The organism is Gemmatimonadota bacterium (assembly GCA_016712265.1).
Taxonomy (GTDB): Bacteria; Gemmatimonadota; Gemmatimonadetes; order Gemmatimonadales; family Gemmatimonadaceae; genus RBC101.
The window spans coordinates 807,117-864,787 of record JADJRJ010000031.1; the positions used below are offsets into that span (position 1 = coordinate 807,117).

Sequence of the window (57,671 nt, forward strand, 5' to 3'; positions counted from 1 at the left end):
TCCGCCGGATTCCGGAGCGTCCGGAGCTACCCACCACCGAGCCGCTGACGCTGGTGATTGGTGAAGCGCTGGATTCGCTCGGCATCCGCGAGATTCGCGTCTGGGCTCCAGGGGTCCGCGAGGTCGAGATGCTGGCCGACTTCGTGGACTGGATCCCCGTACCGCTTATCCGACAGCCAAATGGGGAATGGCAAGGTTACTATCGCGTCGCCCCGGGACTCCACCGCCTGAACCTCCGGCTGGACCGCCGCGAGCTCGCGGTGCCGCGCAACCTGGCCCGGGTGCGTGACGACTTCAGCGGCGAGGTTGGCCTCGTCGTGGTGAAATGACCCCCAGCCGGATCTCCGCGCCCCCTGTGCTCCGCCCATTCTCCAGCGATACTTCCGTGCTGCCCGTGCTGCCCGCACTGCTCGTACTTCCCTGACCAGCCTCATGCGCCCGCTTTGTATCCTGCTGTGTGGTACCGTGTTGGTGGCGACCGCCTGTGCCCCTCGCGCCTCGACTGGTGGGGCGCCTGACCTGCCGCGGACGCGAGCCGAGCGCTCGAACTTCACCGAGACCAGCACGCACGCGGACGTCATGGCGTTCCTGGACACGCTGGGCCGACGGTATCGCGTGGGGCGAGGGACGGTCGGTCGCACGAGCGAAGGACGCGACATTCCATATGTCATCGCCTCGCGGCCGCGGTATGCCACGCCCGAAGCCGCGCGCGCCTCGGGACGTCCGATCGTCTACGTCCAGGGCAACATTCACGCGGGAGAGGTCGAGGGCAAAGAAGCCCTGCAGGCGCTCCTCCGTGACCTGTTGGCGTCGCCGGCGAAGAATGTGCTCGACTCCCTGGTGTTGATTGCCGTGCCGATCTACAACGGCGACGGGAACGAAAGACTCGATGTGCAGGCGCGGACCCGTGGGGCGCAGAACGGGCCAGAGATGGTCGGACAGCGGCCCAACGCGCAGGGGCTCGACCTCAATCGAGACTACATGAAGGCCATGGCACCGGAGACCCAGGGGGCGCTCGCGACCCTCGCGTTGTGGGATCCGCACGTCCTGGTGGACCTGCACACCACCAACGGTTCGTATCACGGGTACCACCTGACCTGGGCGCCGTCGCTGAATCCCGCGGCCGAACTGCCGGGCGCCACCTTTGGCGGCGCCTTCGCCCGAGATTCCTTGATGCCCGAGGTCCAGCGACGGGTCAAGGCGCGCCATGACGTCAACATCTTCCCCTACGGGAACTTTGCCGGTGACGCCGGCCCGGGCAGCGTGCCCCGTGCCTGGCAGACCTACGACCATCGGCCGCGGTTTGGCACCAACTACTACGCCCTGCGAGGGCGCATCAGCATCCTCTCGGAGGCCTACTCCCACGATCCGTTCGCGACGCGCGTGCGCGCGACCTACGCGTTTGTTCGCGAGCTGCTGTCGGTCGTCGCCGAGCGCGGGAATGAGATCCGGGCCCTCACCGCGCGCTCGGATGCCGCGGTGACGGCATGGGGTGGGGCCACGCCCGCGCGGGTGCCCGTCCGCGCGCAGCTCACGGCCACGCCGTTCCAGGGCGACGTGATCTACGAAGAGTTGGAGCGGACGACAGACACCACGCGGCGGGAGCCCGGGGTGCGGGCCGGGATGCGGCGCACGGGGCGGTTTGTCACGCGACGGATGCCGATCCATGACCGCTTCACGCCCACGCGTGTCGCGACGGCCCCGTGGGGTTACGCGCTCCCCGCGACGGACACCGCGGTGCTCGCCGTGCTACGGCACCATGGCGTGACGATGTATGCCACCCGGCGTGAGTGGACGGGGAACGCCGGCCCCCAGTTCAGCGTCGACTCTACCATCATTGCCGCCTCCCCGTTCCAGGGGCGCCGGGAAGTGCGACTCGAGGGCCGCTGGACCGCCACTCCGCTCACGACGCTGCCCGCCGGGACCGTCGTTGTCCCCGTGGGTCAGCCCCTGGGCGTGCTCATCACCTACCTGCTCGAGCCGGAAAGCGACGATGGCGTGGTGAACTGGGACGTTGGCGACAAGGCAGCGACCCGCCCCCGGGACCTCGTGATCACGCGCCTGGCCCAGGATCCGTCGGTGCCGATGGGCCGCGTACGTCGTTAGGCGTGGCTGGTCGCCACCTTCCCCCCAACCCCGAGGCCGGGGACCCGAACACCATCGGGGGCTACATGGCGGTCCACGCGCGCCCCGCCGCCTTTGAGGGGCGTGACGGGTTGTCGTACTCCGTCTCCATTGAGGTGGACGGCACGGGCGACTCGGCAGCGCCATGGGGCGCCTACTTCCTCTTCCTTCGCTGGCGGCGCATGGGAACCCAGGGCATCGACGGCCACGTGGAGTCGGAGTTTCTCGAAGTTGGTCCCGCAGAAGACACCGTCCGGGCAGCCTTGGCGGCTTGGTCGCTCACGGGGGTGAAGCGCGTGCTGGACACGTGCATCCAGGCCGCCGCCGGGGATGCGCCCAACCGACGATGGTGGGATGTGATGCGCGAGGACACACCGTGAGCGAAGGGCGGGTACTCGCCGGCACCGGCGGGCAATGGCGCGTGCAGCTGGACGACGGCACCATCGGTGTGGCCGCGTTGCGGGGCAAGGCGAAGCGGGAAGGCACCCTGAAGTTGGTGGTGGGCGACCGCGTGACCGTCGAGGGCGACGCGGCCGGCGACACCCTGGCCATCACCGCAATTCATCCACGGGTGTCGGTGCTCTCCCGCCGCAATCCCAGCGGAGCCTACGGCGAGCGCATCGTGGCCTCCAACCTCGACCAGGTGATCGTGGTGTTTGCCATGGTCCGGCCGGAGCCGAACGTCCGGATGCTGGACCGATTCCTGGTGATCGCCGAAGCCAACGACCTCGCGGCCACGGTGGTGGTCAACAAGGTCGACCTGGCTTCCGTGGATGCGGCCCATGCGGTGTTCGACCGCTATGAGTTATTAGGCTATCCGGTCGTCCTCACCTCGATCCGCACGGGGATGGGGGTGGAGGCATTGCACGAGCGCCTCCAGGACCGCACCAGTGCCCTGAGCGGGCCGTCCGGGGTCGGCAAGTCGTCGCTGCTCAACACCATGTACCCTGGGCTCGACCTGCGCGTGGGCGAGATCTCGGCCTCCGTCAACAAGGGGCGTCACACCACCGTCGGGTCGTGGATGCACCCGCTGCCGGATGGCGGCTATGTCGTCGACACCCCCGGCCTGCGCGAGGTCGGGTTGTGGGGATTGCCGTCGGCCTCTCTCGACCAATGCTTTCCCGAAATCCGCGCGCGTGGCGGCAGCTGCAAGTTCTCGACGTGCCGGCACGTCTCGGAGCCCGGTTGCGCCGTTCGGGATGGCGTGACAAGCGGCGAGGTGCATCCCGAGCGGTACGCGAGCTACATCAAGCTGCGCGAGGAAGTGGAAGCGTCCGAGCGGGTCTGGTAAGCGACCGACCGCGATTCGTGTACGTTCAGGGCGACAGGCGCGTGCGCAGCCACCCCTCGCTGGATTTCTCGTACCGCACCCGGTCGTGCAACCGACTGGGCCGTCCCTGCCAGAATTCCACCGCGTGGGGAATCACGCGATATCCGCCCCAGTGATCCGGTCGTGGGGGATCACCCCCCGCAAACCGGGCGGTAGCCTCCGCCACACGGCGGTCCAGCTCATCCCGGTCCGGGAGCACGCTGCTTTGCACAGAGGCCCAGGCGCCGACGCGGCTCCCCAGTGGGCGCGCTTCGTAGTAGGCCGTGGACTCCGCCTCGTCCGTGCGCTCCACGGTACCCGCGATGCGTACCTGGCGCTCGAGTTCCTTCCAGAGAAAGACCAGGGCTGCACGGGGATTGGCTTCAAGGTCCTGGGCCTTGTGGCTCCGGTAGTCCGTAAAGAAGGTGAAGCCGCGGGGGTGCACTTCCTTGAGGAGGACGATGCGCGCACTCGGAGTGCCGTCCGCCGCCGCGGTCGCCAGGGTCATAGCGTTCGGCTCCACCAACTCGGCGCGCTGGGCCTCCGCGAACCACAGGCGGAACTGGACGAGCGGGTCCGGGTCGACATCGGCGACGTCGAGAGTCGCCAGCGCGTAGTCGCGACGAAGGGTCGTGAGGTCCATGCAGGACAATACTGCGCGTAGCGGTCCTCCCGAAACCGGGGTAAATCTCTGACACGTCGGGCGGAACCCCGGCGCGGCCCCATGGCTTGGTCTCCGCATGGCCCCCTTTTCGCCGAGAGCATGTCGAGAGAGGAGTTCGACCGGGAGGTGCTCGCCCGGATGGAAGACGTCTACCGCTTTGCCATGTCGCTGACGCGGGACGCCAGTCGCGCCGAGGATCTGGTCCAGGAGACCTACCTGCGGGCGTTCCGGTCCTGGCACACCTTCCAGCCCGGTTCGGACGCCCGGCGATGGTTGTTCACGATCTGCCGCAACGCTTTCCTCCGGTCGCTCGAGCGCGAACGCGGGACGATGTCGATCGAGGACCTGACCGGCGGGGATCAGGACGCGCTCGGCAGCGTGATGCACCACGCCCGGATGATCGGGGACGGCACGGCCGATCGCCTCGCCCGGATGGACCTGGCCCCTGCGTTGGCTGACGCCATTGGCCAGCTCAACGAGCCGTTCCGGTCTGCGGTCGTGGTGGTGGATGTGGAGGGCAATTCGTACGAGGAGGCCTCGGAGATCCTCGGGGTACCGATCGGAACCGTCCGGTCGCGCCTCTTTCGGGCGCGCCGGCAGCTACAAGAGCGCCTCGCGGATTATGCGCGCGATGCCGGATTCACCACGGTGGCCCGGGAGCCCGTGTCATGAGCAAACCGACCTGCGATTGCACCACGGCGATGGCTCAGCTGTGGGACTACCTGGACGAAGAATTGACCGCAGAGCGCTACCAGATGGTCAAGGACCACCTGGCCAACTGTGCGCACTGCCTGCCGCACGCCGAGTTCGCGCAGGGGTTCCTGGCGGCGCTAGGGCGCTGTCGTCATGCGGGCCAGATGCCGGAGGGGGTGCGCCACGCGGTGATGGACGCCCTGAAGCGCGAGGGCCTCGTGTAAGGGGCCGGCCTAGGGGGAACTCCTCTGATGCAATCGGGGTTGGTCTGGCAGAATACCCCCACCCGGTATCGGAGGACGCCATGAAGGACGTCGTCTTGAAGGTCGAAGGGATGAGCTGCGGCCACTGCGTGCGTGCGGTGGATCAGGCGCTACGCGGCGTCCCCGGCGCCAGCGTGCGCAAGGTGGAGATCGGCGCCGCGGAAGTGCAGGTGGATGATGCGGTGCCCGTCGGCGTGCTGGTGGACGCACTGGCGGACGCGGGCTACAGCGCCGAGGAGCGCACGTAGCCCGTATGTCGACCACGGTGGAGCCCGCCGCCGATCGTGCGCGCGTGGTGCTTCCCGTCGGCGGGATGACCTGTGCGGCGTGCTCGGCGCGGGTGCAACGCACCCTCGAAAAGACGCCGGGGGTGGCCGCCGCCAACGTTAACTTGATGACCCACAGCGCGGCGGTGACCTTCGATCCCGCGCAGGTCACGGCGGCGGCGCTCGTGGATCGCATCAAGGCCAGCGGGTACGAGGCCAGCCTGCCGCGCGAAGAAGAGACCGCCGCACGGGCGCAGGTCGCGCAGGATGCGGCGCTGGATGGCGACTACCGCCGCCTCGTGCGTGAGGCGAGCGCGGCCCTCGGTGCGGGGATGGTGGCGATGGTCCTCTCGATGCCGCTGATGGCCGCTCACGCCACGCACCAGGCGACCGACCCGTTCATGCGATGGTCGATGCGCGTGATTGACCCCTGGGTGCGCGGCCTCGTGCCCTGGTTGTACGAGGTGCCGACGTCCGTCGTGTCGTGGACGTTGCTCGTGGTGACCGCCGCCGTGATGGTCACCGCGGGGCGAGCGTTCTACGTGCGGGCCTGGCAGGGAGCCCGGCATGGGGCGACGGACATGAACACCCTCGTGGCGTTAGGCACGGGAGCGGCGTTCCTGTATTCCGTGGTGGCAACGGGGTGGCCGGAGCTGTTCCTGGGCCGCGGCCTGGCGCCCGACGTGTATTACGAGGCGGTGATCATCATCATCGCGCTGGTCCAGGTGGGGCATGCCTTGGAGGCTCGCGCGAAGCGGGAGACCTCGTCGGCGATTCGCGCCCTCGTGGACCTGCAGCCCGCCGTCGCGCGCGTGGTGCGGGATGGGGTGGAACGCGAGGTCCCGGTCGCGGAGGTGCGGGGTGGGGACGAGGTCGTGGTGCGGCCCGGCGAACGGTTGGCGGTGGACGGTGTCGTGCTGCGTGGGGAGAGCGCGGTGGACGAGGCGATGCTCACCGGGGAACCGGTGCCAGTTGCCAAGCGGGTGGGCGATACGGTGGCTGGCGGCACGGTGAATCGCACGGGCGCGTTGGTCATACGCGCGACCACCCTGGGCGAAGCATCGGTCCTGTCGCGCATCGTCGCCATGATGCGCGAGGCACAGGCCTCACGAGCGCCGATCCAGCGACTCGCCGATCGGGTGAGTGCCGTGTTTGTGCCGAGCGTCCTCGGTCTCTCCGCGGTGACCTTTGTCGCGTGGTGGATCCTCGACCCCTCGGGTGGCGTGGTCCGGGCCACGGCGGCGGCACTCGCGGTGCTGATCATCGCGTGTCCGTGTGCCATGGGGCTCGCCGTGCCAACGGCCGTGATGGTGGCGACGGGGCGCGCGGCGCAGTTCGGCGCGCTGGTGAAGGGTGGTGATGCGCTGGAGCGGGCATCGCGGGTGGACACCGTGGTATTCGACAAGACCGGGACGCTGACGCGTGGGGCGCCTGCCGTGGTCGCGACGGAGGTGGCCCCCGGGCGCAGCGCCGCCGACGTGCGTGGATTGGCTGCATCGGTCGAGGCATTGTCGGAACACCCGTTGGCGGGAGCGGTGGTGCGTGGTGCCGTGGGGGCAGACCCGTTGGTGGAGCAGTTCTCGTCTGTAACCGGCGAGGGGGTGCGGGGGCGCGTGCGGGGCCAGTGGGTCGTGGTCGGCAATGCGGCGATGCTGCATCGCGAGGGGGTCGCGGGGGCGATGCCTGCCGACGTCGAGGCCACCTGGGAGGCCCGGGCGTGGACCCCGGTGCACGTGGCGATCGATGGCCAGTGGGCGGGGGCCCTCGCGCTGGCGGATGCCCCAAAGGAGGAAAGCGCCTCCGCGGTGGCGGCGCTGCGCGCACGCGGTGTCGAGGTGGTCCTGCTCTCGGGTGACGTGCAAGCGACGGCGGATGCCGTGGCGGCCATCCTGGGGATTCCGCGGGCGCTGGGCGGCGTACGCCCCGAGGGCAAGGTGCAGGCCATTCGCGACCTGCAGGCGCGTGGCCGCGTGGTGGCCATGGTGGGCGACGGGATCAACGACGGGCCGGCGTTGGCGCAGGCCGACGTGGGGATTGCGTTAGGCACTGGTGCCGACGTGGCGGTGGAGGCGGCCGATGTGGCGCTGATGCGCGGGGACCCGCGTACGGTCGTCGACACCCTGGCCCTCGCCAGGCAGACGCTCCGGATTACGCGCCAGAACCTGTTTTGGGCGTTCATCTACAATGTGGTGGGCATCCCCGTGGCGGCCGGCGTGTTGTACCCGGCATTTGGGATCCTGCTCAGTCCCGTCCTGGCGAGTGCGGCGATGGCGTTCAGCTCGGTGAGCGTCGTCTCCAACTCCCTCCGGCTCCGTCGGTTCGCCCCGGTCTCCTCATGAAACGACCCGCCGCGACGTGTGGGTGTGAAACGCCCCTGGAGACCGGCCGCCACGCGGTTGGGGTGGACCCCGACGTGAAGGAGCGCAACCTGCGGCGCCTGAAGCGCATCGAGGGCCAGGTGCGCGGGTTGCAACGGATGGTGGACGAGGAGCGGTACTGCGCGGACATTCTCACCCAGGTGTCGTCCGTGCAGGAGGCGCTGCGCGCGGTAGGCCGCGAGTTGATGCGCAACCACCTCAAGCACTGCGCGTCGGCCGCCATTCGCGCCGGCGATGCAGACCCGATGTACGACGAGCTGATCGACCTGATGTACAAACATGTCCGCTGAGGCGGCGCGACGGGCGCGGCCATTGCGCGGGGATCATCGAGTCGCGAGGATTCAAACGTGAGCTTCCGTCGCAGTGGCGCGGTCCTAAGTGTTGCCCTCCTCCTGCAAGTCCTGCTGGGGGGATGGGCGCTGCCGTGTCGTGACGGAGTGAACGGCGGGCAGGCGGTGTCCGTTCCGTCTGCCCATCATCATGAGGCGCCGCCGCAGGACGACGGGGGTCGTGACACGTCCGACTGTCTGTCTGCGCCGGCGTGTACGGTGTTGATGGTGATGGTGCCAGGCGCGGTGGCGTCCGATGCGCCGCGGCCGGTGCGGCGCATGGATACACGGGCCGGCGACCTGCGGTCCGTGGTGTTGGTGCCGGAGTTGCCGCCGCCGAGGGGATAACGCACAGCCTGCCTGGCCGCCTGGGTGCGGCCGCCTGTCCGTTCATCCCCAACCACACACAACATGTCCAGCCCTGCGGGCCTCATGGCCCCGGCGCTCGCGCTTGCCCTCCTGGGCGCGTTCGCCGGTCCCGTGCGTGCCCAGACCGACTACTACAACCTCGATGCCGGCCGCCCCCTGCGCGTCGAAGACGCTCTCGTCATCGAGCGCCACGCGATCGAGTGGCAAGTGGCGCCCTTGCGACTCACCGGGGCCCGTGGCTCCCGCTCGGTGATTGGCGCGGAGCCGGAACTGGCGTGGGGAATCTTCCCTCGGACCCAGGTCGAGCTGGGGGTCCCGCTCCTGTATCCACGCGGCGGGACGCTGGGCGCGGCCGGCGTTGAGTTGACGGCGCTCCACGCGCTGAACGCAGAGACCACGCGATGGCCGGGGCTCGCCGTGCGCGTGGGAGTCCACGCGCCCGCCGGGCCCTATGGACCCACCACCACGCGCACCGAGTTGGCCGCACTCGCCACGCGGACCCTGTCGCATGGCCGGGTACACGCCAATGTGTCGGTGCACGGTGGTGATGCCGCCGGCGATCCCGATGCCTCACGCTGGAGCGCGGGGTTGGCGGCCGACCACGCGTTCGTGCTCCAGTCATTCCTGATCGGCGCCGAGATTGTGGCGGAAGATCCGGCGTTCGCCGGTGCGGAGGTGCGCTGGAGTACCGCGGTCGGCCTGCGTGTGCAGGTGGACCCTCGCACGGCGCTGGATTTCGGATTGGGCCGGGAGCTGGGCGACGCACGAGGCTGGTTTGTCACGATGGGGAGCGCCCGATCGTTTGGGTTGCTGCATCGCCTGGGAGGTGTGCGATGAAACGCGTGATCCTCGCGCTGGCGTCGCTCGCGGCGGCGGTGACACCGCTGCACGCGCAATGGAGTCGGGTGTGGGACCAGTTCTACCTGCCCGGGTCGCACAACTGGTACTTCCGAAACAACTACCGGGTCGCCGATCGCCTGTTCAACGCCTTTGACTACGGGCACGCCATCCTGTACGAGAAGCTCTGGACGAAGCCCGATCGCGCGGTCGACCTCCTCGAACAACGGGAGTACGCGTTCCTCACCACCAACTTGCTGGTGCGCCCGCCTCGTTTTCCGTTGGAGGAGATGGCGATCGAGCCACACTACGCGCGGCTGGCCCCGGAAGCCAAGGCGATGTTCGAGTGGGCGCACATCCTGCATCGCCAGGCGTACGATGTCTTGAGCGATGCGCGACTCTCCCCGGCGGCCCGCGATGCCGAGATGGCGGGCATCCTCGCGTATTACCGGACCCGACCCGACCTGCGCTTCAGCGAGAAGCCCAAGAGCATGGCGCTGATGCAGGAGCAGCCGTACTCGTTGGCGTTCCGGCAGGGGTACCCGAAGTTCAACGGGCTCATCTGGGCCTATCACTGGCTGCAGGTGGGGCTCTACGAGCCGTTCCTGGCCACGGCGGACACCGCGCAGCAGCGGCGGCTCCTCGAGGCGACGGTTGGGCGGTTCCGGCAGATGCTACCAGGTGGAGCGGCGACCATGCCGTACGTCATGCCCATGACTGGTGTCGTGGCGCCCCGGTTCGCGGCACGCTATCCGGAGTTTGCCATCATCTTCGACAACCTCCACTCCATGCACGACGTCATCTCGGACATCCTCGCGAATCCGTCGGTGGCCCGCGAGCGCAAGCGCCAGGAGATTCTGCAGGCCGCGTCACGCTTTCGTGATGACACCACGGAGGTGACGTCGCGCCGCGGCTGGTGCCGGATGAGTGTAGGGATGGGGCTTGAGAACCAGGGGGGGCCGAGCGTCGGGTTCGATCCGGCGCTCGCCACACCGTCGGTGGCTCGCGGTGCGGTGATGCGGCACGATCTGGAGGGCCGGATGCTCGGTGGCGAACACGGCGGCCACCTGATGCCTGACGTGGAGGAGGCGTGTACCGAGCAGGGGTTTCGGCCCGGACGGTGATGAGCCCTATCTGAGGGAAGGGAATACGATACGGGGGTCCCGGTCTTGCTCCGGGACCCCCGCGTCACTGCCATGATCTGACGGGCTGTCAGTCGCTCGCGCCGTTAAGGATCAGCTGCCAGCGTACCGGCAGGTTCGGGTCGAGCGAGTCGCGCACCGAGCAGTACTTGGTGACCGACAGCTCAATGGCCCGCTCGGCATTCGCGCGGTCGATGCCCTCACCGGTGATCGTGTATGTCAGCAGGACGCCGATCAACCGCTTGGGGGTCGCGTCGGCGCGGGCGGCTTTCACGTCAATCGTGAGGGATGCGGCCGGCGTGCGACGCTTCTCGAGAATGTCGACGACGTCCACTGCCGTGCAGGTCCCGAGCGCGGTGAGGACCGCGTCCACCGGGCTTGGGCCTGTCTTGGCCGACGCATCGATGCGGATGGTCGGGCCATCCGGACGCCCCGCATCGAACCGGTGCTCGCCGTTCCATGCGATGTGCATGGCGTTGTAGAAGGCGACGCCGATGCCGGGGATGGTCTCCACTTCACTCACGGTTCTGCTCCCTGTCGAATGGGGGCACGGACCGCATTGCCCCACTCGGTCCAGCTGCCGTCGTAGTTGCGCACGTGGGGATAGCCTAACAAGTACGTCAGGACGAACCAGGTATGCGAGGAACGTTCGCCGATGCGGCAGTAGGCGATGACCTCGTCGGTCGCATGCAGTCCATGCTCGGCCTCATAAATGGCCCGCAACTCCGTCGCGCTCTTGAACGTGGCGTCGGCGTTGACGGCGCGGGCCCAAGGGACTGAACGGGCCCCGGGGATATGCCCGCCGCGCAGGGTGCCTTCCTGCGGGTAGTCCGGCATGTGGGTGCGTTCCCCCGTGTACTCCTGGGGAGAGCGCACGTCGACCATGGGGCGGCCGGCCTCCATGTGGGCGCGGGTCTCGGCAAAAAAGGCGCGAATCTTCGCGTCGTCCCGTGGGGGCGCGACGTACGCTGATGGGGCAGGGCGCGGGACGTCGGTGACCATGTCCCGGCCCTCGGCTTCCCACTTGGCACGTCCGCCGTCGAGGATGCGCGCGTTCGTGAAGCCGAAGAGCTGGAAGACCCAAAAGGCGTAACAGGCCCACCAGTTGTTCTTGTCGCCGTAGAACACGACGGTAGTGGTCGCGTCGATGCCCCGCGCGCGCAGGAGGGCCTCGAAGCCCTCCCGCGAGACGTAGTCGCGCTGGACGCGGTCATTGAGGTCGGAGTGCCAATCGATCTTCTGGGCACCCGGGATGTGGCCCATGTCGTACAGGAGCACATCCTCGTCACTCTCGAGGATGCGAAGCGACGGGTCGGTCAGGTGTTCAGCGAGCCACGACGTCGAGACAAGGATGTCGGGACGCGCGTATCCACGCGTCTCTATGGGATTGGTCATGAGCTTCCTCCGGGTACGGGAAGATAACCCGCGCGTTGTGTGGCTATCGCGCGATCCGCACGAATTTCACGCGGGAGGCCCGTGGGCTGGAGACCCGCAGGGAGTCGAACGGGGCTTGCCCGAGCATCGTGACGACCACCGGTCCGGCGGTGAAGCGATTGGGCCCGAGTGGGGCGAGCCGGGTCGGCGGGACGCCGAGCCGGCGCAGCGTCAGCTGCCCACTCTCGACGATGAGGGTGAGGCGACCCTCGCTCTCCGGGCTGGTAAACTCACCCATGGTGGCGGCGATCGCCCCCTGGCGTGGCACGGTGGTGTCCACGGCGATGAGGGGTTCCCGCCCGGCGCCGCCTAACGACATTTCCCACGCGCCGGCCTGGGTGGGGTCACGACGGATTGTGATCCGCTGGGCCGGGATCTCGAGCCCCTGCTCCGTGAGCACAACGCGCGTGCGGGCAAACGGGCCAGCCGCGACGAGCGAGTCGCCCTCGCGCGAGATGCGCACCCAGCGCTCGGTCCAGCGCGACAGCCAGGTCCCGGTGGGGAGGGCCTCGTTGGGTCGCACCAGGGTGCGTCCCGCGGTGGGGGTGGACGCGGACGGACGCGGAGGGACGATCGCATCGACCACGCGGCGCGCGAACCCGGTCGGATCTGCCCCGGCGAAGTTGCAGAGGACGGCCACGTCGAGTCGCGCCTCGGGGACGCGCAACAGTTCAGCGCGATACCCCCCGAATGCACCACCGTGGGCGAGCGTGGCGCGGCCGCCCCAGGTGCCGTGGCTGATGCCGAGCGCGTAGGGGATGGTGTCGCCGCTGGTCAGCACCCCGCGCGTCGTCAACGTTGCCCAGTCGCGCGCGTCGCCGGATTTGGGTGTGTAGGCGTTGCCGGCCCAGCGTACGAGGTCCTCGACTGACGCATACAATCCGCCGTCGCCGACGACATCGAATTGCGGGACCGAGAGCCGGAGGGCGTTGCCGGGGATCATCTCATAGGCGAGCGCGCGATCCGGGATGAGCATCCGGTGGTCGTCGCGAAAGACGGACCGTTCCATCCCGAGTGGCGCGAAGATGCGCTCCTGAGCGAACTGGCGCAGCGACTGTCCGCGGACACGCTGCACGATGATCGACAGCAGCACGTATCCCGTGTTGCTGTACAGGTGCTGGCTGCCGGGTGGGAAGTTCAGCTCGCGCTGCCGGCCCACGATGCGGAGGAACTCCTCCTCGGTGAGCGTGCCGTCGAACGGCCACCCGCGACTGCCCAACACCTCGAAGTAGTCGCGCAACCCGGACGTGTGGTGCAGGAGGTGACGGATCGTGATCGGGGTGCCGAAGTCCGCGAGTTCCGGGATGTACTTCCGGACGTCGTCATCCAGGGACAGGCGGCCGTCGCGCGCGAGCAGCACGATCGCGAAGGCGGCGAACTGCTTGGATGTCGAGGCGATGTAGAACGGCGTGGTCGCGGAGAGCGGGACTCCGTGCTCGAGATCAGCCATCCCGAACCCGCGGGCATAGGTCAGACGACCGCCCTCGCCGACCCCTACCGCGCACCCTGGTCCCTTGGCATCGATGTTCGCGAAGACGGCGTCGAGCGCGGGCCGCGCCGCGCCGCCGGGCTGCGCACCGGCCGCGAGGGAGCCGGTGGCGAAGGTGATCAGGGCAAGTCGGATGGCGCAGCGCGGCATGGGGCAGGGAATGGGTCGTCCAAATGATGGCCGTGGGGACCGCGCATCGCCAACGGCCGCCGGAATCATGACGCACGCTTACGTTGTTTCTCGTGTCACCCCCCCGGATTTCGTCGGCGCCCGAGCCGTTCATGGAGTCGTACCGGCACCACGTCCTGGTGTGCACCGGTGGCTTTTGCACGCCGGATCGCCAGGGTAGGGGCCTGTATTCACAGCTGGCCGCGCTGCTTCAGCGGGAAGACCTCCTCTTCGGCCCGTCACGGGTCAAACGTGGTGAGACGCCCTGCCTCGGCGTGTGTGCCGGCGGGCCGATCGTGGTGGTCTACCCTGAGGGGGTCTGGTATGCCGGGGTCACCCCCGCGCTGCTCGAGCGCATCGTGGTTGAGCACCTCAAGGGCGGCCGCGTGGTCGAGGAGGCGGTGTTCCACCGGTTGTGACGGAATGTCCGGGCAATCCGGCGCCCTCACCCCGCAGGGTCTCGCGCTAGATTCCGCGCGTGCCGGAGCCCCTCAATCCACGCCGCCTGTTCATGGGCGCCGCGAAGAAGTACCTGCTGCAGGCGATCGAGTCGAAGGACGACCGCCCGCCCGCCGTTGAGGAGCCTCCACGCTTGACCCCCCGAGCCATCGAGAAGACGCGTATGTCCCGATCCCGCGATCGTATCCTGACCAACCTCGACGACATGTACAAGGACGCCTTTGACCGCGCCAAGGCGACCGGCGACGACGGCCAGATGCAAAGCCTCGACTTCGCGTACCGTCGCGAGCAGCTGTACTTCGAGATCCTGCTCGACATCCGGGACGCGATCGAGCGCCGGTAGGTGCGTTGGGACTTGCCGGTTGCTGCACGACCATCACCCCTCATGAGGGATTCCCATGCGGTATCGCACCCTGGGCGCGCTGACGTGCCTGCTCACCGCCGCCTGTGACATGAAGCGGGACGACGGCCAGCGCGCAGGCGGCACCGTGACGCTCGCGATCGTCAATGCCCGCGTCTGGACCGGCAACCAGCAGCGTCCGTGGGCCGACGCGGTGGCGATGGCCGGGGATCGCATCGTCGCGGTGGGGTCGAGCGCCGAAGTGCGCAAGCTGGCAGGCAAGGCGGAGTTGGTCGACGCGGCCGGACGGATGGTCGTGCCGGGCTTTATCGATGCCCACGTGCACTTCGTCGACGGCGGATTCGGCCTGAGCTCGGTGCAGCTGCGGGACGCGTCGACGAAGGAGGAGTTCGTCCGACGCATCGGCGCTTTTGCGCAAACGGTGCCCGCGGGCACCTGGATCACCAATGGTGACTGGGACCACACCCTCTGGGGCGGGGAGCTCCCGACGAAGGAATGGATCGACAGCGTCACGCCCAACCACCCGGTATTCATTAACCGGCTGGACGGCCACATGTCGCTGGCCAACACGGCGGCGCTGACCGCCGGGCAGGTGACCCGCGCCACCGCGACTCCCGCGGGTGGGGAGATCGTCAAGGACGCGAGCGGCGAGCCCACAGGGGTCCTCAAGGACAACGCGGCGGAGCTGGTGGCGAAGGTCATGCCCCTGGCGTCCGACGAAATGGAGGATCGGGCCCTCGATGCCGCGATGTCCTACGTGGCCTCGCAGGGCGTGACCAGCGTGCACCATATGGGGGCCCTCGGCGCTGGCGGGGCGTGGAACGAGCTGGGGATCTTCCGCCGGGCCCTGGCCGCGGGGCGCCTCAAGACCCGCATCTATGCGGCCGTGCCGCTCAGCGAGTGGGAGGCGTTGCGCGACACCATCGCGGCGTCCGGGCGCGGCGACGCCTGGCTGCGCATCGGGATGCTCAAGGGTTTCGTCGACGGGTCGTTAGGCAGCCACACGGCGGCGATGTTCGAGGGATTCACCGACAAGCCGTCCGATACCGGGCTCTTCATCACGTCGCCGGAGACGCTGTACGCGCGGGTGAAAGGGGCGGACAGTGCCGGGTTGCACGTCGCCGTCCACGCTATCGGCGACCGGGCGATCAACACCCAGCTGGGGATCTTTGAGCGCGTGGCTCGGGAGAACGGGGTGCGCGATCGTCGATTTCGCATCGAGCATGCGCAGCACATCGGGCCGAATGACCTCGCGCGGTTCGGCGAGCTGGGGGTGATCGCGTCCATGCAGCCGTATCACGCCATTGATGACGGGCGGTGGGCGGACCGCGTGATTGGCGCGGAGCGGGCCACGCGAACCTACGCGTTTCGCTCCCTCCTGGACCTCAATGCGACGATGGCGTTCGGGTCGGACTGGTTCGTCGCCCCCGCGACTCCACTGGAAGGGATCTATGCGGCGGTCACCCGTCGCACCCTCGACGGGCGAAATCCCGATGGCTGGGTGCCTGACCAGAAGATCACGGTTGAAGAAGCCCTGCGGGCGTACACGACCGGGAGCGCCTATGCCTCGTTCGAGGAGGCCGAGAAGGGGACGCTCGAGGTCGGGAAGCTGGCGGACCTCGTCCTCATCGACCAGGACTTGACCCGGCTCACCCCGGCGGAGCTGAAAGACGCGAAGGTCATGATGACCGTGGTCGGTGGGAAAGTGGTGTACCGCCGACCGTGAGCCGGGGGTTCCCCGAGTGACCTGGGGGGCTGGATGCCGTCATCATCCAGAGGCCGCGGCCACCACCGCCGGCATGACCCGGTCCGCGTTTCCCAGGAGATCCCCCAATGACGATCAGAGCCTTTCCCCTCGTCGCCGCTGTCGCTGCGGTGGCGACCCTTGCGGCCACTCCCGTTCCCCGCGCCGAAGGGTGGACGTTCACTTGGAAGGTGACCGAGTCCAGCGACCCGCGCGCCGCGCAGCCCTCCGTCTCGGTGCAGATGATCCCCGGCAAGATGCGGTGGACCTTCCTCGACCGTCAGCAAGGGATGCCGGCCAAGGGGTACATGCTGCTCGACGCCGACAAGTCGTCGATGGCGATGGTGAATCCCGAAGACAAGACGGCCATCACCATGGATGCCGCGGACCTTGGCATGGGGATGGGCGCGGTGGGTTCGTTCATCAAGATGGACGTCACCGACCCGAAGGTCTCGGTGGAAGCGCTCGGCGCCGGGGAAGGGATGTTGGGCCGTGCGACGCAGAAGTACCGCGTGACGCGCAGCTACCGGATGCAGATGCAGGTTTTCGGCAAGAAACTGTCCTCGCAACACGAGTCGGTCACCGACTTGTGGGTCAGCACCGATCTCCCGATGGACAAGTCGTGGGAGGCATGGACCGATCGCTTTGCCCGCGGCGCCTCCCGCCTGGGCGGTGACGCGGCGCGGAAGCTCGTCGACGCCGAGCGCGACTACCCGAAGGGGATCGCGCTGAAGTCCATCGTGGACGCCACCGAGACCGACGACAAGGGCAAGGTCACGAAATCGCGAACGGTCATGGAGATGACGGAGCTCAAGCGGTCCAACCTCGACGCCGCGCTGTTCGACATCCCGGCCGACTACAAGGTGACGGACATGAAAGAGGTCGTCGCCGAGACGGGGAAGGCCATGGAGCAGGCGAAGAAGGACTGCGAGAAGGAGCACGGCAAGAACAGCCCGTCGTGCGACCCGAGCCAGCTTAACGTGGACTCGCTGGTGGCCGCGGCCCGCCAGGGCGCCATGGAGGGACTGAAGGAGGGCGTCCGGGAGGCGGCCAAGGAATCGGCCAAGGATGCCGTGAAGCGTGGCATCCTTGGCAAGCTCAAGAAGCCGGGTGGCGTGTAGCGGTATCCCGGCGGTGGGTCAGAGCCCCGGGCGCGACTCGCACATGTCCACAATGTGCCGCTTGAGGTCCTGGGGTTTTTCGACGCGTCGGAAGAACTCACCCAGGAAGTCCAGGGCCCAGGACCGTTCGTCCTTCGTGATCCCGGGCACTCGGTCCACCTCGGCGAGCAGCGCCGCCTTGCGCGTGACGAACGGCTCGACCGCCGCCAGGTAGGTATCGAGGGGCCGGCACGGCCCACGAAAGCGGCGCTCGGTGACCTTGAGGATCCCCATGCGCGGATCGGGTGTCGCGTAGTGCGCGGCGACGAGTCCCGAGAAATCAAAGTCATACGCGACCGGATACACCGTTCCGTCGCGCGTCTGGACGACCCGGGTGTTGTGCAGGGCTGCGAACGAGAAGTCCGTGTTGCCGATCAGGTACTGGAAGAGGACGACGCGCAACAACTGGTCGGCTTGCAGGTCATCGAACAGGGCGCCGCGCATGTCGCGCACGTTGCCGCCCATGCGGGTGGCCAGGTCGTCCTCGTTCTCGATGAACATCGCGGTATGCGTCGCCACGACCTTGCCGGACGCGGAGTCGAGATAGGTCCCGGTCGCGAGGCGCGCCCGGAAACTCATTGGCGTGATGATGTTGAAGAGGCGATAGGCCAGGTACTCGCGCCGGGTGTAGGCGTCGAACCGCCGATCGCCATTCTGGCAGTGGGTGCCGAGCTTGAGTCCCGATTGCCCGGCGAACGGGGTTCCCTTGCGACCACTATCCGGAAACTCGATGCGCACGGGGACAAACCGGCAGTTGCGCGCCATCAGGCGGAAGTGGCCGCGCGTCCGCAAGGTCACTGGCAGGCGGCGTTCCGCGCCGGTTGAGTCCGCGAAGACCAGGGTGCCGGCGAAGCGCTTGGTGGAGAGCGTGTCGCGATCGCGGGCGAGGGCTCCATAGTTCGCGACCAGGGTGAACTCGATCGGGCGTTCCTCCGCAAAGAGCGCGCGGGTGTTCGCCTTGCGCATGTCCTTCGCCCGCTCCTTTTCTTTCTTGGCGGCGCGGGCAGCGGAATCTGCGGCCGTCATTGCCTTGGGCGGTCCGTCCTTCTTCTTTCCCTTGGTTGCGTCCTGGGCGAGGCTGGCCGTGGCCGCCACGATTGAGAGGGCCACGAGGGCAGGCAGGCGCGTCATGCGGGATCCTCCTGGACGGTGACGGACGCGACGTAGGGGGTGGCGTCGCTTTCGACAAAGGTCGCGATGTCCTGCGCTGGCATCGCCTTGCGTGTGCGAATGCGATACGTGAGCCGGGTGCCTTCGGTGAGGAACTCGGCGCGCGCGAACTCCCATTGCTTGGTGCGATCGGCGAGGACGCGCTCGACGGCCGGGCGCCCCGCGTCGTCGCTCACGACGATCTGGAGTTGCGCGGTCCAGCGAGGGTTCTCGGGTGGCGCCACCTCGTCGCGACGCTTGCGCACCCGTTGGGCGAGGGCATCAAGCTGCGCCGGGGACAGCGACTCCAGGACCTCGCGATCGACCCGCGCAACAAACTGACTTGTGCGATTGGCAATGGCGAGGGCCCGCTGTAGGTGGGCCTCGGCGCGCGCGCCCTCGAAGCCGGGTGGCGTACGACCGAAATCGGAGTACCACAGCCCGAGGGCGATCAGGTTAAAGAGGAGCGAGAGCGCGGCCGCGAACTCGAGGTGCACGCCGCAGGCCAGGCCGAGGGCGCTGACGGCAAAGATGAACACGGCGTCGCGCGAGTCGTCGAGCGCCGTGCGAAAGCGGACCGCCGCGACAATTCCCGCGAGCGCAAAGGCGAGCCCCGTGTTGTTGCGCACCAATAGGGAGACCGCCGCCACCACGGCTGGCATCAACACGATGGTATGCACCACGGACTGCTGGAAGCCCTTCTTCTGGCGCGTGTACATGTACACCCAGGCCATGGGGAGGGCGAGCACGATCGCCATGGTCCCCACCATCATGGCGAGGATCGCCATTTCATGCGACGAGCCCATGGGGGTTGGGACCGCCGGTGTGAACGGGGCGGTGAGGTCACCGGTAGGTTGGGCGCCTCCCATGACGGGACCGAGGTTCCGTTCGAGGAAGGTGCGCGCGACGGGGGGCGCGATGTTCCAGGCGGCCCACCCGACGACGAAAACGGCGGCGTAGTAGGCGCCGAGACGGACGAGGATCCCGTCAGCGAGGGGGCGCAACCGTGCGAGGAGGGCCATGCGGCGGGGCGAGCGGAAGGCGACCCGCATTCTAGCCTCGCCGGACGGGCCGCGCGAGGGTGCCGCCCCGGCCTAACGCGGCGTGGCCGCCTTGCCGCCGCCCACCTTGACCGTCCAGTCGAGGTCGACCCCGATGACGTGGAAGGTCCGGTTGTAGGTCGCCTTGGCGTAGTCCGGCCGATAGATGTAGAAGAGGTTCAGCTTCCGCCCTTTGGCCAGTTCGAGCTTGGTGCCCACCGTGTTGCGCCAGTTGTCCACCACATGATTGGCACCGAGGGCGAGGTACGGCTCGCTCGAGGCGTACAGGTCGACACGGTCGGAGAGGCGATGGGACAGTTCCAGCCGCGCACGAACGAAGGTGTCCTCGTCGGAGCTGGTTTCATCGTTGTCCGTGAAGTTCTGCTTCTGGTATTGCACCAGTCCCCGGAGGCCAAGCGTCACGTCCCCAACTTCGCGTTCCGCCTCTGCGCCCCCTGCGACCCGGTGGAAGGTCCCCTCGTTCACGAGTGCCAGGCGGTAGGACGAGAGGAACCGGAGCGGGCCGGCCACGCGGCGCGACGCGCCGAGGGTGACGTAGGATCCCCGGACCTGATGGGCGTTGTCCACCATCCGCAGGCGGTACTCGGCACTCGCGCGCCATCGGCTGGGAAGGTCCAGGCGTAGGGATCCCCCATACCATGCCTGGAGGTCGGTGGGATCGCTGCGGCTCGTTTGTGCGCCGCTCGAGGTCGCGACCAGCGCGCCGAGGAGAAGGCGCCTCATGCGTCGCGGTAGTGGATGGTCAGGCGCGCGGTGTCGCGCACAAAGTCGATCTCCTCGATGTCGACGTGGCGCACGTCGAGTCCGGTGCGTGCCCGGAGGTCGTTGAGGAGGGCGGGGCGGCTCGCCGCGTGCACCAGGCCGATGTTGTCATACATCACCGGATGTGCCCGCTCCCGCGGGGCGAGAACGCCCGCCTCGAGGGCCACGGTGCCCAGCACGATGAGGGCGCAGACGCTCGCGAGGACGGGCCATCCGCCGGGCGCGACGGACATGAGGAGGCCCAGGCCGATGACGAGGAACAGGTAGGTCATGTCCCGCGCGGTGATTCCCTCGGTGCGATACCGCAGCATCGAGAACACCGCGAAGAGGCCGAAGGCGGCGCCCATGGTCATCTCCACGCGGTTCAGCAGCAGCGTCACCAGGAAGACGACGAGGTTGAGCGCGAAGAAGGTGAGAAACAGGTCGGACCGCCGGTAATACCGAAAGTGGACCACCCGCACCAGGAGGATGAGGGTCCCGAGGTCGAGTGCGAGCCGTGTGGCGAGGTCGCCCGGTACGAGTCCAGCGGGCAGGGTCGCGCCGGCCTGGCTAAACACCAGGGAGGGCAGCATGTGAGGGGGCGTGGAGATGGGTGAGGAGGCGCCGGTACGTCGGCACCGGGGCAGGGGAGAGAAGGGCGGCCACGCCGACGCAGTATTTGCTGACCCTGGCGGGGCGATACCGTGCGTGGCGGAGCAGCTCCGTGACCAGGGTCCGCGCGCGACGCTCCTGCTTGACCTCCACAATGGCGGTGTCGGCGAAGGTGAGCTGCGCCGGCCCGGAGGTGTAGGTCAGGTCGAGGTCAATCGTGACGCGCTCGGCCAGGTCGACGTTGACCAGGGTAGCCCGGGTGAAGCCCACGTCGAGGGTCGCACGGATCGCGTCCGGGCTGGGCGCCGCGACGTCGATGAAGGGGGCCCGGGCGAGTGCGGGCAGCGCCGACGCGTCGTTGGCGTCTACGGCCTGCCGCAGCTTTACGGTTCGACCACCATTGGTCTTGCGCTTCAACTCGAGGACACACGTCCCCCCACGTACGTAGCTGCGAATGCGCACCTTGCGGCGCGGGAGGCGGCCGGTCACATGGTCGCGAAAGAAGGCCAGCTCTGGCGTATCGAAGTACCGCGTGAGGTACGGAAAGGTGCGCTCCCCGTCGACGACGAGGGCCCGATAGGTGGGGGCGCACGCCGCGATGAGGGCCGGGACCATCGCGACGGGCACGATGTACTTCGTATCCACGCGATTCAGCAGCGCCGCCCGGCCGAGGGAGGCGAGTGACACCTCGTCGAGCGCGTCCAGTGACGCGTCGACGGCGGAGCCCAACGCGGGGGTCGTCACGGGATCCAGCTGTTGACCAGGGCGCGCCGGGCGGCGACGTGTGCCTTGAGTGCCGGCAGCGCGGCCGCAAACTGCGCCGCACTCGTGAACGTGTACCCGGGCTGTTCGCCCTCTGCACCCACCACGTAGGGTGCGATCAACCCGTGGGCTCGGTCGAACATGGTCTGCATGTTGGCCTCGGTGAAGACCGTTGAGACAAATGCCTTCATGTGGGTGCGGTACCGCCCGAGGTAGACGGAGTCCTGGGCGACCGCGCGGGCAAGCGGCCAGTTGTTGCCGGCCTCATTCATGGAGAGGGACAGCCCCAGTCGGGGACCCTGGCCACCCTGCACACCACCAGTGACGCCCGGGTTGCCGCTCATGCTCTGGTTGTGGTCCCAGGGGATCCAGGTCAGCTTGCGTGTCGAATGGTGGTACAGGTAGTAGTTGTGCGCGATGGCACCGTAGGTATCCCAGTTCACCATCGCATTGTTGATCGCCAGCCACTTCACAAAGTGCTCCATGTTGAAGGTGGCTTCCAACGACGTACGCCAGCTCGTGGGATTGGATGTGCGCGTCGGCGCGTTAAGGGCGGTGATGAACGCCTGGACATCGCTCCAGGTGGGGGCGGCCTCGTTGTTCTTCTTCTCGAACTGGAGCTGGTTGAACGCCGCGAAATTGCTCTCGGGCTTGTAGATGTTGCCGCTCTCCTCCCCGAACTGGTCCTCGATCATCGTATCGTCGATGACTTCGACCATCGTGTAGACGCCGCAATACTTGCGGCCAGCGCCAAAGTCGACAAACACGCGATAGAAGGCCGTGCGGGCTGCGGGGACACCGGCTGAGCGCAGCAGGTCCGCCGTGACCTTCTCGCGAATCAGCGAAGGGTCCGCGAAACCAGGCGACATGGAGACTTCCTTGAAGCCGTACAGCCGCTGGTTCTTGACCGTGGGGAGGGAGTCCTCGAACTCGTCAAACTGCAGGCGAAAGGGGAGCTTGTAGTTGCCCGCACGCCACGCGGATGAGAGGCTCGAGTTACCCTTGAGTCGGTAGCCGACGTGTTTCCAGGTCTTGCCGTTGAACCGTACGGTGACCGCCTGGTACGCCGGCTCGGTCTGCGGGAATCCGCCGGGGGCGCCGCCACCGCCCGAGCCGAAGTCAAAGCCCCACAGGCTCCGCATGTTGGCGCGGATCGTGGTCCACTGCGCCGCCGTCATGGTGATGTCGAGGGTGTTCACCACATCCCCTCCAAAGACCGTGGCGTAACTCGGGGACGCGTCGTTCGAGTGCGATGCCGTGGTCCAATCGGGATTGTCGGCCCCGGGTGTGGTCGCAGCGCTCCCCGGACCCGCGGGATCCTCGCGACAGGCGATGGCGACCGGGAGCAACAGGAGCAGTGCCCGACGCACGCAGACGTCGAGCAGAGTGGTGGCGGTCATGAGACGGAAATGGCGCGAGGTTTCCTTGTCACTGGCTATAGACGCCAATGTCACGAACTTGTGAAGGAAACACCTATCCGGGGCGATTCCCCACCTGCAGGCCCCTCGGGGCAAGCAAAAGGGCCCCCCGCATGTGGCGGGGGGCCCTCCTGGCGTGCAGCCTCGAACCCTCTATTGGGCAGCGAAGGCGATCCACGCGATGGCCGCCGCCACCAATGCGAGGATCATCGCCCGGCGCTGGTGCTCCACGCGCGCGTTACGCACCCGGTGATACGTCACCGTGTGGCACCCGATCATCTCGAAAATTCGGTCACGCTGGGAGTTGTCAGCCCACATACCGACTTCTCGTTGCATTCCTCGTGCCCCGGTCGTCCCCGTCGTCCCCATGGTTCCCGATCCCCTCGCCAGAGCGCCGCCACATTGCCGCGCAGGGACAAGGGTAACGCGACGGTCCGTCGCAGGACACTCGGGGAAACCGCAACCTCAGCCTATTCCAGTACCAGGACGGTAAACTGTCCATCCTCGCGCAGGTTGCTCGCCCGGTTCCAGCAGCGCACCTGAACCCGCAGGGTCGACCCCGTATCCTCGGTCCATCCCTGCAACTGGCAGGTCGTGAGTCCCGAGCCAAACGGCGACACCTGCACGATCTCCGCCGTGGCGCCCCCATTGGCCAGCCCCGGGAACTCGACGGCGTATTCGCCGACCCCGAGGCGAGTGATGCGCGCCGGGAGGCCTGCGGTGGACCGCTGATACATGGCCGGCGGAACGTAGGGCTGGTCGATCGCTGCGGTCGGGTCATTCGCCCAGGCAATCGCGAACCGCTTCCCCGGACGCCCTTCCTCGACCATCAGGATGGAGAAGCGCGCGTCGGTATGCGCGCCCGATGCGGCATAACAGACCACCGAGGCCCATTCGCCCTGGTTCCATGAGGCGACCTTGCAGAGGTCCGGTGCGCCGCCAACCGTGCTGATGAAGTAGTTCTCCGGCAGTGTCGTCCGCGGCGCGTTCATGTGGACCAGGTAGCTCCCGGCGGCGGAGCGGTCCACGGCCACGGGCTGCCCGGACGAGGAAAAGGCGTTAGGCGCCGCCGTCGACGCGCCTTCGGGTGCACTCGCCGCGAGGGATGCGAACCCATGGCGTCCCGGCAGCGCGCGCGAACCGACCACCAGGGTCGTGAACCGCGAGTCCACAGGATCGCCGTTGCCAAGGTAACAGGCCACCCAGGCCTCCAGATCCCGCTGGTTAGGCGTGTTGCCCCATTCCTCGATGTGACAGCGCTCGCCGGCCGAGCCATAGGCGGTCACGAGCACGACCTCGCGGAGGCTCGAATCCACCCGGGCGAGGCGTTCAAAGGTCACGCGGTAGCGACCGACGGTGCTGCGTTCGATTCGGATCGCTCCTCCGGTGCCGTTGTACGCAAAGGCGCGCATCGGTTGATACGCGGCGCTCGGCGCTTCTTCATGCGCGAAGGCGTAGGCGAGTCGGCGTTCGGCGGTCGCCAGGGCGATCGTAATGTCGTGTTGCGCCGTGAGACCGGCGGCGGTGGCGGTAATGCGAACGGTGCCGTGTCCAGTGGCGACGAGTGTCCCCGGTGCGACGAACGCGGCGATTGTCGAGTCAGACGTGGTCCACGAGACGAACCCCGATGCGACTCCCCGGCCGTTCCCATCCAGGGCCGTCGCCCCGAGGGTGGCGGTATCACCGGTAAACATCGATATGGGCGCCGAGGCGATGGACAGCGTCACCGGCCTCGACTCCGCTACGCTGACGCCATCGTCGTCCGCGCACGCGAGCAGTGCGAGGGGGACGACTGCCAGGGTGGAGCGAACCAGGAACCGACGCATGCAAACCTCCAGGGCCAGGGTGGGTCGGAGGTGAGTGTCGGAGGAGCGCCGTGGCGCGCTTGAGTCGCGCGACCCCGGGCGTGACGGAGAGGTGCGGCGCCGCTGTGATCCGGCTCACGCGCGGGTCGATTTGACAGCCCCCGGGCCGGGGGGTTGTTTACCGCGCCGTCGGGATCCCCCCCGGCCTGTCCCGAACCGACTCCGCATGCAGCGTTCGTTGCCGGTGATGGATCAGCGAGGGTTTGGTGAGACCCTCCGCCGCGATGCTTGGTGGGTCCCGAACCTCATCGTGGTCACGATCCTCACGAGTTTCCTGGTCTATGCCACGTGGGCGGCGTTCCAGAATGCGTTTTACACCCACGGGCCCTACCTCTCGCCGTTCTACTCACCGGAGATCTGGGGCGACTCGCCCCACGCGTGGTTCGGCCCCAAGCCGACGTGGTGGCCCGGTTGGCTCCCGTTTTCGCCGGCCCTGCTGATCCTTCCGGTCCCGGCGCTGTTCCGGTTCACCTGCTACTACTATCGCGGGGCCTACTACAAGGCCTTCTGGGCCGATCCGCCGTCGTGTGCGGTTGGCGAGCCCCGCAAGAGCTACCTGGGTGAGCGGTACTTCCCGCTGGTGATGCAGAACTTCCACCGGTACGGGCTGCTGCTGTCGTTCATCTTCCTGATCTTCCTCTGGTACGACGCCTACCTCGCGTTCTGGTGGACGGATCCGGTGACTGGGGCGAAGACGTTCGGGATCGGCGTCGGGTCGTTGGTGATGTTGCTGAACGTCCTGCTCCTGTCCGGATACACGATCGGGTGTCACTCCATGCGACACGTCGTGGGCGGGCTGCTCAACGAGTTGTCCAAGTCGCCCGTGCGCAAGCTGGCCTACGAGTGCTCCAGTGTGTGCAACCGTGGGCACATGAACTGGGCGTGGTGTTCATTGATCACGGTGGCGTTCACGGACGTGTACATCCGGCTCTGCGCGATGGGGATCTGGACCGACCTGAGGATCCTGTAGCATGGCCGAGTATCAGCGCATCGAACATGACGTGCTCGTGGTGGGAGCTGGCGGTGCGGGGTTGCGCGCGGCCATTGCCGCCGCCGATGCCGGGGCCCGCGTGGGGCTGGTCTGCAAGTCGTTGTTGGGGAAGGCGCACACGGTGATGGCCGAGGGCGGGATGGCGGCGGCCATGGGGCATGTCGACGACCGCGACAACTGGCGGGTGCACTTTGCCGACACCATGCGCGGCGGCCAGTATATGAACAACTGGCGGATGGCCGAGCTGCACGCGAAAGAAGCGCCGGACCGGGTGCGCGAGCTGGAGGCGTGGGGGGCCGTATTCGATCGCACGCCGGACGGCCGGATCCTGCAACGCAATTTTGGCGGCCATCGGTATCCGCGGCTCGCCCACGTCGGGGACCGGACAGGGCTTGAGCTGATTCGCACGCTCCAGGACCACGCGGTCTACCAGAAGGGGATCGACGTGCACATGGAAGTCACGGTCGTGTGCCTGCTCAAGGACGGCGACCGGGTCTCGGGGGCGCTCGCGTACGACCGCGAGCGTGGCCGCTTCACGTTGTTTGCCTGCAAGGCGGTGGTGCTGGCCACGGGCGGGATCGGGCGGGCCTTCAAGGTGACCAGCAACAGCTGGGAGTACACCGGCGACGGCCATTCCCTTGCCTACAACGCCGGTGCCGAGCTGATGGACATGGAGTTTGTCCAGTTCCACCCGACGGGGATGGTCTGGCCCCCGAGCGTGAAGGGCATCCTGGTGACGGAAGGCGTCCGTGGCGAGGGTGGCGTGCTGCGAAACTCGCAGGGCAAGCGCTTCATGTTCGATGACATCCCGGAGAACTACCGCAACCAGACGGCGGACTCCGAGGAGGAGGGGTGGCGGTACACGCAGGGCGACAAGTCCGCACGTCGGCCACCGGAGTTGCTGACGCGTGACCACGTCGCGCGCTGCATCCAGCGGGAGGTTCGCGAGGGCCGCGGGTCGCCGCACGGCGGGGTCTTCCTCGATATCGCGTGGATCAAGGATCGCCTGCCGAACGCCGCTGAACACATCAAGAAGAAGTTGCCCTCGATGTACCACCAGTTCATGCAGTTAGCCAACATCGACATCACGACGACGCCGATGGAGGTGGGGCCAACGACCCACTACATCATGGGTGGGATCCGGGTGGACGGCGAGTCGCAGATGTCCACGGTGCCCGGGCTGTTCGCCGCCGGCGAGTGTGCGGCGGGGCTGCACGGGGCGAATCGCCTGGGTGGCAACTCGTTGTCCGACCTGCTGGTGTTCGGGAAGCGCGCGGGCGACTTCGCGGCGAAGTTCGCGGCAGACCGAGGAGCAGCCCAGGTGGCTGCCGCCGATGCGGACCGCGCGCTGGCCGATGCCCTCGCACCGTTCGACCGAACCGGCAGTCCCGAAGCGCCCTACAAGATCCAGCACGAATTGCAGGAGATGATGCAGGACCTGGTCGGGATCGTGCGACGTGAAGAGGAGATGAAGCGAGCGCTCGACGGGGTGCACGCCCTGCGCACCCGGGCGCGGCAGGTGGGCGTCGTTGGCAATCGGGAATACAACCCCGGCTGGCACACCGCCCTCGACCTCGACAACCTGCTCACGATCAGCGAGGCCATCACCCTCGCCGCCATCGAGCGCAAGGAGAGTCGTGGCGGCCACTTCCGCGACGACTATCCGGACAAGGACAAGACGTACGGCGCATTCAACATCGTTCTCAAACGGGGCACATCCGGCGAGATGGTGATGGAACGCCGCCCGCAGGCCGCATTGCCCGCGGAGCTGCAGGCGATCATTGAGGAGCAGTCGAAGTAGGTTCCGCAGACGGCAGACGGCAGACGGCAGACGGCAGACGGCAGACGACAGACGGCAGCATTCAGCACCAGCAATAGCAGCTGGCAGTTAGACCAGCCACCAGGAACCAGCACCCCATGCCCCAAACAACCTTCCGGATCTGGCGCGGTGAACGCGGAACCGGTGCCTTTGCCGACTACACCACCGACATCACCGAGGGAATGGTGGTGCTCGACGCCATGCACCAGGTGCAGGCGGAGAATGCGAGTGATCTCGCCATTCGGTGGAACTGCAAGGCGGGTAAGTGCGGCTCATGCTCGGCCGAGATCAATGGCATGCCGCGGCTGATGTGCATGACGCGCATGGAGGAGCTGCCCGTGGACAAGCCGATCACGATCGAGCCGATGCGTGCCTTTCCGCACGTGCGCGACCTCGTCACCGACGTCTCCTGGAACTACGAGCAAAAGAAGCGCATCCGGAAATTCACCCCACGCAAGCCGGACGCCCCCGATGGCACGTGGCGAATGGCCCAGGAGGATGTCGATCGCGTCCAGGAGTTCAGGAAGTGCATCGAGTGTTTCCTCTGCCAGGACGTGTGTCACGTCCTCCGGGATCATCACAAGCACGAGGACTTCATCGGCCCGCGCTTCTTCGTGTACTCGGCGGCCCTCGAGATGCATCCGCTGGACACCGAGGACCGCTTGCGCGACCTCAAGGAAGACCAGGCGATCGGCTACTGCAACATCACCAAGTGCTGCACCAAGGTCTGTCCCGAGCATATCACGATCACCGACAACGCGATCATCCCGCTCAAGGAACGGGTCGTGGACGAGTTCTACGACCCGGTGGTGAAGCTGGTGCGGTTGTTCCGCGGCAAACGGAAGGAGTAACCGCCATGCCATCGCTCAAGCCGATCTCGAAGGAAGGGGTGCCCGCCGCGTTGCTGAAGGCCCATCGGTACCGGGTCCTCAGCGACTCGATCGCGGCCGAGAGTATTTGCCTGGATGTGCTCGCCGTGGACCCAACCAACGCGGACGCCGTCGTGATGCATGTCCTCGCGATCACCGACCAGTTCGCGGTCGGGCATGTGGAGGACCTGCGGCGAGCGATCGAGGCGGTGACGGCGCTCGAAGACCCGTACAAGAGCGCGTACTATCAGGGGATTATCGCCGAGCGCTGGGCGAAGGCGATCCTGGCCCGCGACATGCCCCGCGCGGCCGAGATGGCCTATGAGTGGATCGAGAAGGCACTGACCGCGTATGGAAAGGCCGAGGCCCTGCGACCAGCGGGCAACGACGAGGCCATCCTGCGCTGGAATACCTGCGTCCGCATGCTGAATCGGAATGCTCACCTGCGGCCCCGTGACGCAGAGGCGTACGAGCCGAGTTTCGAGTAGCGCGCGCCCGACAGGCCCTTGCATTGTGCTGGACGGTTCGTCGCGCCCCACGTCAGCGCAGAGGCGGGGCGACTTCCGTTGCCGCTCCTCCACGAAGGTTCACTTTCGCCCACGGTAAAATCGCATGACCACGATGGATCAACCTCACCAGCCCGGGCCGGGAACTACGTCGGTCTGGGCCGGGGAAGAGCTGCTGTTTCCGCACGGCATCACGACCGTGCCGCTCCACCTCGGTGTGACCTACGGCTTCGAAACGCTTGAGGCATGGCGTGCGGTAGCGTTGGGTCAGGCCCCAGGACACATCTATGGCCGATCGACCAACCCCACGACAGATGTATTCGAGGCCAAGATCTGCGCCCTCGAGGGGGCGGAGGCCGCAGTGTCATTCGCCTCGGGGATGGCGGCGGTGAGCAACCTGTTCGCCACGGTGCTCTCGCCAGGTGATCGCGTGGTATCGATCCGGGACACCTATGGCGGAACCAGCAAGCTCTTCCTGGAGACGTTGCCCCGGCAAGGGATTTCGGTCGTGCTGGTCGAGACGGCGGATCATGAGGCACTGGAGCGCGAAGTCGCCGCCGGGTGCCGCTTGCTGTACCTCGAGACACCCACCAACCCGACCCTCAAGATCCTCGATGTGCGCCGCCTGGCCGCGGCCGCGCACCGGGTTGGGGCGCTCGTCGCGGTGGACAATACCTTTGCCACCCCGATCAACCAGCGACCCCTGGCCCTCGGTGCCGATGCCGTCCTGCACAGCGCCACCAAGTACCTCGGCGGGCACTCCGACGCCATTGGCGGCGTGTTGTGCGGCGGGCGTGAGCTCATGCAGCGCGTGTTCAGCTTCCGCGAGGTCAACGGTGCCGTGATGCACCCGATGTCGGCCTACCTCATCCTTCGGGGGATGAAGACGCTTGAGCTGCGCGTCCAACGACAAAATGCATCCGCCGAGTCGTTGTCGCGGTTTCTCTCCGCACACCCCGCCGTGGCCGAGGTGTTCTATCCCGGGCTGCCCGATCATCCGCAGCATGCGATCGCGCGGAGCCAGATGTCGGGCTTTGGCGGTGTCTTGAGCTTTGCGCTCCGCGCCGGGGACGACGCCGTCGGGGCGTTCCTCGCCCGCCTGCGCTACGTGCACCTCGCCGCGAGCCTGGGTTCGGTGTCGACCCTGGCCGGGCCACCATCGACCACCAGTCACGTGGAGATCACCGCTGCCCAGCGGCGGGAACTGGGCATACCGGAAGGGCTCGTCCGGTACGCCGTCGGGATCGAGAACGTGGAGGACCTGCAGTGGGACCTCGACCAGGCCTTGAACAGCCTGTAAGGCGAGCACTGCGCGGTGTCCTGCGCCTCGCCCTCTGCGCGATTGCGCTCCCAGGGGGCGCGAGTGCACAGGAGGTCGAGGCCCTCGCGCAGTGTGGTAGGGCAGGGATGGCGGGGCGGGTGGTACGGGAGTTCTGGAAGGAGCTTGACCAACGCTACGCCGTGTTTCCCCAGCGCTTGCGCCGCGGCTCCTGGGAGGCGCTGGGACGTAGCGCCTGCGCGACGGTGGCTCGCGACACCAGCGCGACGACCCTCTTTGGCGCCTTGGAGCGAATGGCTCAGGCGCTCGATGATGGGCACATCCAGATCTCGGCGCCCTCGCTCGACCGCCGAACGACGGGGTGGGCGAACGAGTATCCGCACGGCGAGCTCATGGCGCAGCTCGTTGGTCGGGTGGAGTCACGCTACGCGGGCGGCCCACTCCGTCGGGCCGGGGCAGGTCGGATCGCCTGGGGAAGGCTCGGCGCCGTTGGGTACTTGGATCTCGCCGCATTCGAGGGGCTTGGAGGCGATGGACGCGAGGCCGCCAGTGTGGCTGCGGTGCGCGCAGTCATGCCGGAGGTCGTCGCCGCGATGGCGGGCGTGGCGGGATTGATTGTGGACCTGCGCAACAACGAGGGCGGCTATGATGCGGTAGGGCTGGAGGTCGCCCGGTGGTTTCGGGGGCCACGAACCTTCAGCTACACCAAGGCCCGGCGCAACGGGCCACACCATGACCAGGTGGGCCCGTGGGATTCGGTGTTCGTCGATGCGTCGCCGTCCCAGGCACTTGACGGGCCGACGATCGTCCTCGTCTCAGGCTGGACCTTCAGTGCTGCGGAGACCTTCGTGCTCTCGATGCGTACTCGTGCGGGAGTCACGATCCTCGGGGAGCACACGTCGGGTCACTTGTCCGACCTCTTCCGGGCGCAGCTTCCCAATGGTTGGCGGTACACGTTCTCCGGAGAACGGTACCGCGCGGCCGACGGGGTAATCTATGAAGGGCGGGGAATTCCCCTCGACGTCCTGGTCCCGTTTGACACGGCGGCGTTCCGGGCGGGTCGTGATGGCATGCTCGAGGCGGCCCTGACGCGCCTGGGTCGGCGATAGTCCGGCGCGAATCCATTCCGCTATGGGGCCTGGCGAGCGGTCTCGGCCGCCGGTGACGAACGCAAGGACCGCGCGACGAGCCCGACGCCGGCAGCGAGCAAGCCGAGGATGAGCAGCGTGTCGTAGAGCGACGCCGGGCCAAAGTAGACCCGCATGTTCGCGATGATTCCGACCACGATGATGAGGAAGCCTCCACCGGTCAGGAGGCGCCCGATCGCGGACTTGCCATTGAAGAACAGGATCCCGATCCCGACCAGGAGCGGGATCAGCGACAACCCGAAGGCGTTGCGTCCCCCAAAGTCCCAGAAGCCGCTGCTCACGGTGACGCGCTGCAGGAAGAGGTAGCTGCCAGCGACCACCATGGCGAGCCCGCCAAAGAACTGCCCCAGCCCGCCTTCCGTTCCACCGGCACCTTTCATCGGGGACTCCTGGTGAAGGTTGCGACGCTGACTGGTGCTACCAACGAGTGTACGTGGCGCGAAGGAACCCGTCCCTTGCCCGTGCCATCCGCCGACTGCCGTCTGCCGTCTGCCGTCTGCCGTCTGCCGTCTGCCGTCCCACACCTAGTACTTCGCGATCTCGCGGTACGCCCGGACAAAGTCGTCGATCTGCGGCAGGATGGCGTCCTCGAGCTGAGGCGCGTATCCGACGAAGGTGTCCGTGCTCGCCACGCGGCGTACGGGCGCGTCGAGCCACGCAAAGCAGTCGTCGGCGATCCGCGCGGCGATCTCCGCGCCATAGCCCCACGAGATAGAGTCTTCGTAGGCCACGATCACGCGGTTGGTCCGCTTGGCCGAGGCGTACACCGTCTCCTGGTCCCAGGGGCTCAGGGTACGCAGGTCGATCACCTCGACCGAGATCCCCTCGTCGGCCACCTGGTTGGCGGCCGCGAAAGCGCGCTGAACCGTTGCGCCATAGGTGACGAGCGTGACGTCCGTCCCGGCCCGCACCGTGCGCGCCTTGCCGAACGGGATCATGAAGTTCGGTCCCGGGTAGGCTGCCTTGTTGTAGGTCTGGCGGTAGAGGTGCTTGTGTTCGAGGAAGATGACCGGGTCATCGCAGCGAATCGCCGTGCGAAGCAGCCCGTTGGCGTCGAGGGCGTTCGACGGACAGACGACACGCAACCCCGGGCAATGCGTGAACAGCGAGGCCCCGGTCTGCGAGTGGTAGATCGCCCCGCGGATGTACCCGCCGTACGTCGTGCGCACGACCACGGGCGACGAGAAGTTGTTGTTGGAGCGCCAGCGCATCGTCGCGAGTTCGTCGCGAATCTGCATGTAGGCCGGCCAGATGTAGTCGAAGAACTGGACTTCGACGACCGGCTTGAAGCCACGGTGGGCCATCCCGATGGCACGCCCGACGATGTTCGCCTCGGCGAGCGGCGTGTTGTACACCCGATCGGAGCCGAACTCCTTCTGGAGTCCGTGCGTCGCCTTGAAGACTCCGCCCTTGCCCTTGACCTTGCCCAGGTACTTCTCGCGGGAGACGTCGGCGACATCCTGCCCGAAGACCATGAGCTTCGGGTTGCGCCGCATCTCATCGCGCAAGCACGCGTTGATCAGGTCGACCATCGTCGTCTCGTTGCCTGACGAGTGCGGGTCGTCCTCGGTGTCGAAGGCGTCACCCGTGGGGTCGACGTCGGGGGAGTACACGCCGAAGTAGATCGTGGACGCGTCCGGTTGGGGCTGCCCCAGGGCATCGTCCGTGGCGGCCAGCACCTCGGCGTCCACCTCTTCCTGGATCTTCGCTAGGTCGGCCTCCGTCGCGTGGCCTTCGGCGAGCAGCCAGGCGGGGAAGGTCGTGATCGGGTCGCGGAGTGCATCCTTCTCGCGCTCCTCGTCCGGGCGATACAACACCTCGTCGTCGGAGAGCGAGTGCGAGTAGGGCCGGATCACGTGCGCGTGGACGAATGCCGGTCCCTTGCGGGCCCGCGCGTGGTCCACGGCGCGCTTCATCACTTCGTAGCTCGCGAAGAAGTCGCAGCCGTCGACTTCCTGGATGTACAGGTCGGGGAACGATGCGACGAGCTTGGATATCGATCCGCCGGCCGTGTTGACCTCCACCGGGACCGAGATCGCGTACTGGTTGTCCTGGATACAGTAGACCACCGGGAGCTTGAGGTTGCACGCGGTGTTCAGCGACTCCCAGAACTCACCCTCGGAGGTCGTCCCGTCGCCCGACGAGACGTAGACGATTTCGTCCTTGGCATACCCTTCGGTGATCCCGAGTTCACTGGCGCGATGGATCCCCTCGGCGCACCCGACGGCCTGCAGGAACTGGGTGCCGGTGGGCGAGGACGCGCTGACGATGTTCAGTGCCTTGTGCCCGAAGTGGGAGGGCATCTGGCGGCCCCCGGAGTTCGGATCGATCGCGGCGCCGACTGCTTCATACAACATCTCGGCCGGGGTCATCCCCAGGGCCAGGCACAGGGCGCGATCGCGGTAGTAGGTATAAAACCAGTCGTGCCCCGGCTTCATGAGCATGCCGGTGGCGACCGTGATGGCCTCATGTCCCGCGCCGGAGATCTGGAAGAAGATCTTGTTCTGGCGTTTGAGCTGGATCTCCTTGTCGTCGAGACGACGCGAGGTCAGCATCGTGCGATAGATGCGCAGGAGGTCCGCACGGTCGAGGCCGGCAGTGCGCGAGGAGCGTTCAGCCCGGGTCTGGGTCGCCATGTGCAAATCGGGGAATCGGGGAATCACCAGCGGCGCGAAAGATACCGGAGTGGGCGCCGATCTGCCTCCCGGCCGGTGTGTTGTTATGACGACCGAGGCATAGTGGCGCAGCGACGCGCGCGCACCGGGTGTGGCCGATCCCATCGGGTTGCGTTGCCTCGACGCCACAGGGACCGGATCCCGGCGAGGCGCAAGGGGAGTGGCCCTGACGACGAGTGGCGGGCAAGGTGTTCGGTACCAAGGAGTTGGACGTCGAGGGAAGGGGCGAGCCGGCTGATGGCACCAACCGTGAACCTCGGGAGGGTACCACCAGCATGGATTCGGGCAACATGGGAGTCAGCACCACGCGTCACTGCATTTTCTGCGAGATCGTTCATGGCGCGGGCGAGGCCTCGATTTGCTATGAGGACGGGGATGCGATCGCGTTGATGGACATCCAGCCGGTGAACGCCGGCCACGTCCTGGTCGTCCCGAAGGCCCATTTCGATTCGATGGACGACGTCCCCGAGGAACTCGCGCTGCACCTCTTCAGCGTGGCGCTCCGGTTGTCGCCCGTCGTCCGCCGACTTGCTGGCGCCTCCGCCGTGAACGTGGTGGTGTCGTCCGGTCGAGAAGCGGGACAGGACGTCTTTCACCACCATGTGCACTTGATTCCGCGCGTGGCTGGCGATGGGTTTGACGTTCCGCTCCCGTTCCCGGGGTCTGGTATGCCGGACCGTACCACCCTCGATGCGATGGCGGCGCGGATCATGTGTGCCATGCACGACCCCGTTCGCCGCGTGACACCGCTCGGTGTCGCTGTTGCATAACGGGCGTTAGGCCCCCCTTGCGCGAGGCCGGGGGCCGATGGCATAACTAGGCACCCGTGGGTACGACCACCTAACGGGATCGTCAGGCACCGGAGGCGAATGCCAGGCTCTCGTCAGGCAATCCGCACCAGGTACGCGGCGCCGCCTCGCAGGCGGCGAGTTGCGCCTCCCCGTGGTCTCACCCCCCTCACCACCCCGTCCCGGCATGCCGGTGCGGGGTGTCGTCGTTTGGCGAGGTGCTATGCCCCAGCGTGTCTTCCTGCGGCTCCAGTCCGGGCGCGACTCGCGCGACCGGCGTCATCGGTCCCTGGTGCGCCGCGCCCATCACCTGCGCGAACAGAAGCGCGCGCTCAAGCACGCGACGTTACGCGATTGCGGACGGCGATGCGTGTACTGCGCCACGGTCTTGCCCCTTGAGTCCGCGACCCTGGACCACGTGATTCCCGTCGCCCGGGGAGGGACGGACGCGCCGGGCAACCTGGTGGTCGCATGCGCGCCCTGCAACCGGCTCAAGGGGGACATGCATCCGACGCAGTTTTTCGCGCGGTATCCGTGGGCCGGGATGAACTTTGTGCGCTATGCCCGGGCCGTCCACCGGGCGCTCAAGCGCGGTGCGCGCCGCGCCGTTTCGCTCGCCCTGGCCGCCTGAATCCGGACGACAATTCCAGAACACGGAGCCGGGACCGCCCGGCCGAGGGACCGGGGGCAGCTGGCACGGGATTTTCCTGCCTTCTGACCGAATTTCCCGTTTCCGCGGGGCGGTGATGGCAGTCACAGTGCAGCGGGATCTCTCCCGCTGCACCAGCAGGTCAACTCAAGGCACGCATTCATGTTCTGGTCACGCTTCCTTCTTGCTCCGGCGCTTCCCCTGGCCCTGTCGCTTCCGGCCTCCGGCCCGGCGCTGCCGCCGCCGCCCGTCTTGCGCCCCGTCGTGGTGCTGGCGACGGGGCTCCCCGGGAACGTGATCAAGACGGTGACCGACCTCAACGGTGGCACTGTCCTGCCAGGCGACACGCTGGTGTACGACGTCACCGTGAGCAACACGGGGGGGCCTGATGACGCCCTGCAGGTCGCGCTCATCGACTCGATACCCGCCAATACGACCTTCGCGTCCGGTTCGCTCGTGATCACCTCCGGGCCTAACGCCGGCGCCAAGACGGACGCGACCGGTGACGATCAGGCCTTCCACGAACCGGCGTTCAACCGCATTCGCTTCCGCCTCGGAACGGCCGCGACCGCGACGCTGAACGGCACCATCGCGGCGAATACGAGCACCTCCGTCCAGTTTCGCGTGGTGGTCAACGCCGGCGTGGGACAGGGCACCGTGATCTCCAACTCGGCGCAGCTTCGCTTTCGCGATGGGGGCACCAACGCGGAGACCGCCGTCGCCAGCCGACCGCCGGGCGGCCCCATTGGGGGGACGCCGACGACCGTGACCGTTGAGCTGCCGGACCTCACGATCGCGAAATCGCACACCGGAAATTTCGTCCGGGGTGCCACCGGCACCTACAGCCTGGTCGTCACGAACGCCGGGTCGGGTACCACCGCGGGGACGTACTCGGTCTCGGACGTCCTGCCGGCAGGCCTGACCCCGACGCTGGCGACCGGTACCGGGTGGAGCTGCGCGATCGTCGCACAAACGGTGACGTGCACGCGGTCAGGCACCCTTGCCTCAGCCGCCGCGGCGCCACCGATCACCCTGACCGTCAGCGTCAGCAACGGAGCGGCCGGTGCCATCACCAACACGGCCACCGTGTCGGGCGGTGGGGAGTCGAACGCCGGCAACAACTCGGCGTCGGACCCGACCACCGTCGTCGATCCGCCGATTGACCTGTCGATCACCAAGTCCCACGTGGGCAACTTCGTGGGATTGCGACAGGGCACCTTCACGCTCACGGTCACCAACCAGACGGTGGCCACGGGCACAGGGCCACTGACCGTCACGGATACCCTCCCGACCGGCGTCACGTTCAGCAGTGGCACCGGTGCGGGGTGGAGCTGCGGTGCGACTGGGCAGGTGGTGACGTGTCTCAATGCCGGACCGATCGGCCCCAATGCATCCACCGCGATCACCCTCACCGTCGACGTGGGAGCGGCGGCGTATCCCAGCTTCGTCAATCGCGCGTGGATCGCCATTGCGGGCGACGCCGTCCCCGCCAATGACGTGTCCAGTGACGCCGTGAACGTGGAGTCCATCCCGGACTTCGCGATCACCAAGACGGCAGGCGGCGCGTTTGTGGTGGGTAACCAGGCGACGTACACCATCGGGATCACCAACACCTCGAGTGGCCCTTCCACAGGTGTCACCACCGTCACCGACACCCTCCCCACGGGGCTGAGCTTCGTGAGCGGGACCGGTGCCGGGTGGTCCTGCGGGGCCACGGGCCAGATCGTTAGCTGTACCCAGCCGGCTGGCGTGGCGTCGGGGGCCAGCATCCCGATCACGCTGACCGTGGACGTCCTCACCGCGGCGGCACCGTCGGTCACCAACCGCGCGCATGTCCAGTCGCCGGGCGACGTCAACACCTCAAACAACACGGCCACGGTCACCACCCCCGTCTCCAACCCGGCGGGGGCCGACCTGACCATTACCAAGACCCACACCGGCAACTTCACGGTAGGAACCAACGGGGTCTACACGCTTCGGGTCACGAATAGCGGGACGACCGCGTTCTCAGGGACCTTCACCATCGCGGACACCTTGCCGGCCGGCCTCACCTTTGTGTCCGGCCCACCGCCATGTCCCGCGGTCGGCCAGGTGATCACGTGCACGGTCACCACGCCGCTGAACCCCGGCAGCTCGACCTCGGCGAGCATCACCGTGGCGGTCGGGCCTGCCGCCTTCCCCTCGGTGACGAATCGGGCGCACGTGGCCTCGCCTGGCGATGGCAATCCCAACAACAACAGCGCCGCCGACCCAACGACGGTAGGCTCCAATATTGACCTGGCGATCACCAAGACAGCGACCACGGCGTTCACGGTCGGGAGTCCGGCGTCGTACGCGCTGGCCATTGCGAATGTGGGCACGACGGCGACACAGGGGATCATCAGCGTGACCGACACGCTGCCGACCGGGCTGTTGTTCCAGTCGGCCACCGGCACGGGGTGGAGCTGTGGTGTTTCCGGATCCATCGTGACCTGCACGAATCCCGGCCCCCTCGCGCCGGCCACCTCGAGCACGATCACCCTCAGCGTCTCGGTGACCGCACCAGCCGCGCCGAGTGTCACGAACACGGCGCACGTTGCCACGCCGGCCGACGCGGTCAGTGGGAACAACAGCTCAACTGTGGTGACCCCCGTGGGGACCGCCGCGGCGCCCGACCTGACCATGGCCAAGAGCGCTACGTCGGCGTTCGTGGTGGGCTCGAGTGCGACCTACAACCTGGCCGTGACGAACGCCGGGTCCGCCGCAACCAGCGGTGCCCTCACGGTCACCGACACCCTGCCGGCCGGACTCGCATTTGCCTCGGGCACCGGGACCGGATGGAGCTGCGCGGCCACCGGACAAGTCGTGACGTGCACCAATGCGGGCCCGCTCGGCGTCGCCGCAACCTCCACCCTCACGTTGACCGTGACGGTGTCGGCCCCTGCCGTTCCCAGCGTAACGAACACGGCCCACGTGGCCACAACCGGCGAAAGCAACGCGAACAACAACAGCGGGTCGGCCACGACCCCGGTGACGTCGCCGAGTGGCGTGGACCTGACGATCACAAAGACCCACACCGGCAACTTCACGGTAGGAACGAACGGGGTGTACACGCTGCGCGTCACGAATAGTGGGACGGTCGCGTTCTCCGGGACCTTCACGATCGTGGACACCCTCCCGGCCGGTCTCACCTTCGTCTCCGGCCCGCCCCCCTGTCCTGCGGTTGGCCAGGTCATCACCTGTACGGTGACCACTCCATTGAATGTCGGTAGCTCAACCTCTGCCAGCATCACCGTGGCCGTCGGACCTGCCGCAGCCCCGTCGGTGACAAACCGGGCCCATGTCGCCTCCGGCCTCGATGGCAATCCCAACAACAACACAGCGATCGACCCGACTACCGTCCTGTCCATCCCGGACCTGGCGATCACCAAGTCGGCCACCAGTGCCTTCACCGTGGGTAGCAGCGCGACCTACGACCTCACGATCACTAACGTCTCGACCGGGAGCACCACGGGGGCGCTGACGGTGACCGACACGTTGCCGGCGGGACTGGCGTTTGCCTCCGGCACAGGGACCGGCTGGAGTTGCGGCGCGGCGGGACAGGTGGTCATCTGCACCAACCCCGGCCCGCTCGCAGCCAGCGCCTCCACGGCGATCACACTGACGGTCAACGTGTCAGCGCCGGCCGCGCCGAGCGTCACGAATCGCGCATGGATCAGCACTCCGGGTGATGCCAACACCACCAACGACCTCGGCACGGCTGTCACCCCGGTGACCACTCCGGGTGCCCCGAACCTCGCCCTGAGCAAGAGCCACACGGGGACATTCGTCGTCGGCCAGCAAGGGATCTACACGCTCGCGATCTCCAACGTAGGCAGCGTCGCCACCACCGGCACGATCACTCTGACGGACACGCTGCCGACTGGCTTGACCTTCGCATCCGGGACCGGGACCAGCTGGAGCTGCGGGGCGACCGGCCAGATCGTGACCTGCACCAACCCCGGCCCCCTGGCGGCAGCCGCGTCCACGTCGATTGCGCTGACCGTGAATGTCGGCGCCGCGGCGCTTCCGTCGGTCACCAACCGGGCGACGGTCGCCACGCCCGGCGACACCGACCCTTCCAACGATGTGGGCACGGACCCGACGACCGTGGTCTCGGTGCCGGACCTCACGATCGCCAAGACGACCTCGTCATCATTCACCGTCGGCGGCACCGCCACGTACCAGCTGGCCGTGACGAACGTGTCGGCCGGGCCAACTACGGGAAGCATCACTGTCACTGATGTCCTGCCGTCCGGGCTCACCTATCAGTCCTTCGCGGGTGCCGGGTGGAGCTGCAGTGCCGTCGGTCAGACCGTCACCTGCACGTCGCCTGGTCCGCTGGGTGCGAGCGCGAGCAGCACCGTGTCGCTCCAGGTGGCCGTCGGCTCCGCCGCCGTGCCGAGTGTCACCAATACGGCGACGGTGAGCACGCCGGGCGACCTGAATACCACCAACAACAGCAGCACGATCTCGACACCAGTGGCGACCACGCTGCTGGATCTGTCCATCGCCAAGACGCTCGTCGGCACCTTGGTCGCCGGGCAGAACGCGACGTACGCGCTCACCGTCTTGAACAACTCGACGCAGCCAACGACCGGGCCGATCACGGTGACGGATGTGCTGCCAACCGGGCTCACGTTCACGGCGAGCAGCGGCGCCACGTGCAGCGCGGTGGGGCAGACCGTCACCTGCACCAGGTCCGCTGCGCTCGCCGCGGGTCAGTCGTTCGCTATCACCCTGCAGGTCGCGGTGGCCGCCGGACTCAGCGGCACGGTCACCAACACGGCGACCGTCGCGACGGCCGGTGACTCCGACCCGACCAACAACACCGCGAGTGTCGCCGCTCCCGTGGCGACGGGGATTGACCTCGCCATCGCCAAGACTGCCAGCCCCCTGACCGTCGGATCCAACGGGAGCTTCGTCCTGACGGTCTCCAACGTCGGCTCATCGCCGACCATTGGGCAGATCACGGTCACTGACAACCTGCCAGCCGGCCTCACCTTCGTCTCGGGCTCGGGGACCGACTTTACCTGCTCCGCGGCCGGTCAGCTGGTGACCTGCTCACGTGCCAATGTGTTGGCCGCCGGGCAGTCGGTCGCCCTGACGCTCGTCGTGAGTGTCGGGAATACGGCGGCACCGAGCGTGGTGAACACGGCCACCGTGACCACGCTTGGTGATGTTGTGCCGGGGAACAACACGGCGACGACTGGCAGCGTGCCGGTTGGCGCGCCGACCCCTGACCTTGCACTGGCGAAGTCGCTGCTGACGCCGCCGGTCGCGGGTGGCTCGGTGACCTTCCGGCTGACGGTGTCGAACGTGGGTGGTGCGGCAACCAGCGGCACCACGACAGTGACAGACATCCTCCAGACCGGGCTCACCTTCGTGAGCGCCTCAGGCAGTGGCTGGACGTGTACTGCCGTCGGACAAACAGTCACGTGCACCAACCCCACGCCGATCGCGGCCGGGACGACCTCGACCATCGACCTCGTCGTCGCGGTCGCGGCGGATGTCACGAGCATCGCGAACACGGCGACCGTAGGCGTCCCGGGCGACGGCAACCCAGGCAATGACACGGGCGGCATCTCGCCGACGCCCACCACCCTTCCGCCCGACTTGGCGCTCGACAAGGTGGCGAACGGTCCGTTCCTGGTGGGCCAGCCGGCCAGCTATACGATCACGGTGCGGAACGCGGGGAGTGGACCGACGACCGGCCTCATCACCGTGACCGATGTGGTACCAAACGGCCTCACGATTACTGGAGCCACGGGGTCGGGCTGGACCTGCACGATCGCCGGGCAGGTCGTGACCTGCACGCACCCCGGCCCGCTCGCGCCTAACGGCACGCTCACCATCACCCTCACCGTCGTGCCCACCGCGGCCGCCGTGCCGGCGGTGACGAACCGGGCGAGTGTGGCGACGCCGGGTGATGCCAACCCGGGGAACAACGACGACACGGTCACCACACCGGTGGCTGGCGTGATTGACCTTGCCCTCACCAAGCAGGGCGCGGACACCCTGGTGGTGGGCGCTCCCACCACCTACACCCTGACTGCCCGCAACATCGGGACGGTGCCGACCACGGCGCCGATCGTGGTGACGGACTCGCTCCCCGCCGGGCTCACCTTCGTCGGCGCCAGCGGCCCGGGCTTCACCTGCACGGCCGCCGGACAGCTGGTCACCTGCACGCGCACCGCGCCCCCGTTAGGCGCTGGGGAGTCGGTCACGATCAGCGTGACGGCCAACGTCACCGCCGACGCCCCGGCCACGGTGCGCAACGTGGCGTGTGTGCGCACGACGGGCGACACCAATACCGCCAACGATTGCGGTACCAAGGTGTCGACCCCGCTCGGCGACGTGGACCTCGTGGCACTCAAGGATGTCATCGGGCCCGTGGAAGTGGGGCGACCCGCCACCTTTACACTGGCCGTGCGCAACATTGGCACGGCACCGGCACGCCCGCCGATCACCATGGTCGACACCCTGCCAGCTGGCCTCACCTTCGTCTCGGCCACCGGGACGGGGTGGCAGTGCGGTGCGGCAGGGAACATCGTGACCTGCATTCGTCCGACCGCGCTCCCGCCGGGGCTGTCGCCCGCCGTCACCCTGACGGTGAACGTGACGGCGGCCGCCTTCCCCCGCGTGACCAACTGCCTGGTTGTGCGCGGGACCAACGAAACGGGGTCGCTGCTCAACAATCGCTCCTGCTCCGATCCGGCGGTGGTTGGCCAGGGCAAGCTGGAGCTCGAGAAGCGGGTGGCGCGCGCCGAGGTGCAGGTGGGCGAGGTCGCCGACTACACCATTGTCGTGAAGAACGGCGGCGCCGGCGATGTGTTGGACGGCATCGTGACAGACATCCTGCCGGCGGGCTTCCTGCTCGAGGCACAGTCGGTGCGCGTGAACGGGGCCGGCGGAATCGTCGTGACCGGCGCGCCGGGCCCGCGGCTCGTCTTTGAGGTGGGCCGTGTGCCGGCGAACGGCCAGGTGACGCTGACGTACCGGGTGCGCGTCGGACCCGGGGCGCGCAGTGGCCAGCAGGTGAACGTCGCCGTCGCCGCGTCGAAGTCGCGTGGTGGCGAGACGCCGCCGGCGCGTGCGACCGTCCGCGTGAGCGGCGGCGTGTTCGATGAACGCGGTGCCATCCTCGGCAAGGTGTTCATCCAGTGCGACTGTGAACGGCAGGGGATGCAGGATGCCGGCGAGGTCGGTATCCCCGGGGTCCGTGTGTACCTCGAGGACGGGACCAGCGCGGTCACCGACGTCGAGGGCAAGTACAACTTCTACAACGTCTCCTCGCGGCTGCATGTCGTGAAGGTCGATCGCACGACGCTCCCCAACGGGGCCGAGCTGGTGCCGCTGGTCAATCGCAACGCAGGCGATGGCTACACGCGCTTTGCTGACGTCAAGGCGGGTGAGCTGCACCGCGCGGACTTCGCGGATGGGTCGCGCTCGCCGGAGGTGCTGAAGGCCGTCCTGGCGCGCCGTCGCACGGGTGAGGTGAACAATGCGGGTGAGCCGGCGCAACCCGTGGTGGGGTACGCGCCGCGCAACGCCGTGACGGATCGCGAGCTCGGGGGGGTGATGGGCGACCCCGCGCGCGTGCGTCAGGGCCTGATCGTGGCGACAGACTCGATCGTGGCGGTTCCACGCGCCGGGATTGAGGTGTCTGGTGCCTTCCAGAGCCCTGCCCAGGGCGGCGGGCGCCAAGGCATCGAACAGACCTGGACGCGACGGTATGCGCCGCTGTTCCGCGGCCCTGGCCTCACCGAGGTGAACTCACAGCTTCCCGTGACGCCGTTGCGCGCCCGCGCGCTGCAGGAGGGCACCAGTCAGGCCAACCGCGGGCTGGTCGAACTCCGATTGGGCAGCAGCCTGGTGAACCAGGGGGTGCCCGCCGACGGACAGTCCATGACCGAGGTCGCGGTGCGCGTGCTGGACAGTCAGGGCAACCCGCGTCCCGGCCGCACGGTGGTCACGCTCGAGGCGTCGTTAGGCCGCTGGTCGGCCAATGACGTGGGAGGCACGGAACAGGGGCTGCAAGCCGTCCTCGAGAACGGGGAGGGCTCGTTCCTGCTCATCGCCGCGCCGCAGCCCGGCGTCGGCGAGGTCCGCGTGACCACTCCCGATGCCTCGACCACCGTCCAGGTCACCTTCGTGCCGGTCAACCGGCAGATGCTCGTCAGCGGCCTCGTTCATGCCCGCATCGACTGGCAGAAGCTCCTGAATGGCGGGCTCGGACTCTCGGATCGCAGCGATGGCTTCGATGACGCCTTGCGGCATTGGTCGACGGGCGATGACACCAGCGCCACACGGGCTGGCGTCCGCACCCAGCTGTTCATGAAGGGGACCGTCCTCGATGATCGCCTCCTCACCCTTTCCTACGACTCCGAACGCGATCGCGGACGCACCTTCTTCCGTGACATCAGCCCGAACGAGTTCTTCCCGGTGTACGGCGATGCCTCCATCCGCGAGTTCGATGCGCAATCGCGCCGTCGCTTCTACGCCCGGCTCGACAAGGGGACCGGCTATACCATGTACGGCGACTTCCAGACCACGCGCGCCGATGATCGGCGCGTGCTCACCGCCTACGACCGCTCCCTCACCGGCTTCGTGCAGCACCTCGAGGGGCGCGATGGGACGGCCACCTTCTTCGCCAGCCAGGGACGCATCTCGCAGCAAGTGGACGAGATCTCCGGGCGCGGCATCTCCGGCCCCTATGCACTCTCTCGCAGCACGGGGCTCATCAATAGCGAGCGCGTCGAGATCATCGTGCGCGATCGCAACCAGCCGAGCGTGATCCTCTCGCGCACGGCGATGACCCGCTTTGCCGACTACACCATCGAACCCGTGACGGGACGCATCCTGTTCCGCGCGCCGGTGCAGAGCCTGGACGCCAACCTGAACCCGGTCTCGATTCGCGTCACCTACGAAACCGAGGACGGTCGCAGCAAGGCCTTCTGGGTGTACGGCCTCGACGGCTCGGTGCGCGCGGGCGATCGCCTCGAGCTCGGCGCCACCGTGGCCCGCGACGAAGGGCCGACCACCGGCCACGCGCTCTACGGCGTCAACGCCACGGCCAAGCTCGGCACCAACACCACCCTCTTCGGTGAACTCGGCTGGACGCGCCCCGAAGGCGCGGCCAGCGGCGACGCGCAACGCGTTGAGTTGCGGCACCAGTCGTCGACGCTCGAGGGCCGGCTGTTCGCGGTCCGCTCCGACGCCGGGTACGCCAACCTGTCCTCGGTCTTCACTGGCGGGCGCACCGAGTTCGGCGGCCGTTTCTCGAAGCAGCTTGCCGCCGGCACGCGCCTGGTGGCGGAAGGGCTCCGCTCGCAATACGGAGCGGACGGGGCACGGCGTGAAGGCGCGCTCCTCGCCATCGAGCGGCAGTTCTCGCAGGCCCTGCGTGGCGAGTTCGGCTACCGCTACGCCCGCACCAATGAACCGGAGACGGCGACCGGGGTGATCGTTCCGGGGACGCCGGTGGACGACCGCGACGTGAGCGCCCTACGTGCACGACTGCAGTACACCCTGCCGCAGAACACGCGAACCTCGGTGTTCGGTGAGGTCGAGCAGGACGTACGCGACGCCGATCGTCGGCGCCTGGCCGTCGGTGGCGAGTACATCATCGCCAACCGTGCACGACTCTACGGACGCCACGAGATGCTCGCGGGCTTCCGGGACCAGTTCACGCCGTCGCTGGGCAAGGACCGCAACTACACCGTGTTCGGCGTCGATGCCGATTACCTCAAGAACACGCAGGTCTTCAGCGAGTACCGCGCGCGCGATGCCTTCAACGGCCGGGACGTCGAGGCGTCGATCGGGTTGCGTAATCGCTGGGCGATCGCGCCAGGGTTGTTGCTGAACACCTCGTTCGAGCGGGTCTCGCCGCTCTTGCAGGGCGTCAGCACCCAGACCAACCAGAACGAGGCGCTCGCGATCACCGGTGCCATCGAATGGACCAAGCCGTCACTCTGGAAGAGCACGGCGCGCCTCGAGTACCGTGACGCCTTCACTGGCGATAACACCCTCGCGTCGTTCGGCTATGCGCGAAAGCTCTCGCGCGACTGGACGCTGCTCGGTCGCACGCTGTGGGATGACTACGACGCCGCCCAGCGCCAGACCCGCGGCTTCTCGCAATTCGGCCTCGCCTGGCGCGAGACCGATCGCAACCACTGGAACGCCTTGGCCCGATACGAACATCGCTTCGAACGCCTTGGGGGACTCGGGCAGGCGCTGTCCACGCGCGACCAGGCGCACATCCTGGCCGCGATGGTCAACTACCAGCCGGTGCAGCGCTTCACCTTCTCCGGCCGCTACGCCGGGAAGATGGCGAACAACCGCGTCAACGGGATCGAGAGTGATAACACCGCCCAACTCCTCATGGCGCGCGGGGTCCTGGATCTCAGCTCCCGGTTTGACGCCGGCCTGATCACCTCGACCCTCTTCAGTGACGGGTTCGCCGATCGTCGCTACGGCCTGGGGGGCGAGCTTGGCCTCATCCTCATGAAGAACCTCCGCGTGGCTGGCGGCTACAACCTGTTTGGCTTCACCGACAAGGACCTCAACACGATGGGCACCACGCGCAAGGGACCGTACCTCGAACTCGGCTTCAAATTCGACGAGAGCCTGTTCGGGATCGGCGGCGCGCCGCCCTCGGGCAGCAGCAAGGAGGAAGAGTAAGATGCGACGCCTGACACTCGGCGCGTTAGGCGCCCTCATGGGTGCGGCCGTGAGTGTGGGGGCCCAGGCTCCCGCCGGCCAGCGCCTGACCCCGGTCGCGCAGCGGATCACCGACGAGGCCTTCGCCCGCGACCTCGCCGTCTTTCACGCCCTGGAGCAGCGCGTGGCGCGCACCTCATCGGCGGCCGGCACCCGCAAGTACCTCGCGACCCGCGCCGCGGAGTACGTGACCATGGCCCGCGACGCCTATGAGCGCAACGATCGCACGGCCTTTCCGGAAGACATGATCGTGCTCGCCGAGCGTGATCTGTCGGTGGTCGAATCTGGGGGTGAGGTGCCGGCGGGAACGCTCGGCAGTGTGCTGTTCCCGAACAACGTGCGCGTGTTCGGCGAGGAGCTGCTCGGCAAGGCGATGACCCTGCGGCAGGAGGCTGACCGCCTCGGCGCTCCGGATGAGATAGCCCGTGCCGAGGCGACGTTGTTGCGCGCCGGCCACCCAATCCTTGCTGGGCCCGCGTGCGTGAGCGATGCTGACGCCCTGCGCGACGCCGAACAGCGCCTCCTGGCCGTCGAGCGCACGCGCGTGAACCCGGTCCCGGTGGAGCCGCCGATGGTCGTGCCGGATCGACCGGCTCCCGTGCCGCAACCGGATAGCGCGCGCCTGCCACGCCGCGCGTGCGACGGCCCCGAGCGTCTCTCGAACGTGGCGCGTGCCGTCCATTTCGCCCTGGACAAGCATGACCTCGCAGCATCGACGCGTCGCGTACTCGATGCGACCATCGCGCAGCTCAAGGCGAACCCGGCCGTGCGCGTGCGATTGAGCGGGCACACGGACCCACGGGCGAGCAATGCGTACAACCAGGCGTTGTCGCAGCGGCGGGTGGATGCCGTCAGTGCCTACCTGGCGGCCAACGGCATCGCCGGGGATCGCATCCTGCGAGCCGATGCGTTAGGCGAGGACCGGTTGCTGGAGCCCATCCGCGATGCACGCGACATGGCGCGGAACCGGCGGGTGGAGATCATCTACCTGCTGTGCGATGGGTCGGAGCTGGTGCCCGACGAGACGCTGGACGACCTGCAGCTGGAGGCGGTGCGGCGGCGGCAGAAGGAGAAGTAGACGGCAGACGGCAGAAACGGCCAACGACGGCGCCCCGGACTCAATCCGGGGCGCCGTGTCGTGTGCCCTTCGGTCTACAGCGCCTCGGCGATCGCGCGACCCAGCTCTGTGGTCGTCGCCCGGCCGCCCATGTCCGGCGTGCGCGGGATGCCGGGGTCGCTGAGCACACGCTCGATGGCCCCGACGATGTCGGCGGCAGCTTCGGGATGCCCCAGGTGCTCCAGCATCAGCGCGCCGGACCAGATCATCCCGATCGGGTTGGCGATCCCGCGCCCGGCGATGTCCGGCGCGGAGCCGTGCACGGGTTCGAACAGTGACGGAAAGCTGCGCTCAGGATTGATGTTCGCACTCGGCGCGATCCCGATCGTGCCGGTGCAGGCCGGCCCCAGGTCGGAGAGGATGTCGCCAAAGAGGTTGCTCGCCACAACCACGTCGAACCAGTCGGGATGCAACACGAAGTTGGCGCACAGGATGTCGATGTGGTACTTGTCCACACGCACGTCGGGGAAATCGGACGCCATCGCGGCGACGCGCTCGTCCCAGTAGGGCATCGTGATGTTGATCCCGTTGCTCTTCGTCGCCGAGGTGAGGTGGCGCTTCGGCCGGCGCTGTGCGAGGTCGAAGGCGAAGCGCAGGACGCGGTCCACCCCGATGCGCGTCATCACGGTCTCCTGGATGACCGTCTCGCGCGAGGTCCCCTCGAAGAGACGCCCCCCGATGCTCGAGTACTCCCCCTCGGTGTTTTCGCGCACGACGTAGAAGTCGATGTCGCCCGGGGTGCGGCCGGCGAGCGGTGAGGGGACGCCGGGCATCAACCGGCACGGGCGCAGGTTGACGTATTGGTCGAACTCGCGCCGGAACTTGAGCAAGCTGCCCCACAGCGAGACATGGTCGGGGACGGTTGCCGGCCATCCGACGGCACCGAAGTAGATCGCATCAGTCGCGAGCAGCTGTTCGCGCCAGTCGTCCGGCATCATCTGGCCGTGCGCGAGGTACCAGTCGCAGCTCGCCCATGGCTTCTCGTGCCAGGTGAACGTCAGGCCGTGCCTCGCCCCGACCGCCTCGAGCACACGGAGCCCCTCGGGGATCACTTCCTTGCCGATCCCGTCACCGGGAATGACGCTGATGTCGTAGTGGAGCACGCGGTACAGAAGGGAGGTGGTGCCCGACCTTCGAGCGATCAGGCTCCGGAGATTATCCCAACGAGCCTCAGCGGTCGAGGGCCGTGCGGCGGCCGCGGGGTTTGCCCTGCGGCCGCCGCGACGCAACCGGCGCCACTGCATTGGTTCGCGTCCTGCGGAGCGGTCCGCTCCCTAGTCGGCGCGTAGCGCCGTCAACAGGTTGGTGGACGCCGCTCGTCGCGCGGGAAGCACGCTGGCGACGGCCGCGGTCGTCATGAGGACCAGAGCCACCACGACCAGGGTTAACGGGTCACCGGCACGCACGCCATACAGGACAGACGACAACCAGCGACCGACAGCGAGCGCGAGCCCCGTGCCCAGGACGACGCCCATGCCAGCGAGGCGCAGCCCTTCGGCCAACACCGCATGCAGCACGCGCTGGTGTGATGCTCCGAGCGCCAGCCGCACGCCGAAGTCCTTGCGCCGCTGCTGGACGAGGTAGGCGAGCACACCGTAGAGCCCGACGGCGCCAAGCAGGAGGCCGAGGATCCCGAACGCACCGAGCAGCACCACCAGCATGCGCGGGCGTGCGAGGGCGTCGCGCACCGCCTCCTCCATGGTGAATGTGGTGCGAATCACCTGGAGGGGGTCCACCTCGCGGATGGCGCGTCGGACCGCCGCGGCGATCGCGAGCGGCGAGCCGTGGGTGCGAACGACCAGGTTCACCCCGACGCGTCCCTGCTGCATCTCATGCACGTAGATCGTGGGCTCGGCCTCGGCTGCTACCTCCGACTGGCGGATGCCCTGGACCACGCCGACGATCTCAACCCCCGCGTTCGCACCGAACACCAGCCGCTCGCCCACCGCGTCGCGACCCGGGAACCAGCGTCGGGCAAAGGCGCGATTCACGACTACCACTGGGGGCGCGTCCCGCCGATCGGCCGGTAAGAACTCCCGTCCCCCTTCCACGCGCGTGCCCATGACCGCAAAGAACCCATCGCTCACATTGAGCATCGCCGCGGTAGGTGAGTCTTCACCCGCGGGAACGACCATACCCGGCAGGCGAAAGCCCACGCGTTCTCCCGTGCCCTGGAACGGGGCTTCCTTCACGGCCCCGGCCGACACGACGCCTGGCACGGCTCTCACCTGTTGCAGGATGCGCTCGTAGACCAGCGGGTAGTTGTCGCCGTGTCGCTCCGTGCTCAGCGAATAGCTCACGACCAGGAGATGATCCGGTCGGAATCCGAGGTCGACGCCCGTCAGCGCCCGCAGGCTGCGCACCATGAGTCCCCCCGCCACCACCAGCACCATCGCGAGGGTGACCTCGGCCACCACGAGCACGCGCCGACCGCGTGTTCGCAGGCCGGTCGCCGACCTGGTGGATCGCAAGGCGTCGGCGGTCCAGGCCGATGCTGACACGGCGGGGACCGCACCAAAGAGCAGTCCCGCGATGACGGAGAGCCCGGTGGCGAAGGCAAGCACGGTCCCGTCGAGCACGACCTCACCCCCGCGCGGCAGTTGGTCGGCGGCGGCGATGCGCACCAGCCGCACCAGGCCGTAGGCGGTCGCCACACCGAGGGCGCCCCCGAGCGAGGCAAGGACCAGGCTCTCGGTCACGAGTTGCTGGACCAGCCGACCCCGAGACGCCCCAAGCGCGGTTCGCACGGCCACCTCGCCAGCGCGTGCCGTCGCACGCGCCAGCTGCAGCGAGGCCACGTTGACGCACGCAATGAGCAGCAGCAGCCCCACGGCCCCGAGCAAGAGCCACAGGGTGCGGCTCACATCGCCGACGATGGAGCCGTGCAGTGGCCGCACGGTGACCCCGTCCCACGCGGCGTTCTCCGGATAACGCGCTGCGAGGCGCGTCGCGATGGTGTGCAGCTCCGTGGAGACCTCGCCCTGCGAGGTCCCATCGCGCGCGCGCGCGACGACCCCAAGGAGGCGGACGAAGCGCAAGCGGGGAATCTGGTCGTCGGTGAAGATCGAGAAGGGCACGTACACGTCGGCTGCAGCGGACGGGTAGGTGAACGTGGCAGGCAGGACTCCGATGACCTGGAACGGGGAGCCATTGATGGTGAGGGCGCGTCCCACCACCGAGGGATCCGCGCCAAAGCGGCGCCGCCAGAAGGGCTCCGTGAGGACGACGACACGATCGGGGCCGCCGCGAACGAGTTCGTCCTCCCGGGGGAGGCGGCCGTGCACGGGTGTTCGGGTTCGCCCTCGCCGGTGAAGTCGAGGCCGCTTCCGTCCTGGTGGAAGTATCCTCCCAGGTCGGCGACCGCGGAGCGTTGCGCCCGGAAGTCATCGAGGTCCATGGCGGACATGCCCGCTTCCAGGGTCCCCGCGCTCGCGTTCGCGGACCACACGCGATAGAGCTGGCCCGGATCCGGGTAGGTCAGGGGGCGGAGCACGATCGAGTGCACGAGGGAGAAGATGGCCGTGGTGGCCCCGATGCCTAACGCCAGCGTCAGGAGCGTGGTCGCGGTGAAGGCAGGGGCGCGCCGAAGCCCGCGCCAGGCGTAGCTGACGTCCTGGCGGATGGCGCCCCAGCGATCCCGACGGGCGCCCGCGGCGAGTGTCGCGCGATCCAGCCGCGTGGCATAACGCCGTGCCTCGGCGACGTCGCCGAAATCGTCGAGGGCCTTCGATCGTGCGGCCTCCGGTGAGAGCCCCTGTGCCACGAGATCGTCAGTCCGGGCGTCCAGGTGGAACTGCAGCTCGGCCTCAACGTCGCGCGCCACGTCCTGCGGCCCGCGCACGGGAAGGTTGATCCAGCGGCGCCAGTTCATGCGGGCTCCAGGACGGCGAAGACCGCCGCCGCGTAGCGTCGCCAGTCGGCTTCGGATCGACGCAGCATCGCGCGACCGGCAGCTGTGAGTTTGTAGTAGCGCGCCCGGCGGTTGTTCTCGCTGACCCCCCACGTCGCCTCCAGTGCGCCCGCGTGCTCCAGCCGATGCAGCGCCTTATAGAGGGGCGCGTCCTCGATATCGAGGGTTCCCCCGGTGCGATCCCGGATCCAGCGAGCGACGGCGTAACTGTGCATGGGCTCCCATGCCAGGGTACGCAGGATGAGGACGTCGAGTGTCCCCTGCAGCAGGCTCATCGTCTCCGGCATCGTATTCCCCCTTACCAAGTACAGGGAAGCTGTCAGTTGGCATGCGCACCGTCAAGCTGTCTGCGCTCGGGTATAACGACATCCGTGGGATCAACTGGCGAGGTCAATGCGCGTTAGGCGACACGCGGCCGCTGGTCGGTACGCCGCCGACCGGTACGATGGTCCTGGGACGTCGCCCCTTGCGCAGGCATGGCGCTTCGGGGACTCGCGCCGTCGAACCGGCGGTTCGTCACGAACCGCCACCGGAACGCGAGGGGGCGCGCCATACTCTTCACCTCCACCACCACGATCACGTCCATGCGCGGCTTCCGTTCGATCCTCCTCCTGGCCCTGGCCCTCACGACCCAGCGCGCCCTGGCGCAGGGCACAGGGCAGCCTCCCTCCTGGGAGCAGGCCACGTTCCGCCAATGGAAAGCGCTGCACGACAAGATCCTCGTCATGGCAAGAGACTCGCAGCTTCCCGACGCACGACTGGAAACGCGCCCACACCCGGACGCACGCACCCTCATGGATGAGTTGCGCCACGTGACGATCGGGCTCGAAATGTCGACCGCCGAATTGCTCGGGCAGCCGTTCGACTATGCCGCGCGCGAGAAGGCGGACGAGGCCAAACCCCGGACCCGGGCCCTGATGATCCGGGAGATGGAGGCCGCGATCGCCGCCTCGTATCCAGCGGTGGAGAAGGGCGCGTCCTCCCGACTCGTGATGTGGGTGGAACACCAGGCCGAACACTACGGCAAGCTGGTGTCCGGCTATCGACTGGCCGGCATCGTCCCGCCAACGAGTCGTCCGCGCCGCATCACGCCGAATGGGTAACTATCCTGCTCGACGCCCCGCCTCCCAGGCGAGGATTGCCCGCTTGCGGGGGACCCCCCACCGGTAACCGCCGATCGCTCCATTCGCGCGGATCACGCGATGACACGGGATGAGAAAGGCGATCGGGTTTCGGCCCACCGCTGTGCCCACCGCGCGGACGGCCTTCGGGTTCCCCACGGCGCCGGCCACGTCCTCGTAGGCGGCGAAGCGTCCCGGCGGGATGCGCAGCAGGGCGGTCCAGACCTGCACCTGGAAGTTGGTCCCGCGGACCAGGAGGGCCAGCGGCCGGTGGGTCCGGCCGCCTAACGGGCCGAAGATCGCCGCGGCCGTTCGCGACGTCCGTCGCGGGGCCTCGGTGACCGCTGCGCCAGGCCAGCGCGCCTCCAGGTCGGCCCACGCCTCGTCACGGTCGCCATCAAAGAACGACAGCCCGCACACCCCTCGCGCCGTCGTGCCTAACAAGCACTCGCCAAACGGTGTCTCGTGAAAGCCGGCATCGATGCGCAAGCCGGCGCCGCCACTCCGGAATTCCCCCGGGGTCACCGCTTCCAGGGTGACAAAGAGGTCGTGCAGGCGCCCGGGGCTCGACAAGCCGGCTTCCCAGGTGCCGTCCATCACGCTGCGTGCGCCCTCGAGCGCCTCCTTGGCGTGATGGAGGGCCTGCACCTGCATGAAGCGCTTGGGGCTCACCCCGGCCCACCGCGTAAAGAGCCGCTGCAGGTGGAACTCGCTGAGCCCCACGTGCGACGCGAGTTCACCCAGCGGCGGTTGCGTGGGCGCGCGCGCCTCGAGAAACGCGAGGGCGCGACTGATACGGTCGAAATCCGTCGGGCGAGCCATGCGTGGATCCTAGGGCGGCGTCGCCACACGGCCAACCCGAAAGTTGCGCGATCGGCCAAACGAAACGGCCCCGCCAGGAGGCGAGGCCGTCGCTGACGTGGCGAGCGTCGCGCCCTATCCCTTCTTGACCATCGTCACCTGGGCCAACACCGCGCCACGCTCTTCGCACGGATCCTCGACCGGGGTCATGCGGAACCCCTTCTCGGTGAAGCTCACCTTGAATGTCGCGATCCCGGGGCAGGCCACCTGACCCTCCAGGTCCTCGACGGTCATGATATCGTCGGCCAGCGAGATCTTGCTCTTCACAAGGAGCTGTCCCTGGACGGTGGCGGTCATGAGCGCATCCGTGAACTCGATGATGACGCCGTTCGGGTCGAAATCGGCGCTGAAGTTCGCGTCCGGCACCATCTCGTAGAGGCCCGGGGTGACCTTCTTCTCCTGCGCGCCACCGTCGGCGGCAAACAGGGAGAACAGGAGAGCCGGGACAAGCAGGAGTCGCAACAAGGTCTTCATGTCCGTGGGTTGACGGGTGAGCTGGGGCCTCGCCGGCGCCCGTTCTCTTGGACCGCCGGGCTGCCCGGAGGGATTGAACCCCTGTGCGCCCTTCGCTCGACGGTGCAGCCAGGTTTCACCCAACTAAGTCTCTAGTTGACAGAAGTCGCGCCTTGGTGTAGCCTACCAACGAGTCCTTTAGTAGGAGTCACATGGCGTCGTTCACGGAACGGGAACTCGACTGTATGGCCGTGCTCTGGGAGCGCGGGCCATGCACCGTCAGCGAAGTGCGCGGAGCGCTCGCTGATCCGCTCGCGTATACCACCGTGTTGACCGTCCTGCGCACACTCGAGGCCAAGGGGCATGTCGGCCACGAGGTCGTCGGCAAGGCGCACCGATACCTCCCTTTGGTAGCGCGTGAAGCGGCGGGGAACCGCGCGCTGGGACGCATCGTGGACAAGATCTTCGGGGGATCGCGCGAATTGCTACTCGCGCACCTGGTGGACGCCGAAGGCGTCACGGATGACGAGGTGCGCCGCCTGCGTCGGGTGCTGAACGAACGGCTATCGGCGCGGGAGGCTCCATGACCCTGGCCTGGATGGCGTACGGGACGATCGTGAGCGCGGCGATTGGCATTGCGGCGTGGGGGATCGACGCCTGGTTGCGGACTGTCGGGCGTCCGACGCGATTCCTGTGGCTGGGCGCGATGGTCGGCATGGCTTTGGTCCTGGTGGGTGCGGCGATCCGGCCGCGCGCGGTGCCTGACATTTCTGTCGGCACAAGCGGGATCGTCCATTCCGTCGAGCGCACCGCGCGACCGGCCGTCTCGACGGCCTCGCTCGACCTGGCGGCATTGGGTTGGGGTGGCGCCTCGATGCTCGTACTGCTGGGCATCGTTGGAGGCATCGCCGCACTCGTGCGCGCACGGCGGCGGGGCGTGCGCACAACCTGGCTGGGGACGCCGGTGATTGAGACCGACGGGGTGGGACCTGGGGCGGCGCCCTGGGGAGATCCCGCGATTTTCGTCCCACGGTCCCTCAAGGCCCTGCCGGAGCCGTCGGCGCGGTTGCTCCTCGACCACGAACGGGAACACGTGGCCGCTGGGGATGCGCGACTCCTGCTGGCGGCAGCGGGGCTGCTCGTCCTCCTCCCCTGGAACCTTCCGTTGTGGTGGTGCTTCCGACGCCTGCGCACGGCGATCGAGTGCGACTGCGACGCCCGGGTGCTCCGCAACGGGGTGTCGTTAGGCGACTATGCGTCACTCCTCCTGGATCTGGCGGCGCCACGGCTTCGTCCCCTGCCTGCGTTGCTCTCCTTCGCGACCTCCCGCTCTCAACTCCACACCCGGATCGATGCCATGACCACCCGCCCAACTCTCTCCCGGACGCGACGCATCGCCATGACGGCGCTGGTGGCGTCGGCCGCTCTCGCCGCGTGCGAAACGCGCATGCCGGCCCCCGTGGCGCCGGTCGCTGACTACGTCGTCAAGGAGGGCAAGGCGTCCCCCGTCACGATCACGGGGGAGAATCGCGACTCGGTTCGCGCGTCGCTGGTCGAGGGGGTCGAGCTGAGTCTCAGTGCGGCGGATACCTCGATGGACCCCGTCCTGGTGGTCCGTGATGCGACGGGCGCGGTGGTCTACTCGGGCCGAGTGACGGGAGCGCGGGACTCGACCATGGCAGGGATTGCGCCGGACGCCATTGAGTCGGTCGAGGTGATCAAGGGGAAGGCCGCCCTCCCGGAGGGGGCGCGCGGTGGGATGATCGTGATGCGCCTCAAGCCGGGGGCCGCATGGCAGGGGCTGTCGTCACGCGCGCCATCGTCGCTGCTCGAGCGTCCCGTCGCGCCGGCCACCGCAAGCGGCGTACGGGTGCGGGTGCGCGGGGACACGGCGGTCACTCTCCTGGAACGGCCCGTGGCTGCGTCTGGAGACACCGCTGCTGCTGCTGCCGGTGGTACGGTGCGGATCCGTGCACGGTCGCGCGACGGGGCACCGACCGTTGAGCTGCTCACCTCACGTCGCGCGGACTCGTCGGGGACGCGCGTGACCGGACCGGGCATCGAGCCCATGGTCAGTGTGATCGACGCCGAAGGGCGCGAGGTGGTCAGTGCGCGCGGCATGGGGCGTGAGGTGGACGGGCAATCGACGATCGGTGGCTATCGCATCGCCGTATCCGACATCGCCCGCGTCGAGGTGTTCAAGGGCGCGTCGGCTCCAGAGGGGGGCCTCATCCAGGTCCACCTGAAGGTGGGGGCGAAGCCCCGTCAAGCCGTAGGGGTGGCGCGGGGCCAGGAGGCGGCCGTCGTGGCGCGTCGACCGCCGCGTTCGCGACGGCTCAGGGGGCGCGCCAGAACCCCCGGTCCACGACCGACACTTCCAGCGCCAACTCCGTCGCACTGGCGTCGTCGCGCACGATGTCGATGCGCGCCGTGTCCACTTCTGAGCCGTCCGCGGCGTGGAGGGAGAGCGCCAGGGTGTTGCGCGCACGACGATACCGCATCTCGCGTTCGAGGGCATCCGGCGCGTGGGGATCAACGGGCCGGAGGAGGAAAATGGGCTCCACGAGCTCGAAGCCGAGTCCGGGACGGAATGGCCCGCGCGCGAGTCGGGTGGCGGCGTCGCGCACGTCGAAGTCGCACCAGCCGATCACGATGTCCTTGAGCTTGAGCGTGTAGCTCACGGTCAGTAGTCCACGGGGCGCAGGTACGATTCGCCAATGGCCGATTGGCTCAGCATCGCCACGGCCGGCAACCGCCGCTTCCAGTGCGTGCCATCCAAGCGGCGTCTCACCAGCTCAACGTCCTCGGGGGCGAAGCCCAGCGCTGGGAGGTCCGCTGCCGCATACCCGCTCGTCAGGGCATTGAGGATGACGTCGGCCCGAGCGTAGCTGATGCCGAAGTCTCCTTCATCCGTCTGGCCGGAGACGAGGTCGGCGGAGGCTGGCTTGTCGACAATGGCATCCGGGACGCCGAGGTGGCGGGCGAGGGCCCACACCTGGGTCTTGAAGAGGTCGCCTAACGGGTTGACCGGGGGAGAGTCGTCCGCATGCCAGGTGAAGTACCCCAGCAGGCGCTCACTCTTGTTTCCGGTGCCTAACGGGATACCCCCGCAGGCGGCCGACTGGTCGAACAGGGCAATCATGCGCGTCCGGGCCATCACGTTGCCGGCCCGCGCGGGGGAGACCCCGGGCGCGAGGGCGAGGTAACCATCGACGGCCGACGAGATGTCGAGCGTGGTCGAAGGGATCCCGAGCTGGTCGATGACCAGCTGCGCATGCGCGAGGGAGTCGGGACTCGACGTACGATACGGCAAACGCACGGCGAGGACGTTGGCCGGCCCTAGGGCGCGCGCGGCCAGCGTGGCGGTGACGGCGGAGTCCACACCGCCGGAGAGGCCGACCACGACCCGCTGCATACCGCGCCGGCTGAGCTCATCGGCCAGGAAGCGCACGAGCCACCGTTCGACGAGCGCGGCATCGATCTCGAGGGTAGGGATCGACGGTGTGTGCGCTGGGGATGCGATGATACGGACGGGGACAAAATGATTGCGGTCGTTCGAAACGTCGGTCGTATCTTGAAGTCGGGGGGGGGGGGCCCCAACGGATGGGGCGGCGCTCGCGCGAGCCACCGGGGCTTCGTCATAGGCCGCTCCTTCCCCAACCTCGGCCCCCTCCGCGCCGCGGCCAGCCGTCGCCCGACCCTCCGCCAACTCCAAGCTCTTTCGCAAATGCGGAAGCGCCGTCCGGAGGTCGGCCAATAGGGGGGTGTCTGCCCGCGCCCTCCCGATATCCCCGAGCCCGAGTGTCGTCACCACCACGGCTTCCTCCCACGACGGCGCGCGCGCTCGCACGTCCCCGTGGGGACCGAACACGCATGACGCCCCGGCAAATACCTTCCCGCCTTCACTGCCCACGAGATTGGATAATGAGACGAACACCCCGTGCTCCT

48 protein-coding genes (2 of these 48 cut by a window edge) are annotated in these 57,671 nt (G+C 67.9%); 29 read left to right on the forward strand and 19 right to left on the reverse strand.

Features of this window, described 5'->3' with window-relative positions; genetic code table 11:
• The 4 genes from IPK85_24330 to rsgA form a co-directional block, all read left to right on the forward strand.
• Window positions 1-329 carry the 3' portion of a hypothetical protein gene (locus tag IPK85_24330; GenBank protein MBK8250495.1) on the forward strand. 802 nt of this gene lie to the left of the window's left edge, so only the last 329 of its 1,131 coding nucleotides appear in the window; its start codon lies off the left edge, out of view; its stop codon occupies window positions 327-329.
• A 103-nt stretch (window positions 330-432) separates the two neighbouring features.
• Window positions 433-2,106, forward strand: coding sequence for a M14 family metallopeptidase (locus IPK85_24335; protein ID MBK8250496.1), 1,674 nt, complete (start codon window positions 433-435; stop codon window positions 2,104-2,106).
• 2 nt (window positions 2,107-2,108) lie between these two features.
• The gene (locus tag IPK85_24340; GenBank protein MBK8250497.1) at window positions 2,109-2,504 is read left to right on the forward strand and encodes a hypothetical protein; all 396 of its coding nucleotides are present in this window, start codon (window positions 2,109-2,111) and stop codon (window positions 2,502-2,504) included.
• Window positions 2,501-3,415, forward strand: a complete 915-nt coding sequence (gene rsgA, locus IPK85_24345; protein ID MBK8250498.1) for a ribosome small subunit-dependent GTPase A — start codon at window positions 2,501-2,503, stop codon at window positions 3,413-3,415. The genes IPK85_24340 and rsgA overlap by 4 nt, the downstream gene beginning before the upstream one ends.
• Window positions 3,416-3,440: 25 nt before the next feature.
• Here the strand turns inward: rsgA and pdxH are convergent, their stop codons facing one another.
• A complete protein-coding gene (gene pdxH, locus IPK85_24350) occupies window positions 3,441-4,076 on the reverse strand; it encodes a pyridoxamine 5'-phosphate oxidase (GenBank protein ID MBK8250499.1) in 636 nt (211 codons plus the stop codon).
• 81 nt (window positions 4,077-4,157) lie between these two features.
• On the opposite strand from pdxH, the gene IPK85_24355 reads away from it, so the two are divergent.
• From IPK85_24355 to IPK85_24390, 8 genes are all read left to right on the forward strand, one after another.
• Window positions 4,158-4,769 (forward strand): sigma-70 family RNA polymerase sigma factor, encoded by a 612-nt coding sequence (locus tag IPK85_24355; GenBank protein ID MBK8250500.1) that lies wholly within the window; start codon window positions 4,158-4,160, stop codon window positions 4,767-4,769.
• Entirely contained in the window at window positions 4,766-5,014 is a 249-nt protein-coding gene (locus IPK85_24360) for a zf-HC2 domain-containing protein (protein MBK8250501.1), read from the forward strand. The genes IPK85_24355 and IPK85_24360 overlap by 4 nt, the downstream gene beginning before the upstream one ends.
• An 80-nt stretch (window positions 5,015-5,094) precedes the next feature.
• Window positions 5,095-5,301, forward strand: coding sequence for a heavy-metal-associated domain-containing protein (locus IPK85_24365; GenBank protein MBK8250502.1), 207 nt, complete (start codon window positions 5,095-5,097; stop codon window positions 5,299-5,301).
• A 5-nt stretch (window positions 5,302-5,306) separates the two neighbouring features.
• Window positions 5,307-7,658, forward strand: coding sequence for a copper-translocating P-type ATPase (locus tag IPK85_24370; protein ID MBK8250503.1), 2,352 nt, complete (start codon window positions 5,307-5,309; stop codon window positions 7,656-7,658).
• A complete protein-coding gene (locus IPK85_24375; protein ID MBK8250504.1) occupies window positions 7,655-7,987 on the forward strand; it encodes a metal-sensitive transcriptional regulator in 333 nt (110 codons plus the stop codon). The genes IPK85_24370 and IPK85_24375 overlap by 4 nt, the downstream gene beginning before the upstream one ends.
• Window positions 7,988-8,044: 57 nt before the next feature.
• Window positions 8,045-8,374, forward strand: a complete 330-nt coding sequence (locus IPK85_24380; protein MBK8250505.1) for a hypothetical protein — start codon at window positions 8,045-8,047, stop codon at window positions 8,372-8,374.
• Between the two features lie 63 nt (window positions 8,375-8,437).
• Window positions 8,438-9,232 carry a hypothetical protein gene (locus IPK85_24385; protein ID MBK8250506.1) on the forward strand — a complete coding sequence of 265 codons (795 nt, stop codon included), beginning with the start codon at window positions 8,438-8,440 and terminating at the stop codon, window positions 9,230-9,232.
• Entirely contained in the window at window positions 9,229-10,356 is a 1,128-nt protein-coding gene (locus IPK85_24390) for a hypothetical protein (GenBank protein ID MBK8250507.1), read from the forward strand. The genes IPK85_24385 and IPK85_24390 overlap by 4 nt, the downstream gene beginning before the upstream one ends.
• An 88-nt stretch (window positions 10,357-10,444) precedes the next feature.
• Here the strand turns inward: IPK85_24390 and IPK85_24395 are convergent, their stop codons facing one another.
• From IPK85_24395 to IPK85_24405, 3 genes are read right to left on the reverse strand one after another with little or no spacing between them, the layout of a single operon-like run.
• Window positions 10,445-10,897, reverse strand: coding sequence for an OsmC family protein (locus tag IPK85_24395; protein MBK8250508.1), 453 nt, complete (start codon window positions 10,895-10,897; stop codon window positions 10,445-10,447).
• Entirely contained in the window at window positions 10,894-11,769 is an 876-nt protein-coding gene (locus IPK85_24400; protein ID MBK8250509.1) for a sulfurtransferase, read from the reverse strand. The genes IPK85_24395 and IPK85_24400 overlap by 4 nt, the downstream gene beginning before the upstream one ends.
• Window positions 11,770-11,812: 43 nt before the next feature.
• Window positions 11,813-13,447, reverse strand: a complete 1,635-nt coding sequence (locus IPK85_24405) for a beta-lactamase family protein (GenBank protein ID MBK8250510.1) — start codon at window positions 13,445-13,447, stop codon at window positions 11,813-11,815.
• Between the two features lie 131 nt (window positions 13,448-13,578).
• Between IPK85_24405 and IPK85_24410 the strand changes: the two genes are divergently transcribed.
• The 4 genes from IPK85_24410 (at window position 13,579) to IPK85_24425 (ending at window position 17,150) form a co-directional block, all read left to right on the forward strand.
• Entirely contained in the window at window positions 13,579-13,884 is a 306-nt protein-coding gene (locus IPK85_24410; protein MBK8250511.1) for a (2Fe-2S) ferredoxin domain-containing protein, read from the forward strand.
• Between the two features lie 59 nt (window positions 13,885-13,943).
• Complete coding sequence (locus IPK85_24415) at window positions 13,944-14,267, forward strand: hypothetical protein (GenBank protein MBK8250512.1); 324 nt, start codon at window positions 13,944-13,946, stop codon at window positions 14,265-14,267.
• A gap of 55 nt (window positions 14,268-14,322) precedes the next feature.
• Complete coding sequence (locus IPK85_24420; GenBank protein MBK8250513.1) at window positions 14,323-16,011, forward strand: amidohydrolase; 1,689 nt, start codon at window positions 14,323-14,325, stop codon at window positions 16,009-16,011.
• Between the two features lie 107 nt (window positions 16,012-16,118).
• Entirely contained in the window at window positions 16,119-17,150 is a 1,032-nt protein-coding gene (locus tag IPK85_24425; GenBank protein MBK8250514.1) for a DUF4412 domain-containing protein, read from the forward strand.
• Window positions 17,151-17,168: 18 nt separating this feature from the next.
• Here IPK85_24425 and IPK85_24430 read toward each other — a convergent pair whose 3' ends face one another.
• From IPK85_24430 to IPK85_24460, 7 genes are all read right to left on the reverse strand, one after another.
• Window positions 17,169-18,320, reverse strand: coding sequence for a hypothetical protein (locus tag IPK85_24430; GenBank protein MBK8250515.1), 1,152 nt, complete (start codon window positions 18,318-18,320; stop codon window positions 17,169-17,171).
• Complete coding sequence (locus IPK85_24435) at window positions 18,317-19,360, reverse strand: DUF4956 domain-containing protein (GenBank protein ID MBK8250516.1); 1,044 nt, start codon at window positions 19,358-19,360, stop codon at window positions 18,317-18,319. Before IPK85_24435 ends, IPK85_24430 begins: the two co-directional genes overlap by 4 nt.
• 72 nt (window positions 19,361-19,432) lie before the next feature.
• The gene (locus tag IPK85_24440) at window positions 19,433-20,122 is read right to left on the reverse strand and encodes a DUF2490 domain-containing protein (GenBank protein MBK8250517.1); all 690 of its coding nucleotides are present in this window, start codon (window positions 20,120-20,122) and stop codon (window positions 19,433-19,435) included.
• Window positions 20,119-20,733, reverse strand: coding sequence for a DUF4956 domain-containing protein (locus tag IPK85_24445; GenBank protein ID MBK8250518.1), 615 nt, complete (start codon window positions 20,731-20,733; stop codon window positions 20,119-20,121). Before IPK85_24445 ends, IPK85_24440 begins: the two co-directional genes overlap by 4 nt.
• Window positions 20,711-21,496, reverse strand: a complete 786-nt coding sequence (locus tag IPK85_24450) for a polyphosphate polymerase domain-containing protein (protein MBK8250519.1) — start codon at window positions 21,494-21,496, stop codon at window positions 20,711-20,713. The genes IPK85_24445 and IPK85_24450 overlap by 23 nt, the downstream gene beginning before the upstream one ends.
• Entirely contained in the window at window positions 21,493-22,914 is a 1,422-nt protein-coding gene (locus IPK85_24455; GenBank protein MBK8250520.1) for a CotH kinase family protein, read from the reverse strand. Before IPK85_24455 ends, IPK85_24450 begins: the two co-directional genes overlap by 4 nt.
• A 488-nt stretch (window positions 22,915-23,402) precedes the next feature.
• The gene (locus tag IPK85_24460; protein ID MBK8250521.1) at window positions 23,403-24,758 is read right to left on the reverse strand and encodes an Ig-like domain-containing protein; all 1,356 of its coding nucleotides are present in this window, start codon (window positions 24,756-24,758) and stop codon (window positions 23,403-23,405) included.
• A gap of 205 nt (window positions 24,759-24,963) precedes the next feature.
• On the opposite strand from IPK85_24460, the gene IPK85_24465 reads away from it, so the two are divergent.
• The 6 genes from IPK85_24465 (at window position 24,964) to IPK85_24490 (ending at window position 31,370) form a co-directional block, all read left to right on the forward strand.
• Window positions 24,964-25,767, forward strand: a complete 804-nt coding sequence (locus IPK85_24465; GenBank protein MBK8250522.1) for a succinate dehydrogenase — start codon at window positions 24,964-24,966, stop codon at window positions 25,765-25,767.
• Between the two features lies 1 nt (window position 25,768).
• Entirely contained in the window at window positions 25,769-27,589 is a 1,821-nt protein-coding gene (locus IPK85_24470) for a fumarate reductase/succinate dehydrogenase flavoprotein subunit (GenBank protein MBK8250523.1), read from the forward strand.
• A gap of 116 nt (window positions 27,590-27,705) precedes the next feature.
• Window positions 27,706-28,458, forward strand: coding sequence for a succinate dehydrogenase/fumarate reductase iron-sulfur subunit (locus tag IPK85_24475; GenBank protein ID MBK8250524.1), 753 nt, complete (start codon window positions 27,706-27,708; stop codon window positions 28,456-28,458).
• Between the two features lie 5 nt (window positions 28,459-28,463).
• On the forward strand, window positions 28,464-28,964 hold the full coding sequence (locus IPK85_24480; protein MBK8250525.1) for a hypothetical protein: 501 nt from the start codon (window positions 28,464-28,466) through the stop codon (window positions 28,962-28,964).
• Between the two features lie 133 nt (window positions 28,965-29,097).
• A complete protein-coding gene (locus IPK85_24485) occupies window positions 29,098-30,282 on the forward strand; it encodes a cystathionine gamma-synthase family protein (GenBank protein MBK8250526.1) in 1,185 nt (394 codons plus the stop codon).
• The gene (locus IPK85_24490) at window positions 30,249-31,370 is read left to right on the forward strand and encodes a S41 family peptidase (protein MBK8250527.1); all 1,122 of its coding nucleotides are present in this window, start codon (window positions 30,249-30,251) and stop codon (window positions 31,368-31,370) included. The genes IPK85_24485 and IPK85_24490 overlap by 34 nt, the downstream gene beginning before the upstream one ends.
• Before the next feature lie 20 nt (window positions 31,371-31,390).
• Here IPK85_24490 and IPK85_24495 read toward each other — a convergent pair whose 3' ends face one another.
• Window positions 31,391-31,789 carry a hypothetical protein gene (locus IPK85_24495; protein MBK8250528.1) on the reverse strand — a complete coding sequence of 133 codons (399 nt, stop codon included), beginning with the start codon at window positions 31,787-31,789 and terminating at the stop codon, window positions 31,391-31,393.
• Window positions 31,790-31,933: 144 nt separating this feature from the next.
• Window positions 31,934-34,045, reverse strand: a complete 2,112-nt coding sequence (locus tag IPK85_24500; protein MBK8250529.1) for a dehydrogenase E1 component subunit alpha/beta — start codon at window positions 34,043-34,045, stop codon at window positions 31,934-31,936.
• A gap of 227 nt (window positions 34,046-34,272) precedes the next feature.
• Here IPK85_24500 and IPK85_24505 point away from each other — a divergent pair, with 227 nt between their 5' ends.
• The 4 genes from IPK85_24505 (at window position 34,273) to IPK85_24520 (ending at window position 47,339) form a co-directional block, all read left to right on the forward strand.
• Window positions 34,273-34,854: an HIT family protein gene (locus IPK85_24505; GenBank protein ID MBK8250530.1), complete on the forward strand. Its 582-nt coding sequence runs from the start codon at window positions 34,273-34,275 to the stop codon at window positions 34,852-34,854.
• A 205-nt stretch (window positions 34,855-35,059) separates the two neighbouring features.
• Window positions 35,060-35,503: an HNH endonuclease gene (locus IPK85_24510; GenBank protein MBK8250531.1), complete on the forward strand. Its 444-nt coding sequence runs from the start codon at window positions 35,060-35,062 to the stop codon at window positions 35,501-35,503.
• 180 nt (window positions 35,504-35,683) lie between these two features.
• Complete coding sequence (locus IPK85_24515) at window positions 35,684-46,222, forward strand: DUF11 domain-containing protein (GenBank protein ID MBK8250532.1); 10,539 nt, start codon at window positions 35,684-35,686, stop codon at window positions 46,220-46,222.
• A 1-nt stretch (window position 46,223) separates the two neighbouring features.
• Complete coding sequence (locus IPK85_24520; GenBank protein ID MBK8250533.1) at window positions 46,224-47,339, forward strand: OmpA family protein; 1,116 nt, start codon at window positions 46,224-46,226, stop codon at window positions 47,337-47,339.
• Window positions 47,340-47,413: 74 nt separating this feature from the next.
• Here IPK85_24520 and IPK85_24525 read toward each other — a convergent pair whose 3' ends face one another.
• The 3 genes from IPK85_24525 to IPK85_24535 all read right to left on the reverse strand — a co-directional run bounded on the left by IPK85_24525 (window position 47,414) and on the right by IPK85_24535 (window position 51,575).
• Entirely contained in the window at window positions 47,414-48,622 is a 1,209-nt protein-coding gene (locus IPK85_24525) for a tartrate dehydrogenase (GenBank protein ID MBK8250534.1), read from the reverse strand.
• A gap of 30 nt (window positions 48,623-48,652) precedes the next feature.
• The gene (locus IPK85_24530) at window positions 48,653-50,662 is read right to left on the reverse strand and encodes an ABC transporter permease (GenBank protein ID MBK8250535.1); all 2,010 of its coding nucleotides are present in this window, start codon (window positions 50,660-50,662) and stop codon (window positions 48,653-48,655) included.
• A 583-nt stretch (window positions 50,663-51,245) separates the two neighbouring features.
• Window positions 51,246-51,575, reverse strand: coding sequence for a PadR family transcriptional regulator (locus IPK85_24535; GenBank protein MBK8250536.1), 330 nt, complete (start codon window positions 51,573-51,575; stop codon window positions 51,246-51,248).
• Between the two features lie 297 nt (window positions 51,576-51,872).
• On the opposite strand from IPK85_24535, the gene IPK85_24540 reads away from it, so the two are divergent.
• Window positions 51,873-52,391 carry a hypothetical protein gene (locus tag IPK85_24540; GenBank protein MBK8250537.1) on the forward strand — a complete coding sequence of 173 codons (519 nt, stop codon included), beginning with the start codon at window positions 51,873-51,875 and terminating at the stop codon, window positions 52,389-52,391.
• On the opposite strand, the gene IPK85_24545 is transcribed toward IPK85_24540, so the two are convergent.
• Window positions 52,392-53,231: a methylated-DNA--[protein]-cysteine S-methyltransferase gene (locus tag IPK85_24545; protein MBK8250538.1), complete on the reverse strand. Its 840-nt coding sequence runs from the start codon at window positions 53,229-53,231 to the stop codon at window positions 52,392-52,394. It abuts the gene before it with no gap.
• Window positions 53,232-53,345: 114 nt separating this feature from the next.
• A complete protein-coding gene (locus tag IPK85_24550) occupies window positions 53,346-53,744 on the reverse strand; it encodes a hypothetical protein (GenBank protein MBK8250539.1) in 399 nt (132 codons plus the stop codon).
• Between the two features lie 191 nt (window positions 53,745-53,935).
• Between IPK85_24550 and IPK85_24555 the strand changes: the two genes are divergently transcribed.
• Together IPK85_24555 and IPK85_24560 are read left to right on the forward strand one after the other, a co-directional pair.
• The gene (locus IPK85_24555; GenBank protein MBK8250540.1) at window positions 53,936-54,310 is read left to right on the forward strand and encodes a BlaI/MecI/CopY family transcriptional regulator; all 375 of its coding nucleotides are present in this window, start codon (window positions 53,936-53,938) and stop codon (window positions 54,308-54,310) included.
• Window positions 54,307-56,385, forward strand: coding sequence for a hypothetical protein (locus IPK85_24560; GenBank protein MBK8250541.1), 2,079 nt, complete (start codon window positions 54,307-54,309; stop codon window positions 56,383-56,385). Before IPK85_24555 ends, IPK85_24560 begins: the two co-directional genes overlap by 4 nt.
• A 21-nt stretch (window positions 56,386-56,406) precedes the next feature.
• On the opposite strand, the gene IPK85_24565 is transcribed toward IPK85_24560, so the two are convergent.
• Window positions 56,407-57,671, reverse strand: partial view of an NAD+ synthase gene (locus tag IPK85_24565; GenBank protein ID MBK8250542.1) — the 3' portion only. Its footprint extends 646 nt past the window's final position; the window shows 1,265 of its 1,911 coding nt (coding positions 647-1,911); the start codon falls outside the window, past its right edge — the gene reads right to left on this strand; its stop codon occupies window positions 56,407-56,409.

What these genes read in the sequence shown, in the direction of transcription:
- IPK85_24335 (MBK8250496.1), top strand. Translation starts at nt 433, where the DNA reads ATGCGCCCGCTTTGTATCCTGCTGTGTGGTACCGTGTTGGTGGCGACC.
- pdxH (MBK8250499.1), bottom strand. Translation starts at nt 4,076, where the DNA reads ATGGACCTCACGACCCTTCGTCGCGACTACGCGCTGGCGACTCTCGAC.
- IPK85_24355 (MBK8250500.1), top strand. Translation starts at nt 4,158, where the DNA reads ATGGCTTGGTCTCCGCATGGCCCCCTTTTCGCCGAGAGCATGTCGAGA.
- IPK85_24360 (MBK8250501.1), top strand. Translation starts at nt 4,766, where the DNA reads ATGAGCAAACCGACCTGCGATTGCACCACGGCGATGGCTCAGCTGTGG.
- IPK85_24365 (MBK8250502.1), top strand. Translation starts at nt 5,095, where the DNA reads ATGAAGGACGTCGTCTTGAAGGTCGAAGGGATGAGCTGCGGCCACTGC.
- IPK85_24370 (MBK8250503.1), top strand. Translation starts at nt 5,307, where the DNA reads ATGTCGACCACGGTGGAGCCCGCCGCCGATCGTGCGCGCGTGGTGCTT.
- IPK85_24375 (MBK8250504.1), top strand. Translation starts at nt 7,655, where the DNA reads ATGAAACGACCCGCCGCGACGTGTGGGTGTGAAACGCCCCTGGAGACC.
- IPK85_24385 (MBK8250506.1), top strand. Translation starts at nt 8,438, where the DNA reads ATGTCCAGCCCTGCGGGCCTCATGGCCCCGGCGCTCGCGCTTGCCCTC.
- IPK85_24390 (MBK8250507.1), top strand. Translation starts at nt 9,229, where the DNA reads ATGAAACGCGTGATCCTCGCGCTGGCGTCGCTCGCGGCGGCGGTGACA.
- IPK85_24400 (MBK8250509.1), bottom strand. Translation starts at nt 11,769, where the DNA reads ATGACCAATCCCATAGAGACGCGTGGATACGCGCGTCCCGACATCCTT.
- IPK85_24405 (MBK8250510.1), bottom strand. Translation starts at nt 13,447, where the DNA reads ATGCCGCGCTGCGCCATCCGACTTGCCCTGATCACCTTCGCCACCGGC.
- IPK85_24410 (MBK8250511.1), top strand. Translation starts at nt 13,579, where the DNA reads ATGGAGTCGTACCGGCACCACGTCCTGGTGTGCACCGGTGGCTTTTGC.
- IPK85_24420 (MBK8250513.1), top strand. Translation starts at nt 14,323, where the DNA reads ATGCGGTATCGCACCCTGGGCGCGCTGACGTGCCTGCTCACCGCCGCC.
- IPK85_24425 (MBK8250514.1), top strand. Translation starts at nt 16,119, where the DNA reads ATGACGATCAGAGCCTTTCCCCTCGTCGCCGCTGTCGCTGCGGTGGCG.
- IPK85_24430 (MBK8250515.1), bottom strand. Translation starts at nt 18,320, where the DNA reads ATGACGCGCCTGCCTGCCCTCGTGGCCCTCTCAATCGTGGCGGCCACG.
- IPK85_24435 (MBK8250516.1), bottom strand. Translation starts at nt 19,360, where the DNA reads ATGGCCCTCCTCGCACGGTTGCGCCCCCTCGCTGACGGGATCCTCGTC.
- IPK85_24440 (MBK8250517.1), bottom strand. Translation starts at nt 20,122, where the DNA reads ATGAGGCGCCTTCTCCTCGGCGCGCTGGTCGCGACCTCGAGCGGCGCA.
- IPK85_24445 (MBK8250518.1), bottom strand. Translation starts at nt 20,733, where the DNA reads ATGCTGCCCTCCCTGGTGTTTAGCCAGGCCGGCGCGACCCTGCCCGCT.
- IPK85_24455 (MBK8250520.1), bottom strand. Translation starts at nt 22,914, where the DNA reads ATGACCGCCACCACTCTGCTCGACGTCTGCGTGCGTCGGGCACTGCTC.
- IPK85_24460 (MBK8250521.1), bottom strand. Translation starts at nt 24,758, where the DNA reads ATGCGTCGGTTCCTGGTTCGCTCCACCCTGGCAGTCGTCCCCCTCGCA.
- IPK85_24465 (MBK8250522.1), top strand. Translation starts at nt 24,964, where the DNA reads ATGCAGCGTTCGTTGCCGGTGATGGATCAGCGAGGGTTTGGTGAGACC.
- IPK85_24470 (MBK8250523.1), top strand. Translation starts at nt 25,769, where the DNA reads ATGGCCGAGTATCAGCGCATCGAACATGACGTGCTCGTGGTGGGAGCT.
- IPK85_24475 (MBK8250524.1), top strand. Translation starts at nt 27,706, where the DNA reads ATGCCCCAAACAACCTTCCGGATCTGGCGCGGTGAACGCGGAACCGGT.
- IPK85_24480 (MBK8250525.1), top strand. Translation starts at nt 28,464, where the DNA reads ATGCCATCGCTCAAGCCGATCTCGAAGGAAGGGGTGCCCGCCGCGTTG.
- IPK85_24485 (MBK8250526.1), top strand. Translation starts at nt 29,098, where the DNA reads ATGGATCAACCTCACCAGCCCGGGCCGGGAACTACGTCGGTCTGGGCC.
- IPK85_24495 (MBK8250528.1), bottom strand. Translation starts at nt 31,789, where the DNA reads ATGAAAGGTGCCGGTGGAACGGAAGGCGGGCTGGGGCAGTTCTTTGGC.
- IPK85_24500 (MBK8250529.1), bottom strand. Translation starts at nt 34,045, where the DNA reads ATGGCGACCCAGACCCGGGCTGAACGCTCCTCGCGCACTGCCGGCCTC.
- IPK85_24510 (MBK8250531.1), top strand. Translation starts at nt 35,060, where the DNA reads ATGCCGGTGCGGGGTGTCGTCGTTTGGCGAGGTGCTATGCCCCAGCGT.
- IPK85_24515 (MBK8250532.1), top strand. Translation starts at nt 35,684, where the DNA reads ATGTTCTGGTCACGCTTCCTTCTTGCTCCGGCGCTTCCCCTGGCCCTG.
- IPK85_24520 (MBK8250533.1), top strand. Translation starts at nt 46,224, where the DNA reads ATGCGACGCCTGACACTCGGCGCGTTAGGCGCCCTCATGGGTGCGGCC.
- IPK85_24525 (MBK8250534.1), bottom strand. Translation starts at nt 48,622, where the DNA reads ATGCAGTGGCGCCGGTTGCGTCGCGGCGGCCGCAGGGCAAACCCCGCG.
- IPK85_24535 (MBK8250536.1), bottom strand. Translation starts at nt 51,575, where the DNA reads ATGCCGGAGACGATGAGCCTGCTGCAGGGGACACTCGACGTCCTCATC.
- IPK85_24540 (MBK8250537.1), top strand. Translation starts at nt 51,873, where the DNA reads ATGCGCGGCTTCCGTTCGATCCTCCTCCTGGCCCTGGCCCTCACGACC.
- IPK85_24545 (MBK8250538.1), bottom strand. Translation starts at nt 53,231, where the DNA reads ATGGCTCGCCCGACGGATTTCGACCGTATCAGTCGCGCCCTCGCGTTT.
- IPK85_24550 (MBK8250539.1), bottom strand. Translation starts at nt 53,744, where the DNA reads ATGAAGACCTTGTTGCGACTCCTGCTTGTCCCGGCTCTCCTGTTCTCC.
- IPK85_24555 (MBK8250540.1), top strand. Translation starts at nt 53,936, where the DNA reads ATGGCGTCGTTCACGGAACGGGAACTCGACTGTATGGCCGTGCTCTGG.
- IPK85_24560 (MBK8250541.1), top strand. Translation starts at nt 54,307, where the DNA reads ATGACCCTGGCCTGGATGGCGTACGGGACGATCGTGAGCGCGGCGATT.